At 40.2% G+C, this 57,671-nt stretch carries 57 protein-coding genes, 1 tRNA gene, 1 other RNA gene and 1 pseudogene (2 of these 60 cut by a window edge); 23 read left to right on the top strand and 37 right to left on the bottom strand.

Translation table 11 applies throughout. The features are described 5' to 3' along the window. Positions 1 to 1,628: the 5' portion of a DEAD/DEAH box helicase gene (locus tag G6W41_RS07000; RefSeq protein WP_194171033.1), read on the bottom strand. It extends 1,651 nt beyond the left edge of the window; the window shows 1,628 of its 3,279 coding nt (coding positions 1-1,628); it begins with the start codon at positions 1,626 to 1,628; its stop codon lies off the left edge, out of view. 106 nt (positions 1,629 to 1,734) lie between these two features. On the opposite strand from G6W41_RS07000, the gene rsmA reads away from it, so the two are divergent. The 5 genes from rsmA to G6W41_RS06975 all read left to right on the top strand — a co-directional run bounded on the left by rsmA (position 1,735) and on the right by G6W41_RS06975 (position 7,334). Then, on the top strand, positions 1,735 to 2,577 hold the full coding sequence (gene rsmA / locus G6W41_RS06995; protein ID WP_194171040.1) for a 16S rRNA (adenine(1518)-N(6)/adenine(1519)-N(6))-dimethyltransferase RsmA: 843 nt from the start codon (positions 1,735 to 1,737) through the stop codon (positions 2,575 to 2,577). Next, positions 2,543 to 4,693: a ribonuclease J gene (locus G6W41_RS06990; protein WP_180999411.1), complete on the top strand. Its 2,151-nt coding sequence runs from the start codon at positions 2,543 to 2,545 to the stop codon at positions 4,691 to 4,693. Before rsmA ends, G6W41_RS06990 begins: the two co-directional genes overlap by 35 nt. A gap of 9 nt (positions 4,694 to 4,702) precedes the next feature. After that, positions 4,703 to 5,656, top strand: coding sequence for a KpsF/GutQ family sugar-phosphate isomerase (locus G6W41_RS06985; protein ID WP_194171032.1), 954 nt, complete (start codon positions 4,703 to 4,705; stop codon positions 5,654 to 5,656). Position 5,657: 1 nt separating this feature from the next. Beyond that, on the top strand, positions 5,658 to 6,431 hold the full coding sequence (locus G6W41_RS06980) for a pseudouridine synthase (protein ID WP_194171031.1): 774 nt from the start codon (positions 5,658 to 5,660) through the stop codon (positions 6,429 to 6,431). A 72-nt stretch (positions 6,432 to 6,503) separates the two neighbouring features. Further along, positions 6,504 to 7,334, top strand: coding sequence for a tetratricopeptide repeat protein (locus G6W41_RS06975; RefSeq protein ID WP_194171030.1), 831 nt, complete (start codon positions 6,504 to 6,506; stop codon positions 7,332 to 7,334). Positions 7,335 to 7,391: 57 nt separating this feature from the next. Here G6W41_RS06975 and G6W41_RS06970 read toward each other — a convergent pair whose 3' ends face one another. From G6W41_RS06970 to pyrE, 16 genes are all read right to left on the bottom strand, one after another. Next, on the bottom strand, positions 7,392 to 7,901 hold the full coding sequence (locus G6W41_RS06970; RefSeq protein ID WP_194171029.1) for a hypothetical protein: 510 nt from the start codon (positions 7,899 to 7,901) through the stop codon (positions 7,392 to 7,394). Then, positions 7,898 to 8,851, bottom strand: coding sequence for a hypothetical protein (locus tag G6W41_RS06965; protein WP_194171028.1), 954 nt, complete (start codon positions 8,849 to 8,851; stop codon positions 7,898 to 7,900). The genes G6W41_RS06970 and G6W41_RS06965 overlap by 4 nt, the downstream gene beginning before the upstream one ends. Continuing rightward, positions 8,848 to 9,516 carry an ABC transporter ATP-binding protein gene (locus G6W41_RS06960; protein ID WP_194171027.1) on the bottom strand — a complete coding sequence of 223 codons (669 nt, stop codon included), beginning with the start codon at positions 9,514 to 9,516 and terminating at the stop codon, positions 8,848 to 8,850. Before G6W41_RS06960 ends, G6W41_RS06965 begins: the two co-directional genes overlap by 4 nt. After that, the gene (locus G6W41_RS06955; RefSeq protein WP_194171026.1) at positions 9,513 to 10,622 is read right to left on the bottom strand and encodes an ABC transporter permease; all 1,110 of its coding nucleotides are present in this window, start codon (positions 10,620 to 10,622) and stop codon (positions 9,513 to 9,515) included. Before G6W41_RS06955 ends, G6W41_RS06960 begins: the two co-directional genes overlap by 4 nt. After that, the gene (locus tag G6W41_RS06950) at positions 10,612 to 10,797 is read right to left on the bottom strand and encodes a hypothetical protein (protein ID WP_021084005.1); all 186 of its coding nucleotides are present in this window, start codon (positions 10,795 to 10,797) and stop codon (positions 10,612 to 10,614) included. Before G6W41_RS06950 ends, G6W41_RS06955 begins: the two co-directional genes overlap by 11 nt. Position 10,798: 1 nt before the next feature. Continuing rightward, positions 10,799 to 11,257: a nitrous oxide reductase accessory protein NosL gene (locus tag G6W41_RS06945; RefSeq protein ID WP_103585475.1), complete on the bottom strand. Its 459-nt coding sequence runs from the start codon at positions 11,255 to 11,257 to the stop codon at positions 10,799 to 10,801. Next, positions 11,254 to 11,796, bottom strand: coding sequence for a hypothetical protein (locus tag G6W41_RS06940; protein WP_194171025.1), 543 nt, complete (start codon positions 11,794 to 11,796; stop codon positions 11,254 to 11,256). Before G6W41_RS06940 ends, G6W41_RS06945 begins: the two co-directional genes overlap by 4 nt. Then, positions 11,796 to 12,617, bottom strand: coding sequence for an SEL1-like repeat protein (locus G6W41_RS06935; RefSeq protein ID WP_194171039.1), 822 nt, complete (start codon positions 12,615 to 12,617; stop codon positions 11,796 to 11,798). The genes G6W41_RS06940 and G6W41_RS06935 overlap by 1 nt, the downstream gene beginning before the upstream one ends. Before the next feature lie 11 nt (positions 12,618 to 12,628). After that, the gene (gene ccsA / locus G6W41_RS06930; RefSeq protein ID WP_194171024.1) at positions 12,629 to 15,247 is read right to left on the bottom strand and encodes a cytochrome c biogenesis protein; all 2,619 of its coding nucleotides are present in this window, start codon (positions 15,245 to 15,247) and stop codon (positions 12,629 to 12,631) included. Between the two features lie 16 nt (positions 15,248 to 15,263). Beyond that, positions 15,264 to 16,193: an NrfD/PsrC family molybdoenzyme membrane anchor subunit gene (gene nrfD / locus G6W41_RS06925; RefSeq protein ID WP_194171023.1), complete on the bottom strand. Its 930-nt coding sequence runs from the start codon at positions 16,191 to 16,193 to the stop codon at positions 15,264 to 15,266. Between the two features lies 1 nt (position 16,194). Further along, positions 16,195 to 16,866, bottom strand: a complete 672-nt coding sequence (locus G6W41_RS06920) for a 4Fe-4S dicluster domain-containing protein (protein ID WP_194171022.1) — start codon at positions 16,864 to 16,866, stop codon at positions 16,195 to 16,197. A gap of 19 nt (positions 16,867 to 16,885) precedes the next feature. Further along, a complete protein-coding gene (locus tag G6W41_RS06915) occupies positions 16,886 to 17,644 on the bottom strand; it encodes an FKBP-type peptidyl-prolyl cis-trans isomerase (RefSeq protein WP_194171021.1) in 759 nt (252 codons plus the stop codon). Positions 17,645 to 17,688: 44 nt separating this feature from the next. Then, positions 17,689 to 19,755 (bottom strand): multiheme c-type cytochrome, encoded by a 2,067-nt coding sequence (locus tag G6W41_RS06910; protein WP_021092629.1) that lies wholly within the window; start codon positions 19,753 to 19,755, stop codon positions 17,689 to 17,691. 95 nt (positions 19,756 to 19,850) lie between these two features. Next, positions 19,851 to 21,278, bottom strand: a complete 1,428-nt coding sequence (locus G6W41_RS06905) for a c-type heme family protein (RefSeq protein WP_194171020.1) — start codon at positions 21,276 to 21,278, stop codon at positions 19,851 to 19,853. After that, complete coding sequence (locus G6W41_RS06900; protein WP_194171019.1) at positions 21,268 to 21,957, bottom strand: response regulator transcription factor; 690 nt, start codon at positions 21,955 to 21,957, stop codon at positions 21,268 to 21,270. The genes G6W41_RS06905 and G6W41_RS06900 overlap by 11 nt, the downstream gene beginning before the upstream one ends. A 179-nt stretch (positions 21,958 to 22,136) precedes the next feature. Continuing rightward, positions 22,137 to 22,745, bottom strand: coding sequence for an orotate phosphoribosyltransferase (gene pyrE, locus G6W41_RS06895; RefSeq protein WP_194171018.1), 609 nt, complete (start codon positions 22,743 to 22,745; stop codon positions 22,137 to 22,139). Between the two features lie 119 nt (positions 22,746 to 22,864). On the opposite strand from pyrE, the gene G6W41_RS06890 reads away from it, so the two are divergent. From G6W41_RS06890 to thyX, 5 genes are all read left to right on the top strand, one after another. After that, a complete protein-coding gene (locus G6W41_RS06890) occupies positions 22,865 to 24,232 on the top strand; it encodes a Na+/H+ antiporter NhaC family protein (RefSeq protein WP_148815531.1) in 1,368 nt (455 codons plus the stop codon). A gap of 44 nt (positions 24,233 to 24,276) precedes the next feature. Beyond that, complete coding sequence (locus G6W41_RS06885) at positions 24,277 to 24,534, top strand: hypothetical protein (protein WP_107965235.1); 258 nt, start codon at positions 24,277 to 24,279, stop codon at positions 24,532 to 24,534. Continuing rightward, on the top strand, positions 24,531 to 24,827 hold the full coding sequence (locus G6W41_RS06880; RefSeq protein ID WP_194171017.1) for a type II toxin-antitoxin system RelE/ParE family toxin: 297 nt from the start codon (positions 24,531 to 24,533) through the stop codon (positions 24,825 to 24,827). Before G6W41_RS06885 ends, G6W41_RS06880 begins: the two co-directional genes overlap by 4 nt. Positions 24,828 to 24,913: 86 nt before the next feature. Beyond that, positions 24,914 to 27,382, top strand: coding sequence for a flagellar hook protein FlgE (gene flgE, locus G6W41_RS06875; RefSeq protein WP_194171016.1), 2,469 nt, complete (start codon positions 24,914 to 24,916; stop codon positions 27,380 to 27,382). 89 nt (positions 27,383 to 27,471) lie between these two features. After that, positions 27,472 to 28,098 (top strand): FAD-dependent thymidylate synthase, encoded by a 627-nt coding sequence (gene thyX / locus G6W41_RS06870; RefSeq protein ID WP_194171015.1) that lies wholly within the window; start codon positions 27,472 to 27,474, stop codon positions 28,096 to 28,098. A gap of 2 nt (positions 28,099 to 28,100) precedes the next feature. Here thyX and G6W41_RS06865 read toward each other — a convergent pair whose 3' ends face one another. The 6 genes and pseudogenes from G6W41_RS06865 to ruvC all read right to left on the bottom strand — a co-directional run bounded on the left by G6W41_RS06865 (position 28,101) and on the right by ruvC (position 33,047). Then, positions 28,101 to 29,207 (bottom strand): DNA adenine methylase, encoded by a 1,107-nt coding sequence (locus G6W41_RS06865; protein WP_194171014.1) that lies wholly within the window; start codon positions 29,205 to 29,207, stop codon positions 28,101 to 28,103. 1 nt (position 29,208) lies between these two features. Next, positions 29,209 to 29,724 carry an S-ribosylhomocysteine lyase gene (gene luxS, locus G6W41_RS06860; RefSeq protein ID WP_194171013.1) on the bottom strand — a complete coding sequence of 172 codons (516 nt, stop codon included), beginning with the start codon at positions 29,722 to 29,724 and terminating at the stop codon, positions 29,209 to 29,211. 106 nt (positions 29,725 to 29,830) lie between these two features. Continuing rightward, positions 29,831 to 30,271, bottom strand: coding sequence for a methyl-accepting chemotaxis protein (locus tag G6W41_RS10500; protein WP_411160869.1), 441 nt, complete (start codon positions 30,269 to 30,271; stop codon positions 29,831 to 29,833). 750 nt (positions 30,272 to 31,021) lie between these two features. Next, positions 31,022 to 31,756: pseudogene (locus G6W41_RS10495) on the bottom strand (cache domain-containing protein); the annotation flags it as partial. A gap of 105 nt (positions 31,757 to 31,861) precedes the next feature. Then, on the bottom strand, positions 31,862 to 32,551 hold the full coding sequence (locus tag G6W41_RS06850) for an MOSC domain-containing protein (RefSeq protein ID WP_149713649.1): 690 nt from the start codon (positions 32,549 to 32,551) through the stop codon (positions 31,862 to 31,864). Between the two features lie 16 nt (positions 32,552 to 32,567). Further along, positions 32,568 to 33,047 (bottom strand): crossover junction endodeoxyribonuclease RuvC, encoded by a 480-nt coding sequence (ruvC, locus tag G6W41_RS06845; RefSeq protein ID WP_087583362.1) that lies wholly within the window; start codon positions 33,045 to 33,047, stop codon positions 32,568 to 32,570. A 122-nt stretch (positions 33,048 to 33,169) separates the two neighbouring features. On the opposite strand from ruvC, the gene dnaA reads away from it, so the two are divergent. The 5 genes from dnaA to G6W41_RS06820 all read left to right on the top strand — a co-directional run bounded on the left by dnaA (position 33,170) and on the right by G6W41_RS06820 (position 39,898). Next, entirely contained in the window at positions 33,170 to 34,480 is a 1,311-nt protein-coding gene (gene dnaA, locus G6W41_RS06840; protein ID WP_002940543.1) for a chromosomal replication initiator protein DnaA, read from the top strand. A 153-nt stretch (positions 34,481 to 34,633) separates the two neighbouring features. Continuing rightward, positions 34,634 to 35,701: a DNA polymerase III subunit beta gene (dnaN, locus tag G6W41_RS06835; RefSeq protein WP_103597789.1), complete on the top strand. Its 1,068-nt coding sequence runs from the start codon at positions 34,634 to 34,636 to the stop codon at positions 35,699 to 35,701. 17 nt (positions 35,702 to 35,718) lie between these two features. Next, positions 35,719 to 38,028 (top strand): DNA topoisomerase (ATP-hydrolyzing) subunit B, encoded by a 2,310-nt coding sequence (gene gyrB / locus G6W41_RS06830; protein WP_194171011.1) that lies wholly within the window; start codon positions 35,719 to 35,721, stop codon positions 38,026 to 38,028. 17 nt (positions 38,029 to 38,045) lie between these two features. Further along, a complete protein-coding gene (gene queF / locus G6W41_RS06825) occupies positions 38,046 to 38,663 on the top strand; it encodes a preQ(1) synthase (RefSeq protein ID WP_242039921.1) in 618 nt (205 codons plus the stop codon). Next, positions 38,663 to 39,898 carry an HD domain-containing protein gene (locus G6W41_RS06820; RefSeq protein WP_021085664.1) on the top strand — a complete coding sequence of 412 codons (1,236 nt, stop codon included), beginning with the start codon at positions 38,663 to 38,665 and terminating at the stop codon, positions 39,896 to 39,898. Before queF ends, G6W41_RS06820 begins: the two co-directional genes overlap by 1 nt. Here G6W41_RS06820 and ffs read toward each other — a convergent pair. Beyond that, an RNA gene (gene ffs, locus G6W41_RS06815) (signal recognition particle sRNA small type) lies at positions 39,885 to 39,982 on the bottom strand. The two genes, G6W41_RS06820 and ffs, sit on opposite strands and share 14 nt — an antisense overlap. Positions 39,983 to 40,095: 113 nt before the next feature. Here ffs and G6W41_RS06810 point away from each other — a divergent pair. After that, the gene (locus tag G6W41_RS06810; RefSeq protein ID WP_009295127.1) at positions 40,096 to 40,530 is read left to right on the top strand and encodes a hypothetical protein; all 435 of its coding nucleotides are present in this window, start codon (positions 40,096 to 40,098) and stop codon (positions 40,528 to 40,530) included. Between the two features lie 362 nt (positions 40,531 to 40,892). Here the strand turns inward: G6W41_RS06810 and G6W41_RS06805 are convergent, their stop codons facing one another. The 3 genes from G6W41_RS06805 to purM are packed head-to-tail and all read right to left on the bottom strand — an operon-like array spanning position 40,893 to position 42,520. Beyond that, positions 40,893 to 41,312, bottom strand: a complete 420-nt coding sequence (locus G6W41_RS06805) for an RDD family protein (RefSeq protein ID WP_194171010.1) — start codon at positions 41,310 to 41,312, stop codon at positions 40,893 to 40,895. 15 nt (positions 41,313 to 41,327) lie between these two features. Beyond that, on the bottom strand, positions 41,328 to 41,537 hold the full coding sequence (locus tag G6W41_RS06800; RefSeq protein WP_194171009.1) for a hypothetical protein: 210 nt from the start codon (positions 41,535 to 41,537) through the stop codon (positions 41,328 to 41,330). After that, positions 41,537 to 42,520, bottom strand: a complete 984-nt coding sequence (gene purM, locus G6W41_RS06795; protein WP_194171008.1) for a phosphoribosylformylglycinamidine cyclo-ligase — start codon at positions 42,518 to 42,520, stop codon at positions 41,537 to 41,539. Before purM ends, G6W41_RS06800 begins: the two co-directional genes overlap by 1 nt. A 79-nt stretch (positions 42,521 to 42,599) precedes the next feature. Here purM and coaE point away from each other — a divergent pair, with 79 nt between their 5' ends. Beyond that, positions 42,600 to 43,202 carry a dephospho-CoA kinase gene (coaE, locus tag G6W41_RS06790; RefSeq protein WP_194171007.1) on the top strand — a complete coding sequence of 201 codons (603 nt, stop codon included), beginning with the start codon at positions 42,600 to 42,602 and terminating at the stop codon, positions 43,200 to 43,202. Here the strand turns inward: coaE and G6W41_RS06785 are convergent. Then, complete coding sequence (locus G6W41_RS06785; RefSeq protein WP_194171006.1) at positions 43,192 to 43,812, bottom strand: DNA alkylation repair protein; 621 nt, start codon at positions 43,810 to 43,812, stop codon at positions 43,192 to 43,194. The genes coaE and G6W41_RS06785 overlap by 11 nt on opposite strands. Positions 43,813 to 43,887: 75 nt before the next feature. On the opposite strand from G6W41_RS06785, the gene dapF reads away from it, so the two are divergent. Then, a complete protein-coding gene (gene dapF / locus G6W41_RS06780) occupies positions 43,888 to 44,631 on the top strand; it encodes a diaminopimelate epimerase (protein WP_194171005.1) in 744 nt (247 codons plus the stop codon). A 378-nt stretch (positions 44,632 to 45,009) separates the two neighbouring features. On the opposite strand, the gene rplT is transcribed toward dapF, so the two are convergent. Beyond that, entirely contained in the window at positions 45,010 to 45,366 is a 357-nt protein-coding gene (rplT, locus tag G6W41_RS06775; RefSeq protein WP_004317321.1) for a 50S ribosomal protein L20, read from the bottom strand. A gap of 99 nt (positions 45,367 to 45,465) precedes the next feature. Beyond that, positions 45,466 to 45,657, bottom strand: coding sequence for a 50S ribosomal protein L35 (gene rpmI, locus G6W41_RS06770; RefSeq protein WP_072594071.1), 192 nt, complete (start codon positions 45,655 to 45,657; stop codon positions 45,466 to 45,468). Between the two features lie 201 nt (positions 45,658 to 45,858). Here rpmI and G6W41_RS06765 point away from each other — a divergent pair, with 201 nt between their 5' ends. The 3 genes from G6W41_RS06765 (at position 45,859) to G6W41_RS06755 (ending at position 51,121) form a co-directional block, all read left to right on the top strand. Continuing rightward, positions 45,859 to 47,355 carry a C69 family dipeptidase gene (locus G6W41_RS06765; RefSeq protein ID WP_194171004.1) on the top strand — a complete coding sequence of 499 codons (1,497 nt, stop codon included), beginning with the start codon at positions 45,859 to 45,861 and terminating at the stop codon, positions 47,353 to 47,355. 538 nt (positions 47,356 to 47,893) lie between these two features. Next, a complete protein-coding gene (metE, locus tag G6W41_RS06760; RefSeq protein WP_194171003.1) occupies positions 47,894 to 50,167 on the top strand; it encodes a 5-methyltetrahydropteroyltriglutamate--homocysteine S-methyltransferase in 2,274 nt (757 codons plus the stop codon). Between the two features lie 66 nt (positions 50,168 to 50,233). Further along, the gene (locus tag G6W41_RS06755) at positions 50,234 to 51,121 is read left to right on the top strand and encodes a DNA-binding protein (RefSeq protein WP_194171002.1); all 888 of its coding nucleotides are present in this window, start codon (positions 50,234 to 50,236) and stop codon (positions 51,119 to 51,121) included. Between the two features lie 437 nt (positions 51,122 to 51,558). On the opposite strand, the gene G6W41_RS06750 is transcribed toward G6W41_RS06755, so the two are convergent. The 4 genes from G6W41_RS06750 to G6W41_RS06735 are packed head-to-tail and all read right to left on the bottom strand — an operon-like array spanning position 51,559 to position 53,250. Then, positions 51,559 to 51,693, bottom strand: a complete 135-nt coding sequence (locus tag G6W41_RS06750) for a helix-turn-helix domain-containing protein (RefSeq protein WP_194171001.1) — start codon at positions 51,691 to 51,693, stop codon at positions 51,559 to 51,561. 57 nt (positions 51,694 to 51,750) lie between these two features. Continuing rightward, on the bottom strand, positions 51,751 to 52,101 hold the full coding sequence (locus tag G6W41_RS06745; RefSeq protein WP_194171000.1) for a hypothetical protein: 351 nt from the start codon (positions 52,099 to 52,101) through the stop codon (positions 51,751 to 51,753). A 10-nt stretch (positions 52,102 to 52,111) separates the two neighbouring features. Continuing rightward, entirely contained in the window at positions 52,112 to 52,816 is a 705-nt protein-coding gene (locus G6W41_RS06740) for a cytochrome c3 family protein (protein ID WP_194170999.1), read from the bottom strand. Continuing rightward, positions 52,813 to 53,250: a cytochrome c3 family protein gene (locus tag G6W41_RS06735; RefSeq protein WP_004317425.1), complete on the bottom strand. Its 438-nt coding sequence runs from the start codon at positions 53,248 to 53,250 to the stop codon at positions 52,813 to 52,815. The genes G6W41_RS06740 and G6W41_RS06735 overlap by 4 nt, the downstream gene beginning before the upstream one ends. Before the next feature lie 224 nt (positions 53,251 to 53,474). Here G6W41_RS06735 and G6W41_RS06730 point away from each other — a divergent pair. Beyond that, positions 53,475 to 53,550 (top strand) — tRNA-Val (locus tag G6W41_RS06730). A 247-nt stretch (positions 53,551 to 53,797) separates the two neighbouring features. After that, positions 53,798 to 55,015 carry an Ig-like domain-containing protein gene (locus tag G6W41_RS10365; protein WP_194170998.1) on the top strand — a complete coding sequence of 406 codons (1,218 nt, stop codon included), beginning with the start codon at positions 53,798 to 53,800 and terminating at the stop codon, positions 55,013 to 55,015. 44 nt (positions 55,016 to 55,059) lie between these two features. On the opposite strand, the gene G6W41_RS06720 is transcribed toward G6W41_RS10365, so the two are convergent. The 3 genes from G6W41_RS06720 to G6W41_RS06710 all read right to left on the bottom strand — a co-directional run. Beyond that, positions 55,060 to 56,478 carry an alanine/glycine:cation symporter family protein gene (locus tag G6W41_RS06720; RefSeq protein WP_004317313.1) on the bottom strand — a complete coding sequence of 473 codons (1,419 nt, stop codon included), beginning with the start codon at positions 56,476 to 56,478 and terminating at the stop codon, positions 55,060 to 55,062. 88 nt (positions 56,479 to 56,566) lie between these two features. Further along, positions 56,567 to 57,082, bottom strand: a complete 516-nt coding sequence (locus tag G6W41_RS06715; RefSeq protein ID WP_194170997.1) for a hypothetical protein — start codon at positions 57,080 to 57,082, stop codon at positions 56,567 to 56,569. Positions 57,083 to 57,122: 40 nt separating this feature from the next. Continuing rightward, positions 57,123 to 57,671: the end of a replication-associated recombination protein A gene (locus G6W41_RS06710; RefSeq protein ID WP_242039923.1), read on the bottom strand. 618 nt of this gene lie beyond the right edge of the window; the window shows 549 of its 1,167 coding nt (coding positions 619-1,167); the start codon falls outside the window, past its right edge — the gene reads right to left on this strand; the stop codon is at positions 57,123 to 57,125.

Raw genomic sequence — 57,671 nt, 5'->3', positions numbered from 1 at the left:
TCCTCTTCTTTGATCCTGATCTCACTAAAAAGTAAATTTACCTCGTGAAGTGCGAGGTTAAATTTCTCCTTTGCCTCGTCAAAGTCATCTACGCCTTCGCCCACTGCCAGATATTTGCCAAGCCCCATCAAAAAGCCATCTTGCTCCAAAAACTCGCCGTATTCGCTTGCGATCTTGTCAAACTGGCTGTGAGTAGCCTCGATCTTTACGCCATTAATTGCGTTAAAAACAAAATTTGACTTGTTTTGCTTTGAGCCAAGCGCCACGCAAAATAGCCCCCAAGCTGGCTTTGAGATAAAGGACTTCTCGCCAAATTCGCTCTTTTCATCAGCCGAGAGCAGCCTTGTGGCTATAAATTTAAAATAATCAATCTCGCCCTTATAATCCCCTATGCTCTTTAACTGGCTTAGCTCCTTGCTCAAAATCTCAACCGCGCCATTGTTGCAAGAGCTAACGACCATCTCGTAGCCCTGCAGCTCGTCATTTAGCCTAAAATAAAGCGCCTTTTCGTCGCTGTCATAAACTGGCTCAAAGATATCGTGTCTGCTCATTTGCGCGAGCTTCATCGCCCTAAGCGTCACCACTTCAGCCATCACGTCCTTTAAAAGTGTTGTTTTGCCCGTACCTGGAGCGCCATTTACGCTATAAATCCCACCGTTACCTTCTTTAAATTTCTCTATGATGTTATTTAGCGCCATTTGCTGTGAGAAATTTAGTGCAAAATCACTTGCAAAAGCCGATCTTGGGTAGCGCTCAGCCTTAAAAAAGTCCCTCACAGCCCTTTGATTTAGCTCATCTCTAACGTCAAGCCTCTCAAATTTATTCTCACTGCCCTCGTCTAAAAACTGATCCGTCAGCTCGTGCGTCCTACCTGACTCATAAAATTTGATAAGTAAATTTATATCATCTATAAAAAAGCTATTTAAAAGGGCGTCGTTCTCTTTAAAATTTGGATCAGCGATCCTTACTTCAAGCCTGATCACATCTTTGCAAAATGGCGTCTTTAGCGAGTTTTTTAACTCCTCATGGACTGCTTTTACATAGTCGCTAAGCCTCATTTTCTCTTTGTGGATAGAAATTTTATCCTTGATGTGCTCGCACTCTTTGTTAAAGTCGTTTTGGCTGATCTCTTTTAGGTGGTTTAGTCGCACCATCGCCCAAGGAGCCGTTGGGATAAAGAGTTCATTTGATGAGTTTGGCGTGAAAAATGGGCTTAGCTCATCATCTAAATTTGCATCTTTTAAGGCAAAATTTTGCTCATTTTTGCAAAAAACTAGATCGCCAGAGAGCTTAAGCTTATAGCAAAATGCCTTTTCAAAGCTCGTTTGCTCAGAGCGTAGCTCATCTAAAATTTGCTCTTTTTCAAATTTCACCTTTGCTAGCTTTGATATCGCAAGGGCGAGCAAGTCAGTCTCAAAAATGCCGCCATAAATCGAAATTTCTACACCATTTTTTAAAAGCGACCTATCAAATGCTCTTAAAATTTGCATAAATTTCTCATCAAAATTTGCGATCTCAAGGTCCATTGATTTTTTAAATTTGCTATTTGTCTTTTTTGGCTCGTCTAAGGTTTTTGGCTCTAAATATTGTGATAATAAAAAGTATTTTAAGGTATTTGCCCTACTCAAATTTGTGCCTTATTTTGTTGTTATTTAGTGATTATAGTCCATTTTATATATGATTAAACTAAACTTGTAATCATTGTATAAGTAATTTTTGGCTAATATCGCGGCTATGATAAAGGCAAAAAAGCACTTTGGACAGAATTTTTTACAAGACAAAGCAACACTAGATAAGATCATCCAAGCGATACCCAAGGACGTAGCAAACGTCGTTGAGATTGGGCCTGGCTTAGGTGATTTGACATTTAGACTTTTGCAAATTTATAAGACAACCTCTTTTGAGATAGATTGTGAGCTGTTTCAAATTTTAAAGGTCAAATTTGCAAATGAGATCCAAAATGGACAATTAAAACTTTTTTGTAAAGATGCTTTAGAGCAGTGGCAAGAAGAGGGCGGACTAAGTAGCGAAAACTACTTTTTGGTCGCAAATTTGCCCTATTACGTTGCTACGAAGATGATACTAAATGCGATAGATGATGAAAAATGCCTTGGACTTATTGTGATGATACAAAAAGAGGTTGCTCTTAAATTTAGTGCAAAGAGCAGGGATAAAGAATTTAGCGCTTTATCGATCCTCGCTTCACTTCAAGGCAGGTGTGAGCTTTTGTTTGACGTGGATGCAAAGCTTTTTAATCCACCTCCAAAGGTCACATCCTCAGTCATCAAACTACAAAAAACAAAAAAGATTTTTGGCAAAGACGGGATTTTCAAAGATGCAAAACAATACGAGGCTTTTAAAGCATTTTTAAGAGCTGCGTTTGTTTCGCCAAGAAAGACGCTTTTAAAAAATTTATCCACAAATTTTGACAAAAAGGCGTTAGAAGAAATTTTTGAAGACCTAGGATTAGCTCAAAATTTACGTCCACACGAACTAGATGTCGATTCTTATCTAAAAGTATTTGAAAGATTAAAGGAAGATAATGAACGACAAAAACGAAGAAAAAGTTGTAACTAACCAAAGTAAAAACAACAAAAGACGAAGATTTAGACCAAAAAATAAGCCAAAACAAGAGGGCGAAACTACCGAGCAAACCTCACTAGCAAGCAAAAGCGTGATAGATAACTTCTTTGCAGCAGAGCAAGCTGAAAATGAAGCGCATGCTGAGCAAAAAAGTCAAAATCCTCGCCCAAAAAAGCAAAGAAACAATAAAAATCAAAACAAAAATGGCGAAAATAAGCCAAAAGAGCAAAAACAGCAAAAAGAAAAGCCAAAACAAGAGCCAAAAGCTGAAGTTAAAAACGAGACAAAAGAGCAAAAAGAGAAGCCCAAAAAGGCTAAAAAACCAAAGAAAAATTTACCTGCAAAGCTAAATGGCAACGAGCAGTGGCAGCAAGACATCGCAAGCGCGATGGAGGCAAACAAAGCCACTCACGAGCTAAGACTTGAGCCACTAAAATATCTAAACTCAAGCGAGCATAAAATTCGCATAACTCCACTTGGCGGTCTTGGCGAGATCGGCGGCAATATGACGGTCTTTGAAACTGAAACTAGCGCCATCATCGTTGATATCGGCATGAGCTTTCCAAGCGAGAGCATGCACGGCGTGGATATCCTCATCCCAGACTTCGACTATGTTCGCAAGATAAAAGATAAGATAAAAGGCGTCATCATCACCCACGCACACGAGGATCACATCGGCGCAGTGCCTTATTTTTACAAAGAGTTTAAATTTCCTATCTACGCCACACCGCTTCCACTTGGCATGATAAATAATAAATTTGAAGAACATGGTCTAAAACAAGAGCGCTCACTCTTTCGCTCAGTCGAAAAGAGAAAACCATATCTTATAGGCGACTTTGAGGTCGAGTGGATACACATCACGCACTCTATCATCGACGCTTCGGCACTTGCGATCACGACAAAGGCTGGCACGATCATCCACACAGGCGACTTTAAGATCGATCACACGCCGATAGATGGCTACCCAACAGACCTTGGCAGACTAGCGTATTATGGTGAGCGTGGCGTGCTTTGTCTATTAAGCGATAGCACAAACAGCTACAAAGAGGGCTTTACGAAGAGCGAAAGTAGTGTTGGCAAGACCTTTGACGCGATATTTTCAAAGGCAAAAGGCCGCGTCATAATGAGCACATTTAGCTCAAACATCCACCGCGTCTATCAAGCGATCGAATGGGGTCTAAAATACAACCGCAAAGTCTGTGTCATCGGCAGATCAATGGAGAGAAATTTATACACTGCTATGGAGCTTGGCTACATCAAGCTTGATAAGAAAATTTTTATCGACGCAAACGAAGTTGGTAAATTTAAAGATGACGAGGTACTTATCGTCACTACTGGCTCTCAGGGCGAGACTATGAGTGCGCTTTACCGCATGGCGACAGATGAGCACAAATATATAAAGATAAAGCCGACCGATCAGATCATAATCAGCTCAAAAGCGATCCCAGGCAACGAAAACAGCGTCTCAACGGTGCTAAATTTCTTACTAAAATCAGGCGCGAGCGTCGCTTACCAAGACTTTAGCGAGATCCACGTCAGCGGTCACGCAGCGCAAGAAGAGCAAAAGCTGATGCTTCGCCTCATAAAACCAAAATTTTTCTTGCCAGTGCATGGCGAGTACAACCACATAGCAAAGCACAAAGAGACGGCCATTAGCTGTGGTGTGGATGAGAGAAATATCTATCTAATGAGCGACGGCGATCAGATGGAGGTTTGTCAAAAGTACCTAAAACGTGTAAAAACGGTAAAAACTGGCAAAGTATTCATAGATAATCAAATAAATAAACAAATCGCAGACGACGTCGTCATCGACAGACAAAACCTCGCCGAAGCAGGCGTCGTCATGATAATCGCTCAAATTTCACGTCACGGTGCAAAACTCATCAACAAGCCTCGCGTCATCAGCTACGGCCTTGTGGGCGACAAGCAAGACGCCGAGTTTAGAAAAGAGATGGAGGGCGTTTTGGAGCAGTATCTAAGCAACGTCAAAGAGGAGCTTTTGAAAGATAGCAGACTACTCGAGTCACAAGTGCGCCAAGTGATCAGAAAGCACATATTTAGAAAGGTCAAAAAGTACCCAACTATCGTGCCGATCATCTATCTAATGTAAGGAAAATTTATGCAAAAAGCCAATCAAATCGCCGCTGAAGTCCTAGAGATAGAAGCAAATGAGCTTTTAAGACATGCTAAAAGCGTAGAGTTAGAAGATGCTGTAAATTTGATATTTAATGCAAAGGGCAAAGTCATAGTAACAGGTGTGGGCAAGAGCGGTCACGTGGGCGCAAAGATCGCTGCTACGCTTGCAAGCACTGGCACGCCAAGCTTTTTCTTACATCCGACAGAGGCCATGCATGGCGACCTTGGTATGATAGAAAAAGACGACATCTTGTTAGCCATTAGTTTTAGTGGTGAGAGCGATGAGCTTATCAAAATTTTGCCTCATGTAAAGCGCTTTGGCGTAAAAATCGTCGCCATGGCAAGAAGCAAGACAAGCTCACTTGGTAAATTTAGCGACGCTTTTATAGATATAAATGTAGAGAAAGAGGCGTGCCCACTAAATGCCGCCCCAACAGCATCAACCACACTAACGTTAGCTCTTGGCGATGCGTTAGCTGTTTGCTTGATGCAAAAGCGTGGCTTTAAAAAAGAGGACTTTGCAAATTTTCATCCAGGTGGTAGCCTTGGCAAGAGGCTATTTTTGAAGGTCAAAGATGTGATGAGAAGCGAAAATTTGCCGATAGTCCGCTGGAATGCAAGCCTAAAAAGCGCCATCGATACTATGACACATGGCAAGCTTGGCACTGTTCTCATCGTCGATAAAGATGGCGTGCTAGACGCTCTTTTAAGTGACGGCGATCTTAGGCGCGCGCTTATGAGAGAGGACTTTGACCTAGAAGAACCAGCGATGAAATTTGCAACCATGCATCCAAAAGAGATAAATGACAAAGAGATGTTAGCCGTAGATGCGTTAGCTTTAATAGAAAAGTATAAAATTCAGCTTCTAGCTGTCGTAGAAAATGGCGTGCCTGTGGGCGTTTTACACATCCATGACCTTGCAAATTTAGGACTATAAAATGGAAAAAACAAGACTAAATAAATTTATCTCACACAACACAAACTACTCACGCCGTGAGGCAGATGAGCTGATAAAAGCTGGCAAGGTTAGCATAGCAGGGCGTGTGGTTAGCGACCTTGCCACAAGCGTGGATGAAGATGACAAAGTGCGTATAAATGGCCGTTTGATAAAGCTAAAAAAGGAATTTACTGTTATCGTTTATCACAAACAAAAGGGCGAGCTAGTTAGCAAAAAAGATGACCGCGGACGAAAGACGATCTATGACACGTTAGATAAGAAATTTACAAAATTTGTTAGCGTGGGACGCTTAGACTACGCAAGCGAAGGGCTACTTTTGCTAACTGACGCTCCAGCGATCGCCACAGCGCTCATGAATAGCGACTTAGAGCGCGAATACTACCTAAAAGTAAAAGGCGAGGTGACAAAAGAGGTGATAGAAGCTATGACAAATGGCTTTTTCGCCAAGGACGCCACCAAAGGCGCGCACGCAAAAACCACTATAAAATCAATGGAATTTAAGCCATTTCTAGCCTATAAAGTCTTTGGCTCAAGCGGTGGCTACACAAAACTAAAAGTCATCATCAACGAGGGTCAAAACAGGGAGCTACGCCGATTTTTTGGCTACTTTGACCTTGAAGTGATGGATCTAAAACGTGTTAGCTTTGGGCGTATTAGCCTTGATATGCTAAAGCCTGGCAAATGGCGCTACTTCGAAAATAGCGAATACGAGGATCTAAGAGACTTTTTGAAAGTTAATAACGTTAGATACTAACATTAGGCTTGTTTCTATAACAAAGAGACAAGCCAGACCACAATAACTACGAATTTGCAAAATGGAGAAAAAATGAAAAAGGCTGTTCTTTTATCTGTGATATTGTTAACCACTGGCTTTTGCGAAGATCTTTTTGAGCTTGGGGTTGAAGCTTATAATAAAGGCGAGTTTGATAAAGCTGCCAAGCAATGGCAAAGAGGTTGTAATGATGGAAATATTGATAGTTGTACTAATTTAGGAACTTTATATGAAAACGGTCAAGGTGTGGCGCAGGACTATAATAAAGCAGCCGCCTTGTATAAACACGCTTGTGATAGTAAAGATGCTACTGGTTGCTATAATCTAGGTGGTTTTTATGAAAGAGGACAAGGAGTAGAGCAAGACTATACCAAAGCTGTCAAACTATACAAAAAAGCTTGTGATGGCAATGTTGCCCAAGCCTACCATAATTTGGGAGTTTTATATATAAACGGTCATGGCGTAGAGAAAGACTACTATAAAGCAGCTCAATTATGGCAAAAAGCTTGTAGTGACAAATATAGTACTAGCTGTTACAATTTAGGGATTTTATACAATATTGGTCAAGGCGTAAAACAAGACTATTATAAAGCAGCCGATCTATACAAACAAGCTTGTGATGATGGAGTTAGTAATAGCTGTTCTAGTTTAGGAATTTTATATGAAAACGGTCAAGGCGTAAAACAAAACTACAGTAAATCAGCAGAATTGTATGAAAAAGCTTGCAATAATGGATACAATCGCGGTTGTTTTAATTTAGGAGCTTTTTATCTAAAAGGAAAAGGTGCAAAACAAGACTATCACATAGCAAAAGAATATTTTGGTAAGGCTTGCAAATTAGGGTTTCAATCAGGATGCGATTTTTACAAAAAATTAAACGAATAGCGCCTTGATACTAAAAACAATCTAGTAAGCTCTAACAAATTTAGAGCTTCTCTAAATTTATATCTTATTTTCTGAAAGTAGGATGTTTATATATGGATTTAGCAGTGTTTCACCGCGTGCTGCATAGAGCAAGACCTCTTTAAAGTAGTTGTCGTTTATGCCGTAAGTGTGAAACTCATACGCCCCTATGCCATATCCCATCGGCGTGATATCGACCCTCGAGTACCAGGCATTTTGCGCTGGGATGTAGCGGTTTGTATCTCTTGAATAGACATATAACTTGATCTTATCTTTGCTCTTTTGTGCCATATACCAGATGAAAGAATTTGTGACGTCGTTAAAAAAGTAGATGTCGCCATTTGGCATTATCGCCTGAGCTGTGTCGTTGTTATCAACGATGAGCGTTCTGCTCTCATAACATATAAATTTATTTGGCGTTAGCTGCTCTATGGGCTCAGATTTGCCGTTATTTAGGACTAAAATTTTATCATCGCTTATGTCGGCATTGTAGGCGAGCACAGCTAAGACTAGAGCTAACAAACAAAGAGAAAAAATTTGCTTTATCAAAATAAAAATCCTCTTAACAAATAGTATTTGAGCACGTAAAGCGAGCAGATCAGCACGCAAACACTCAGCCAGATCGATGAAAATTTAAGCTTATGCGAGTAGTTTGTCTTTGTGATGATCTCCACAAGATATGGCATAAGGCCGTAAAAAACGCCCAAAAACAAACTGCCCCAGATGAGGTAGCCAACGTAAAAATAGTCGCTTCTTAACATGCAGTATGGGCACTTGTGATTTGGCTGCTCGTAAACGTAAAGGCCAAAAAAGTAGGTGATAGCGTAGTAGCTAAGCACTAAAAATAGCAAATTTGCCACAAAACTTGCCATGCTTTGCTTTAAGAAATTTAGCATCAAAATGACAAAAAATAGCACAAAAAAGGCGCTCACTAAGCCAAAATTTGTATAGCCAAATGGCAGCTTTGGAGCCTGAAAAGTGACCGAGCAGCAAAAGACTGGCACTTTTAGCGGGATGTTATAAAAAAACGAAATTTCTATGCCAAGCTCGACTAATATCATCACAAAAAGGCAGATGAAAATGGCATATTTTTTCTTTAGATATGGGAAATTTAGAGCCTGCACGTCGAGTCTATTTATAACCAGCCAGATACCAAGCCCAAATATCAGCAAAATTTTAGTGAGCATCAAGATGCCGCCAAATTTATTTGAGCCGATCACGCCAGCTGAGCACATAGCCCCTGGCACGATGTCAGAGAGTTCGTTTAGACAAAGTGCGAAAAATATAAACAAAACGATCTTTGCGCAGACGCTAAAGAGCAAGATCGTATTTACAAGGTAGTTTTGCTTTTCAAGCGAGTATTGAAGTGATGTTAGCGCGTTATAGTCCCACGACTTCACGATCCTAACGACGTAAAATAGCGAAATACTCATCAAAACTAACAGCACAAACTCCGCTAACAAAAAAGCGATAACGGCGTTTGATAAAAATACGCTCATACTATCTCTCCGTTTTGCAAGCTAACAACCCTATCTGTAGCGCCCAGCTCGTCAAAAATGCTATCGTGAGTGGAGACTATGACGCTTTTTTTAAGCGCTTTAAATGACTCAAGTAGGCCTAAAAATGCACGCGCATTTTGCCTATCTAAATTTGCCGTTGGCTCATCAGCCAAAATGATATCAGCGTCCATCGACAAAGCCCTAGCCACCGCACATCTTTGGCGCTCGCCACCGCTTAAATTTGATACATTTTCATCTCTTTTGTGAGAAATGTTGGCGAGGTTTAGAGCCTTTTTTATCATCTCTTCACGCACATTTGCCTTGAAATTTGTTAGAGCAAACGGAGCTAACAAATTTTCATAAACGCTTAAGCCCTCGATGAGGTTAAAATTTTGAAAGATAAGCCCAAGCCTTTTGTGTCTAAACTCAGAGCAAAATGCGTCAGGCAGTTTTGCGATGTTAGTGCCGTCTATCAAAATCTCCCCGCTAGTTGGCTTTTGAAGTAGAGCTATGAGCGAGAGCAGAGTGCTTTTACCACTTCCGCTAACGCCTTTTAGTATCACTAACTCGCCGTTATTAACGTCTAAATTTATATTTTTTAGAGCGCAAAACTCGTTTTGTTTGCCTTGGTTATAGACTAGGCTAACGCCTCTTATATTTATCATTTTAGCCCCTCATTTATGTCACTACACGCCACACGCCACGACGGGATAAGCACAAATGCCAAAAATGGTATGACGCCAAAGACAAAGATCAAAAAAAGCTTATCAAACTCCAAAATAGGCGTAAAATTTGTAAAATTTAAAAGCTCATCGCCTAAAAATATCCCCTTTAAAAATGGAGCATTAAAAACAAATACAAAGATATAAGCTAACATAACGCCAAGCAAAAAGGCGCTAACGCTAACGATGAAATTTTGTATAAATTTTAAAAAAATGATCTCTTTTATACTAAAGCCGATGCTTCGTAAAATGGCTATCTCACGCTTTTTACTGCCATAAGCAAGTGAAATTTGGTTTTTAAGCAGCACGAAAAAAATGAGCATAACGCTAACATAAATACTCATAAAAATTCCACCCTTATAGTAGTAAAGATGTCTAATGTTTGCCACCTCGTCTTCTATGCTAATAGCAAATGAGTTTGGATATAAATTCTCTATCTTTAATGCCACTTGGCTGATCTCTTCGCTATTTGGCACATCAACATAGAGCTTTGTGTATTCTTCATCTTTTAAATTTAAGATAGCCCTTAGCGTTTTTGGATGCAAAAATATGGCGTTATTTGCGATAAGAGCGCTTTGTTTTGGCATGGTTTTTACTATCTTTACTGGTATCATGCGCTCTTCAGTTAAGAAGTTAAAGCTCTCATCGTAGTAAAGCTCGTTCATAGCAGCTTTTACGCCCTCGCCAACGATCATCTCATCTTCTTTCAAGCTATCATCCTCATATAGATGAAACCAAACGCGCTTTTGCACGAAGTAGTACTCCCCGTCAGCCACGCCTCTAACATCAGCCACGCCATCGATCTTTGAGATGTCGTAGATGTAGCCAGGGTGCATGAGATCGTTTTTACCAGCACGAAACGCGCTAACAACGATGCTTGATCTATCTTTTACTAAGCTTATAAGATCATGCTGGATAGAGCCAGAGATGAAAAGCACCGAGCTTAGTACAAAGATAATGAGCGCAAAGAGGCAAAAGCTAAAGAGATGATCCTTTTTGTCTTTAAAGAGCAAGATCACGGCATAGTTTATGAAATTTCTACTTATCATAGACAAAGCCCTTTTGCTCTTTTAGACTAAAGCTAGAAGCTAAATTTGCCCTTGTTATCTTTGAAATTTCTCTTAGCTCATCTTGCTTTGCTTTGTGGTCAAAGCTAAGGTAGTGCGCCGCTAAAAGCGTGTAAGAGAGTCCAAAAAATAATGCCAAAAATGCTAGAAATTTCACTTTACTTACCGATAAATGTCTTTATCTCGTCAAATTTTATGACACCTTTGCCAGCGTGATCTTTCATAAAGCTATTTGCCTTTGCTTCGTCTTTAAAAGGGATAAACTCCTCGCCCATCGGTCCAAAAACGTTTGAGCCATGAACGTAAAACGCCTCTTTTGCATCAAGCTTTTCAAGCGTGTAATAATCACTCACATAAGCTTCTTTCGCTACCTCATCAGCAAAGTAAAAGTGCGCCATATCTTTTACGCCATCAAAGTAATAATCCTTGCCACCAGTCTTGATAAGCGTCGCCCACTGCTTGTTTTTTATAGGCATGCCACACACCGCACATCTTGCGTCCTTTGGCAGCTCGATGCGCTCTTTTGCCCCTTTATAGGCGTTTATATTTGCCTCACTAGTCAAATTTCCAGCCCACAAGGCAAAAACCGCACTAAGCAACAAAGCTATAAATTTCATCTTATCTCCTTTAATCTCTCTTTTTCTAACTCGCCCTTTTCATAGAGCTTTTTTAACATCTCATCATCAAATTCTATCTCGTAGTAGCCCTTGACAAACTCACTAAATTTGACAAAATCATCAAATGCATATCCAAGCAGCCAGCGTCCGCCGTTATTGCCACCGACTAAATTTTGATGCTCCGTCCCGTCATACCAGATAAAAAAGGTCGTTTGCTCTATCTCATCTGGCAAGAAGTAAGAGCGAAATTTAGCAGCCTCGCCACTATAAATTTGCTCTATCACGCTTTTATCAGAGCCAGCACTTAACGAATTTAGCTCATTTTCATGATCAAACCCTCTAACCAGCACCGCCTCACGCGTAAATATCACATCTAGCAGATCACCCTGCCCGTTATCTACCACGTATCTTAGGCTATTTTCATCCTCTTTTTTAGAAATGAGCCTTAGATACTCTTCCCCTGGCTCCAAAAAGGCACTATCAAGTAGATAAAGTGCCTCAAGGCTTGCCTCTTTATTGCCCCAGTTTTTAAAACTCATCAATGCTTTCCTAAAATTTCTAAATTCTCGCACGCCTCTTTTAGGCCATTTTTACAGCTTTTAGTAAAAATTTCACGTGCTTTTTCCACATCTTCTTTCACGCCTTTGCCCTCAGCTAGCATGATAGCGTAGTTGTTGCAGCCCTTTTCATAGGCGTATATGCACGCTTGCTCGTAAAGTTTTGTCGCTTTTGTTAAATTTTGATCGACGCCCTGGGCATAGACATATAAAAAGCCAAGGTTGTCACATCCTATGCCAGCTTCGTTTGCGCAGGCCATTTCGTAGTATGTTTTGGCTTTTGCGTAGTCTTTCTCGACGCCTTCGCCCTGAGCGTATAGGTAGCCAAGGTTGCTACATCCCATGCCGTCACCTGCCTTGCAAGCCTTTTCATAGAGCTCTTTTGCCTTTTTTAGATCTTTTTCTACGCCAGTGCCGTTTGCATAGAGCAAGCCAAGCTCAGTGCAGCCCTCGTTGTCGCTACATGCTTTTTCATAAAATTTAACTGCTTTTGCTAGGTCTTTTTCTACGCCTTTGCCATTTTCATAGACGTAGCCAAGGTTGCTGCAAGCCATAGAGAAATTTTGATCGCAAGCCTTTTCATAAAGCATAGCTGCCTTTGCCTCGTCCTTTTTGACGTTACCGTCGCCCCTGCTGTAAAGCACAGCTAGGTTGTAGCAGCCTGATGCCTTTTTCTCTTTGTCACAAGCATCTTCATAAATTTGCGCTAGTTTGTTGTGATCATCTTTTGCACTTAAAGCCTCTTTGATGTAGCCAGCATTTAAAACGCACAAACTAGCAGCCAGTAAAATCAAACTCTTCATCATCATATCTCCTAAACTACTTTTATGTCTCTGCCGCGGTAGGCTAGGGCGATCAGCAAGGCAAGAGCTGCTAAGATCAAGTATATTAGCCCTGAAACGCCAAATCCTTCACCATTTGCGTATGAGTGAAGCCCGCTAAGGTAGAAATTTACTCCAAAATATGTAAAAAGCACCGAAGCAAATGATAGCACGCTAGCTGTTAAAAAGGCGAAAACGCCCCTAAGCTTTGGTATAAACCTTAAGTGAAGCACTATGGCATAGACGATGATCGTGATATATGACCAGCTCTCTTTGCTGTCCCAGCCCCAGTATCTGCCCCAGCTCTCGTTCGCCCAGACGCCGCCTAAGAAATTTCCGATAGTTAGCAAGCTAAGTCCTATGATGAGGCTTAGCTCGTCGGTGGCGGCGAGGTATCTTATCTGCTCGCTAAGTTTTTGCTCATTTTTGTCATTTTTTAGAGCCATTAAGATAAGTCCCACAATCCCTAGCACAAAGCCAAAGCCCAAAAAGCCGTAGCTTGCCGTGATAACGCTTACGTGCACGCTAAGCCAAAATGACTTTAAAACAGGGACTAAATTTGTTATCTGAGGGTTTATAAAATTTAGATGAGCAACCAACAAGCTAACACTTGCAAAGAGTGAAGCAGCGCCAAGTGCGAAGCTTTGATGCTTGAAAAATAGCACTCCAGCTAGCACGCTTATAAGCGAGATATAGACCAAACTCTCATAAGCATCGCTCCAAGGTGCGTGACCTGAGATGTAAGCGCGTAGGGCTAAATTTAGAGCATGCACTATAAACGCAGTAAAAAACGCAAGGCTAATCGCTCTTTCAAATCTAAATTTCCTCCCAAAAAATAGCCTATAAAAGCCAAGAGCGAGCGAAGCAAGAGCTAGGATCATGTAAAAATAGATAAGAAATTTAAATATCTCCATTTGGTTGTAAAGCACTTCAAGGCCAACTTTTGCCTCGCTTGGCGCAAGAGAGCCTAGAGTGCTTCTTTGATAGCCTGAAATTTGCTCCAAACTCTTATCAGCCTCTTTGCACTCGCCACTTTTTACGCAAAGGCTTAAATTTTCTATGTAAGCTCCTAAAACGCTTTTAAACTCGTTTGAAATTTCATCTTTGCTAAAGGCTTCATTTACAGACAGCCACGTGATCTTATCGCCGCTTTTAGCTGGGATAAATTTTAAAATTTCTCCCTTTAGCGCAAGGTATAAGACATTTAGCCTCTCGTCAAATTTAATGACGTCGTTATCAAATTTATCTCTTTTTGAGGCGGATTTTTCATTTGCAGCCTCTACAAATTTAGCCAGTTTATACTCGCCATTTTCGTTAAAAACGTCCTTAAAACTAGCAAATTTCTCACTAACTCCAAGAAGCTCACCCACACGCTCGCTTGTGATCTTTACTATCCTTTTATCCATCCACTCTTGTGGCGAGATGGCAAAAGAGAGCATGAGCTCATCGCTACTAAGCCCAAAGAGCGTCGTTTTGGTTGAAATTTTGCTTATTACCGCCCTTGTGTAAGAGCTAGCTGGGGCGATCCTGCTATCAGTTTGAACTAAAATTTTGGCAAATTTATCTGCATGAGCTTTAAAATTTATGACTTCATCGCTTGCGAAATTTGGCGTGGCATTTAGTAAAAGCAGGGCTAAAAATGCAAGCTGCGTGCCTTTTATAAAGTTACAAAGTCTAAAAAATCGGCTCTTTTTGCTAAATAAATTTCCCACAAAGCCAAGGCAAAGCAGAAAATATCCGATGTAAGTTGGCACTTTGCCAGGATCAAAGCTGATCTCAAAGGCGCTTCCAAGCTCGTCAGCGTCGTATGATGATTGAAAAATTTTATAGCCCATGATGCTTAGTGGGTGATTTAGTGAAATTTCATGTTCGGCACCTGCGATGCTTACTTTGCTCGTGTAAGATGATGGGCTATTTAGCCCTGCGTAGCGCTCTAGGATAAATTTATCAAGCCTTAGTGAAAATGGTAAATTTATCGCTCTTGAGCTAAAGTAAAATTTCGCCTCTTGCCCATCAAAGCTTAAAACGCTTGGCTCAAGATCATATCCAGCGCCACCTTTTAGCTTGGCGCTTTTACTCTTTTCATTAGCAAAGCCAGCCTCTATGCTAAGTGTGGCTGGAGCGTTTTTCTCATCCTTTTTGTAGCCAGTTATCTTTATCTCGAATTCTTTGCCATTTATATTTTTTTTGAAGCGAAAGTCGTTTTTGCCAAGCAGACTAAGTTTTAGTGGATATTCAAAACTTTCATTTGAAATTTGCACTCTCAAATAGGGCTTTGTGCTTTGCATATAGTTGCCGCTCTCGCCCACTCTAAGATGCAATACACCCTCTTCGCCAAAGTATCTTGTAAGCGCAGCACCGATGAAGATCAGAATAAAAGCAAGATGTATCAAAAATGCGCCAAATTTCTTATACATCTTGGTTTTTAGGGTGCTAATAGCTAGGCAAATAACGCAAGCTGCCATGACGCACTCGTACCAGAGCGCTTCATAAACAAGCACTCTAGCCGTCTGTGTGTCATAAAAATTTTCCAAAAAGGTCGCCACCCCTGCACCAAAAGCAAGGATAAATAATAATATTAAAGACAAGCGATAAATGTTTAAAATTTTCATCACCTGCCCTTAAGCCTTAAATGCTATAAGTCTGTCCTGCATAAAGTATAAAAACCCTAAGCAATAAAACGCCAACGACTGCTGCAAATGAGCCAAGGTAGAAGCTAAATTTCATCTTGCCAAGTGCGAAATTTAAAACAAGAGGCAAGACAAAGCCAACTAAAACAACCCCAAGCCAAAAGAATTTAGCCCAAACGCCACTATAAAATGCAACTGCCGCGCCTTGCTGATAGCTTGAGCCAAGCAAAAGTGAGACAAAAAGCATTAAAATGAGTAAAATTTCAGCACATAAGACGTAAAACTCCACGCCATGAAGCGAGCCAAGGTCGCTTGAGTGTGGATCTTCTTTGAAAAATAGTGCCGCTATCAAGCTGCTGCCACTTATGCCAGCACTTAGTCCTGAAGCTATGAAAAGCGCTGGTAAAACAGCGGTGTTTAAAAGAGGAAATCTAATGAGCACCGAGATCAAAAAGCCTGTATATGCGCAAATGATAACCGCAAAAAGCAAGCAAAGCGCACTTAAGAGCGGATAAAGTGGCGATAAAATTTTCATTATGCCATCAAAGATGCCACAAAAAGATTTTAGCTCCGTGCTAAACGCATACAAACACATCAAAAAGCTAAGCGGTATAAAGACACAAAGTCCAGCAACACCGATAGACATAACTGACGTGAAGTTGTAATTAATCAAAATTTTCCAAAACAAAAGTGGCTTTTCAAGGTCAGCTATCAAGCAAACCATACCAAGCATGATACTAACAAAGGCTAGAAGCGAAGCAGCCTTGAAAAATGGGCTAAAGCTCTCTTGTCTTTTGTAGCGCTTTAGAACTATGGCAGCTATTAGCGCTCCGCCACTCATACCAGCTAGCAGAAGATAAACAGCGATCGGCCAGCCCCACTCAACTGCGTGCGAAAATGTCGCAGTGAAATTTAATGCACCATCCATCTTACACCCCCGCTTTTACTTTAGGAATATATCTAAGGCTTGGTTTTGTGCCAAGTTCTGCTCTTAGCCTTATGCTATCTTTGACAGCTAAAAGCTTGCTAATGTGCGAGCTCTCATCGTTTAAATCGCCAAATACCAAAGCCTCATATCTGCACGCCTCAACGCAGGCTGGATCTTTTTTATCCTTTAAATTTGTATCTATGCAGAAGTTACAGCTTTGGGCTGAGTGAGTAACTTTATCGATATATCTCACGTCGTAAGGACAGGCTACGATGCAGTATTTACAGGCGATGCAGTCATCTATGTTTGTAGTTTGGATGCCAGTTTTTATGTCCTTGTGACAGGCTTTTGTTGGGCAAACAGCGACACAAGGCGCATCCTCACACTGCTGACAAGACACTCTTACATATCTTTTATCAAGCAAATTTTTTGGATCAGTCTTATCCTCTACAAAAAGTCTCATCTGTCCTTTTGGGACTAAATTTACTTTTCTACATGCCACTTCACAGTCCGTGCAGCCAACGCATTTGTTTTGGTCAAATATCATGCCAAAATGTGGTTTTTTCGCACTCTCTTCAATCTTAAAAGCAAAACCACTACTTGCCACGCTAGCACCAGCAGCCACAACTGCCATGCGTTTAAAGAAGGCTCTTCTGCTATTTTGATTTTGCATTTTTAACTCCATTTATGCCTTAATGAGGCTTTTTAATGCCCTCATTTTGCTCTTTTTCATGAATTTTTCTTGCCGCCTCAGCTAGTTCACTAGGCTTTAAGACCTTAATAAGCTCTATCTCAAAAACGATAGTCTCGCCTCCAGGTATCCCCTCCATGCCGCTATCGCCGTATGCAAGCTCAGGCGGGATAACAAATTTAAACTTCTCGCCCTCTTTCATAAGCATGAGACCCTCTTCAAGTCCAGGGATCAAATTTAGCATCGAAAGATGAGCTGGAGCCTCTTTTGTCTCGTCAAAGACCTTGCCATCGACAAAGCTTGCTTTATAATTTACTATGATGATGCTCTCAGGCTTTGGTGTAGCCCCTTTTGAGCTACTTTTTATGATCTCATATTGTAAATTTGATTTTGTTGTTTTTACATTTTTGTTTTTTGCATTTTTTTCCATATAGGCTTTGCCTTGGGCTAAATTCTCTTTTAGCTTGGCTGCCTCTTTTTCTTTTACTATCTTATCTAAGCTTTCAGCCCTTTTGTTTAGTAGCTTTACTATCTCATCATCACTTAGTTTTAGCTCGCTCTTTAGCGCATCGCTAAAGCCTTTTATCACTGCATCAGCGTCATAGCCAACACCTAGTTGCTTTTGATCTAGCAGTCCTTTTAAAACATATCCACCACTTGTTGCGCCTATGGCATAAGAGTCGTTTGTATCGACATTTGCTAAGAGGCTAGCCACGCTTAGGCTAAGAAGTAGCGAACATTTTAAAAACCCATTTTTCATTTCAAACCCTTAAGATTAAAGGGGCTAAAACTAGCCCCTAAATGCTATAAATTTTTGTTTAGAATTCTCTGAGCTTCTTTTATATACTCTTTAGATGCATCTAGTCTTTGTTTAGTAAATTTAAATCCGTGCATACCCCACGAACCATCTTTTTCGACCATATCGATGATCTCTTGAGCGTTTTGGACAAGCTCATAAACTCTTGCTTTATCACTTGGATCTAGCTTTTTAGTCTCTAGTAGTGAGTAAATTCCCTCGATGCCTATTTTGACCTCTGAGAATTCATTTTTAACTGGAGTTTGCCATCCCATAACCTCATCATAAACTTGTTTTTGGTTTTTAAAATGAAGTGTTGGTTTTAGCTCAGATAGCACTGGGCTATGGCAGCCTTTGTTATCTTTCATGTCTTTATCAGCCCAAGATGTTCTAGCGCATGCCCACATCAAATCAACATAGTTGTGGCCATTTTTATCTCTCTCAAAGTGCCAATCTTTAGCATCTCTTGGACCTTTAGCAGCGTCGCCTGGGACAAGAGATTTCTCTTTTGGATCGACCATGATCTTCCAGATGTGAGAGCGTCTTTGAGTATCAAAGCCAGCGTTGTCTTGGAACTGAACAGCGTAGAAATTCTCGCAGCTCATCATAAATGGCATGTGGCAAGATGCACAAGTGTTGTTTTTGTGTGTATCTGCTTTTGATGCGATATATGCTTGAGTCTCGTGACAATCTTTACAATCTTTTTTGATCTTTGGTTTAGTGTAGAACGCACTTAGATAGCCTTGATCTGGGTTGTAGTTCATGCCAGTTACGCTCTTATCGCCTACAACTGGACCTGTGTTGTCGTGTGGATCGTGGCAAGTGACGCATCTCATACCTTTATCGTAGTGAGCGGTAAAGTATGATTGAGAGCCTTCTGAGCCGCATCCTGGTCCCATTGATTTAAATTTAGAGCTAAGTGAGAGATCAAGCTTGCCGTTGTTAAGCGGATTAGCTCGCATTAGATCTGGGCTAAAGTTAAATCTTTGGTGACAGCGTTCGCAGTTTGATGTTCTAAAATTTGTAGCTCCATCAAGGTGACCGCCAGCTCCGTGGCACTCCTCACAGCTTACGCCTTTTGAGATAGTGTGTTTTTGAAGCTCTTTGGCATTACCAAGTGCTGCGTAAAATTCTGCTTTTGACTTAAAGTCAAATTTAACTGGGTGGCAAACCTCACAATATGATGAGTTTGCTTGGAAAAACATCGACTTTTTATGTTTTGCGGCGTATGAGGCAAGACCTCTAACATATCCGCCATTATCGCCATACTCTTCAAGAGTGCCAGGAAATTCTGGGACAAGCTCTTTTATCTTTTTAACAGTTGCGTCGTCTAAATTTAACGCCCATGTTCTTTGCCATTGGTTACCGCCAGCTACGATCTGACCTGTGCCATCTCTTAGCAAACCACCCTCAACGTAGTAAGTACCACGAAGTAGCCATGCATCGACGTAGCCCATCTTAGTTCTTAAGTGACCAACGGTTGCGTAGATGACATCTGGAGTGATACCTTTTGGTAGGATAGAAGCGGTATCTTTGTCAAATACTGGCTCAGTTAGGTTGTTATTAACCTCTGGGTGCTCGCCAGGGAAGCGCATAGTAGTTGCGTGGCGAGATCTGCTCCAGACCTCATACTGAGCTGGGTGACACTCACCGCACTTTTCTGGTCCTACAAATTTATTAGGAAATTGAAGTGATGAGGTGGCTGGAATTCTATACATCATAGAACTATAGCCCTTACCACCATCTCTTTTACTAAGCTTTGACATATCAAAGCCATGTCCCTCGGCAAGCCACTCTAAGCCACGGTCGTGAACGACCATTTTGCCGACGGTTTTGCCACCATACTTTGTAAAAATAGGGTGGTTTTTAAATAGCCAGTTATACATCTCTTGCTCTTCTACGACGTAGTCTTGCAAGGAGACAACACCTCTACTTTGCAGTGTGCCTTTAGGATTTGCGATAACATCACGTGCTTTATCGGACATCTGCATATTATGCTCTTCGCAACAGGCTTGTGAAGCAAAGATACTAACACCCATGAGTAAGCCTGCTAAGGCTTTGTGTAAGTTTCTCACGTCTCCTCCTTTGAATTTTTATCCTAAAATCAAAATGATTTCATACTGATAATCTTAACACCAAAAAAGGGTAGAAAAGGGGGAAAATTAACAAATTATAAATTTTCGAAACTAATTGTAAATGCAACGTGGTTTTCATCCACATTTTTAGCAAAGATTAGGGCGTTATTTTTGCGAGCGATAAGCCGGCTCATATATAGCCCAAGCCCGCTACCGCTCTCTTTTGTGCTAAAGTGTGGCTCAAAGATGACCTTTAAAAATGAATTTTTTATCGCTCCTGCGTTATTTTGCACGCATAAATTCTTTCTGCCATCTTTTAAAAAGGCGCTTATCTTTATCACTCTTGGCTTTGTGTAGCTTTGCTTAAATGCGTCTTTTGCGTTGTTTATGATATTTATTAAAATTTGGATTATCTCATTAAAATTTGCAAATACCTCAAAATTTTCTCTCACGTCAAGCTGCACTTCGATCTGATACTTTTTAAGCGTTGCGTTTAAAATTTTTATCGTTTGATTTATCACTTCAAGCACCTTAAATTCTTTTCTCAAGGTATTTGGACTAAAGAAATTTTTAAAGTCATCAACGGTTTCTGACATGAAATTTATCTGCTTGCTTGTCTCTTCTATAAACTCATAAATTTTCGCCTCATCAAGCTTTTTTCTCTCTTGATAGAGTTCTAAATTTATTAAAGCTGAGCTTATCTGAGCAAGCGGCTGCTTCCACTGGTGCGAGATATTACCTATCATCTCGCCCATCGAGGCTAGGCGGCTTTGATGAATCATTAGCTGCTCAGTCTGCTTTTTGCTCTCCTCACCTCGCCTGTGCATCTTATAAACAAGTAGCAAAAATAGCCCAAAGATAAGCGTTATAGCGCTCATTATGACGATGACTTCTCGCAAGTGGTAGGTAAAAATAGCGCGGATTGGTATCTTAAACGAGATCATCGCGACCGTTTCGTTCACGTCTGGGATCTCTATGCCCTCCATGCCATATTTTTCTAGCATTTGTTGTGGGGCGTTTGCACTGCTATGACAGGCTAGACAGCTTGGACTTTGGTTTTTTATAGGCAGACCCACAAAGAGCTGTGATCCATTTTCATCTTTTATTATCTTTACAAATTCTTGAAATTTATTCTCTTTAAAGCCGTGCAAGACGCCAGCTTCAAATTCATTTGGCTCGTGGGCTTTGTTTAGCGGAGCGATGGCAACTAGCTTGTAGTCAAATTCAAGGTTGTATTTTTTCTTTTGGATGTTGTAAATTTCACGGCTTATATATGAAGATGACAGAAGTCTCTCGTCAAAAAAGTCCTCTTTTAAGATGCCCTGCTCTTTTAACTGCTCGATTAGTGGGCGCTGAACTCCAGCGATGTACTCTCTTACTGAATTTATGCCCTCTAAAACATAATACGCCTCTTTTTTGGCGTCCTTCATCGCAAGATCGTTGTAGAAATTTAAAACAAGCGCCGAAACTAGCAGATAGACAAAGATAAAAGCACCGACAATTAGCTGAAATTTATATCTCACAAAGATAGCCCACGCCGTATAAATTTTTGATCACATCTTTGCCAAGCTTTCTTCTAAGCTCTTTTACGATCGTCTTTATCGCCTCTTTTGTCGGCTGCTCGTAGTCCCAGATGTAGTCAAAAATTTGCTCATAAGTGATAGTTTGGTTTTTGTTGTTTAAAAAGTACTCCAAAAGCTTGCTCTCGCTCTTACTTAGATGAGAAATTTCGCCATTTACATAAAGCGCTTTTTTGCCAAAATCATACTCAAGCTCGTCATTTAGCCTGATAGTCGGAGTGCGCCCCACAAGCTCCATAGCGACATCCTCAAGCGCTTTTATGAAAGACTTTTTATCATATGGTTTTGCGAGATATCTTGTGATCTTTAGCTCAACTGCTCGCCACAGATACTCTTGCTCGACGTGGCTTGATAAGATCACGATAGGGATTTTTTGATTGATAGCTCTTACTTTTTTAGCGATCTCAAGACCATCGATATTTGGCACGCTGATATCAAGTACTAGCACATCATACGCCCCGCTCATAGCAAGCTCAAGCGCATCAAAGCCGTCTGTGACGCCTTTAACCTCTGCGAAAAAGAGCTCCAGCGAGGCGCAGATATTTCGCAAAATCGCCTCTTCATCCTCTAAGCAAAGAACCTTTTTGTTTGATAAAACATCTAAAATATCATACTCTTGCATACGTCATCTCATCTCTTAAGCCAAAATGCCGACTTAAATAACACAAAATAAAAACTATTTCATAAATTTACATCATGATCGTAAGCTTAAAGTAAAAAATAGGCTCGCTACTTAAGCGATAAATTTAAAAGAGAAAGTTAAATTTAGCCAAAGATTTGGCTAAATTTCCTAACTAGCCTTTAGTTGCCTCTGCTTCCAGGCTTAATAGCCTTGCTGCCGCTCTTACAAAGCGGACAGCGCTCTGGCTCATAAATTTCAAATTCAAAATTCCCCAAAGCAAAAAATGGCTTGTCACTTGGCAGTTTTGCATTTACTTTAGCTTCATTGCCTAAATTTGCAACCTTACAAAAGCCGCGGTTTGCAAGTGCTGCAAAACCAACCACCTCGCCACCAAGGCTCTCTATCACGTGGGCTGCCTCAAGTGCCGAGCCACCAGTTGTGATGATATCTTCGCAAACTATAAATTTCTCACCTTTTTTCACTTCAAAACCGCGCCTTAGGCTCATCACCCTATCAACGCGCTCTGTAAATATAAAGCGCTTTTTCGCCGCGCGAGCTAGCTCGTATCCAGCTAAAATTCCACCAAGTGCTGGCGAGCAAACGCTATCAAATTTAATGTCAAATTTCTCTATCACAGCGGCAAGCTCATCTGCTAGCTTTCCCGCCAAAGCTGGGTCTTCAAGCACCTTCGCACTTTGTAGATAAAACTGCGAGTGGTTGCCGCTACTTAGCAAAAAGTGTCCCTCCAAATACGCCCCAGCATCCTTATAAATTTTCTCTAAATCCATCGCTTTTTCCTTTTAAAATTTGCCAAAAATCTTAACACATACCCACTTAAGCCACTCTTTTTAAAATTTAATAAGCCCCGCCCTTGTATAATTCTTGCACTCATACAAAAAGGACACTCATGCTTCTATTTAACCCTGTTGTTTTTAGCATTTTGGTGATGACGGTGCTATGTTTGCTGCGTTTTAACATCCTGCTTTCTATCCTCGTTTCTGCGCTTGTTGCTGGGGTTATGTATAAGCATGGTTTTAGCGGATTTGAAAGTGGTTTGGCAAGCGGTTTTGAGAGCTTTTTTACAGCTCTAAAAGAGACCACGCAAAGCCTCATAAGCGGCATGCAAGGCAACCTTGAAACCTCGCTTAGCTACATCTTGCTAGGTGCTCTTGCTGCTGCCATAGCAAATACAAATTTAACAGCTATCTTGATAAATGCAATGAGTAAATTTCTTAGCTCAAATAAGGTCATTTTTACACTAACCATCGCATTTATCGCTTGTTTGTCTCAAAACTTGATCCCAGTTCATATAGCCTTCATACCTATCTTGATCCCGCCACTTCTTGCCCTTATGAACAAAATGGGCATAGATAGACGCGCGGTGGCTTGTGCTCTTACATTTGGACTGCAAGCGCCTTATGTGAGCATTAGCGTTGGCTTTGGTCTGCTTTTTCACAATATCCTTAAAAAAGAGCTAGCCAACAACGGCATAAACACAACCATCTCAGACATCTCATCAGTCATGTGGATAGGTGGGGCTTCGATGTTTGTGGGGCTCATCTTAGCTATACTTTTTTATAGTAAAAAAAGGATTTATAAAACTTCTAAATTTGAAAAAGCCGAGCTTGATGAGATCGAGCGCGCAAAAAGCCTTGAGATGACTAAAAAAGAGTGGGCGGTCTTAGCTGGTGCAGTTGTCGCCTTTGTCGTGCAAATTTATACTTCGCTCTTGCCACTTGGCGCACTACTTGGGCTTTTGGTCATGGTCGTTTTTGGAGGCATCGAATACAAAAAAGTAGATAAGATCATGGATAATGGCCTTGCTATGATGGGCTTTATCGCATTTATCATGCTTGTTGCTGCAGGATATGGCACCATTTTAAGAGAGAGTGGCGGTATAGACGAGCTTGTGAAATACGCTAGCTTGGTCTCTGGCGGCAAGATAGGTGGAGCATTTTTGATGCTACTTATAGGACTTCTCGTCACTATGGGCATAGGCACTAGCTTTGGCACTATCCCTATCTTAGCCTCTATCTATGTGCCACTTTGCCTTAGCCTTGGCTTTGGTGTGCCAGCTATCATCTTGCTAGTTGGTATAGCAGCGGCTCTAGGCGACGCTGGAAGCCCAGCAAGCGACAGCACACTTGGGCCAACGAGCGGTCTAAATGCTGATGGTGAGCACAACCACATATATGATACTTGCGTGCCTACGTTTATATTTTTTAACATCCCACTAATCATCGGTGGCGTCGTAGGTGCGTTGATACTTGGATAAATTATGATAGATAAAAAACAACCAAAATTATGTAAGGAGTAAAAATGATAGGTATGCTAGTTGCCGAAGAGACACCACAGATCACTCAAATTTTACAAAAAGCGGTTCAAGAGATAAAACGAATAAACCCTCATGCAAGGGTTGAATTTGTAGATTATAACGACTACTATATAAATAAAGAAAATGAACAAAATTTGAAAGAGCTGATCGCAAAGCATAGACGTGGCGAGCTTAAATATTACACTCTTGATGATGTGATCGCTGAAACCGATGCCATAATAGAAGGCAAAAATTTAAGATGAAAATTCTTTTTACAGATGATTTTAAAGAGAGTCTAAAAGAGATATTAAAATTCATAAAACAAGATAGCAAAAATCGTGCATATAACTTTCGCGATAGTCTAAAAAATGAAATCATGAAAATCCCTGAAAGACCATACTCTTACAGAGAAAATCTAACTATGAAAGATACTCAAGTAAGAGACTTGGTCTTCAAGGGATATGTTGTTGTGTTTGTCATAGAAGAGGGCGAACAGACTATTACTATCATATCAATCTATAAATACAATCTGCCAAATTTAAAATATCCTCAGTAACTATTTTTTGCCGATATAAATTTTGGAACATCTTTTGCTTTAAAAAGATCATAAAAAATTTTAAAACGAGAAAAAAGGATAAACTCATGATGAGATCACTTTGGTCTGGTGTTTCAGGCCTACAAGCCCACCAGATAGCCATGGACGTAGAAGGCAACAATATCGCAAACGTCAATACCTATGGTTTTAAATACAACCGCGCAAATTTTGCTGATATACTAAGCCAAACTCCAAGAGTAGCTACAGCTCCACAAGGTCAGCTAGGCGGTCAAAACGCTATGCAAATAGGTCTAGGAACGACCATAAACTCAACTACAAGAATTTTCTCACAAGGCACACTAACAGCCACTGATAAGCAAACCGACCTTGCTCTTCAAGGAAATGGCTTCTTTGTCGTCTCTCCAGATGGCGGAACGACAAGATACTATACAAGAAACGGCGACTTCGTCCGTGATAAGGCTGGTAACTTTGTAAATAACAGCGGTTATATCGTTCAAGGCTGGACTAGAGATGAAGAGACTGGCACTATCGACTCAACAGGTCCGATAAGCAACATCGTCATCAAAGAAGGTCTTACAACTCCAGCAAGAGCAACAACAGAAGTTAAAATAAAAGGCAACCTCGACTCAGGTAACACTATCGGTCAAAGAAGCACTCCTATATATTCACTCGACTCAGTAGCTGGCGGCATAGACTATAATAATGATGGAAAAATAGATACAAATGAAGCTCATAATGAAAATGACGTCAATAATGACCGATTTTATACAAACTCAAGAAACGAGCAAATTTTAACAGAGCGTGGCGTTGATCTTGGTGTTACATTTGACGAGCTTGGAAATGGTCTTGCGTTAAGAGATGGACAAGGTATCTGGGTAAGTTATGCGAATGCAAAGTCTACTCCGTTCTTAATGGGTGAACCACATGGTTCTAATGTCGGAAAATTTACTAATGCAACTACTCACGCCCTCGAAGAACGTACGCTTAATATCACACTAAACGGTGTAAAAATACCAGCTTCTGGGGCTGGTACGACAGTAACTAGCATAAGTGATGTCGCTGCAGCCATAAACGCCCAGTATAACAAAACCGGCGTCCAAGCTGAAATTTCAAATGGAAATAAACTTACTCTTATAAATAGAAACAACTCTGGAACAATCGCTAGTACAAAAAATATTCATTTAACTGTGAACGGGAATGATAGTACTGGGCTAAAAAGTACTAAAATTATTACTGCATATCAATATACATACACTAGTTCACCAACAACAGCCGATCATGACTATGATGATGCAAAACCTAGAAAAGTCACTACAACAGAAGATCTGCGTGAAGCTATGCAAGAAGATGCAAGAAAATATGTTGATTATAATGGTGATGGAACTATACGTACATCTACAACACAAGAGGCTTTAGTAAAGGCTGCAAACCTAACCACAACTCAAGCTGCTGCACAAGCTGCACTGGCTGGCGATGCGGACTTTTTAGCTGCATACAACGATGCCTATAACAATATAGCACTTACTACTCCAGATGAAAAACATGCTGCAGGCTTAGCTGCAGTAAATTCGTTGATAGATTTAAATGATGGTGTAAAATTTACAGTAAATAAAGCAGGACAATATCAACTAGAAAATCCAGCAAGTAAAGAATTTGATAAAGCTCTTTATATGACGACTACTGGATTAACAACAGAAGCGACAGGAAGCTCAAATGCCAATGCCGCAGTAAGTGAAAACGTAAGGCTCACAACTATAATGAAAGCCCTTGACGGCGCTCTAAGCCCCGGTCAAGCCCTACGCAATAGCGGCAAACTAATGATGTCTAGCCACGGCTCAACGGCTGAAATATTTGACTCACTTGGCTCAAAACACACAGTTAGCATTAAATGGGCAAAGACAGGCACTACAACAGATGGCGGAACTGAGTGGAATATGATCATCCAAGTGCCAGAGCCTGCTAAGATAAACTACACAGGCGAGGGTCCAGACAACGTCGTAACTGGCTCACTAAGATTTAACTCAAACGGCTCACTTGCTAGCTTTCACCCAGCTACGATAACATTTTCAGCTAACAACGGCTCACAAAGCGGACAAAATGTTAGTTTAAATTTTGGCTTGGGGACTGATTTTAACGGACTAACAAGCTTTGATAAAGACTCATCAACTGAGTCTATCTCACAAGATGGCTACACAGGTGGCACGCTAAATGACCTAAAGATCGACGAAACAGGAACTATCATCGGTGCATTTACAAACGGACAAAGCTTTGGTCTAGCTCAAGTGGCACTTGCTAGCTTTACAAACAACGAGGGTCTTCAAAGTGAGGGCGGAAACGTCTTTTCACAAACTGCAAACTCAGGCGAAGCAGTCATCGGTGCAGCAGGCACAGGTGATAAAGGAACGATCGCAGCTTCAAAACTAGAAGCTAGTAACGTCGATCTAAGCCGTGCGCTAACAGATCTTATCGTCATCCAAAGAGGCTTTCAAGCAAACTCAAAAACGATCACAACAAGTGACGAGATGCTAAACACACTTCTTCAACTAAAACAATAACAAAGGGGGCGCTCGCTCCCTTTTAAATTTACAAATAAAATCAGCCTTCTTTTTGTAAAATGCTAAAAAATTTCACAAAAAGAGAAAATATGCAAGTAACACTACTAAACCACACTCCGCTAAATATCTGCTCTCACGCGATCCGCACATGCTGGCAAAGCTTTGAAAAAGGCGACAATGGCGGCGAAAAAGACGTCGAACTGATAGATAAAGTGGGTAATAAATTTAAACACGCATCAACGCTGGAGCATCTTTACTACAACTTCTACATCCAAGGCATCTCGCGCGCACTACTTCAAGAGCTAGCCCGCCACCGCATAGCAAGCCTAAGCGTCAAATCAACCCGCTACACGCTAAAAGAGCTAAAAAAGGAGGAGAAATTTGAAGTAGGGCAGTTTGAGCGTGCGGCTAAATTTATCGTACTAACAAATGACGAAATGGTCGATAACGCAAGCATAAAAGCGCTTGAAAATTTACGTGAAATTTTAGCCTCAACCACAAAAAGCCTTGATATAGTTAAATACTGCTTGCCAGAATGCTATAAAACCGAGCTTACATGGAGTATAAATGCTAGAAGCTTGCAAAATTTCATCTCTCTAAGAAGCTCAAAATCAGCCCTTTGGGAGATAAGAAATTTAGCAAATGCTATCTATGACACCTTGCCAAATGAGCATAAATTTATATTTGAGAAGTGTTTGCCAGAGGATGAGGGTTAAATTTACTTTTTCAAAACGTAGAGAAGTTCGTCTACGTGGATGTTTCTAGCTTTTAAATTTCTGCTGCCGCGGTAAGCATTATATTTTTGGCGAAGTAGATGAACTTTGCCCATTTTATTTAGGTTTTTATCAAATTCATCTTGATTTATAAAGCCCTCTGAGTTAAACGAGATAAGCACAAATTTCGCCTTTAAATTTGCTATGAGCTCGAAAAATGCCTCGCTTGCTGATGATTTTTTATTAAAAACTGATCTGTTCCAGTCCTTTGAAATACCTGAAACTTTTGAAATTTTACTTGGCTCAGTGTAGCTTGCGATGAGATTTAGCATGAAGTAGTTTGAGCCGTATGGATGCTGGTTATAAGGCGGATCAAGATAGACTAGATCAAGCCCATCAAGCTCTTTTGCGAGCAAATTTGCGTCCTTTTGATAGACCTCAAATGGCACGCTAAAATTTGAGAAAATTGGTTTTGTCAAATTTATATCAGAAGTGATCCTTGAGATGGCATTTTGCCCCCTGCCACCAAACTGACCGATGCCCTCTTTATTTTTATGAAAACCTTTAAAAATTCCACTCGTATTTGCATGCACGCTTGCATTATAAAGTAGCGGTGCTATGAAAAATTTTCTCATCTCCTCTGGCAAGAGCTCACCTATGAGCCTTCTTGCGGTGTCAATGAATATGGCATTTTTTCTTGTGTAAAAGACCCGCTCGCCCCAAGCGATATTTTCGTCATTTTGCGGGGCATAAAGCCTTGTTATAAAGCCCTCATGAAGGCTCTTTTTTATCTCTTTTTCAAGCTTTTTTTGCCAGAAATTTATCTCATCTCTTAGTTCGTTTGTGGCGTTTTGCAAATAGCATGAGTTGGTGATGAAGCTATAAAGTTCCAAGTCGTTTGCGACTAGAAATTCGCTATTTTGCTTTAAAAACCTAGCCACCACGCCGCTTCCACTAAAGAGATCACAGCAGCTAAGCTTCTCTTTTTTAAGCTCATCTTTTGCGTGCTTTACGCCTCGCTCGATAAAGCCTAAAAGAGAGCGTTTGTTACCAAGGTAGGTTAAAATTTGCTCTTTTAGATAGGCTTGATTTTCTTGTTTTACTGGCTTCAAATCAGTGCTTTTTTAGTCCCATAGCATCAACGTCAAGTTTGATCTCTTCGTTGTTTATGATGACTAGACCATGATCTAGAATTTTCTTTGCTATGGCGTGTGCCTCATCAAGTGAGTGCATCTTGTAAGTGCCGCATTGAAATTTATTTAGCTCTGGAATTTTATCTTGATCTTTGACCTCTAAGATGTCCTTCATAGAAGCAAGCCATGCCTTTTTTACAGCTTCTTCGCTAGGTGTGCCGATCACGCTCATATAAAAGCCAGTCCTGCAACCCATCGGTGAGATGTCTATGATCTCCACGCCGTTGCCGTTTAAATGGTTTCTCATAAAGCCAGCAAATAGGTGTTCTAAAGTGTGGATGCCTTTTTCTGGCAAAATTTCCTCATTTGGCTTGCAAAATCTCAAGTCAAAAACGCTGATATCATCGCCTTTTGGGGTCTTCATACTCTTTGCAAGTCTTACTCCTGGGGCTTTCATCTTCACATGATCTACGCAAAAACTATCAAGTAGTGGCATATATTCTCCTTTAAATTTTTGGTAATTTTAGCGTAAAAAAGATTTAAAAATTTAAAGGCCCACGTAAATTTACATGAGCCTGGTAATATTTGAATAGTTTGAGATATTAAAATTTATTTTTTCTAACGTCTGTTAGTATGACCTTCGCCATGCCGTCTATCTCGCTAGTTACGTCATTTGTGTTACTAACAACGCTTCTATTTTCTTTTGTGACGTTATCTATTTGGGCAACACTTCTATTTATCATATTTATGCCCTCAGCTTGCTCTTTTATAGATTCGCTCATCTCGTTTATTGATTGAGCCAATACATTTGTATTTGCTTCTATCTCGCCAAGGCTTTTTTGAGTGCGTTCAGCTAGCTTTCTAACCTCATCAGCCACGACCGCAAAGCCACGTCCATGCTCACCTGCACGGGCTGCTTCTATGGCGGCATTTAGAGCAAGTAAATTTGTCTGATCAGCGATGTCACGGATGATGACGATGATATTTTTTATCTCTTCACTTTGTCTTATGACGTCTCCTGTCTTTTGTGAGATAGCATTCATCGAGCTACTCATCTGCTCAACCGCAGCTGCGCTCTCTTGGATAGAGTCAGCTTGTTTGCTAGCACCCTCAGTTAAATTTCTCATAGACTCAGCAAGCATCGTTGCTTTTTCTTCTAAAATTTGAGCTTGATTTAGGTTGCTATTTAACATAGCGCTTATAGCATCACCTGCATTATTTATGCCAACTATCATAGCTTTTAGATCAGCCTCTATGTCATCTCTTAGCTCGATCTTAGCGGTGTAGTCGTTATTTGAGTAGGCTTTTAGGATATTTATGACGCTGCCTAAATTTTGGCTGATAGAGCTAAAGAAGGTATTTAGCAGATCTTTTAGTTTGATAAGTGATGGGTTGTTTGGATTTTCACTTAGTTTGACGCCTAAATTTCCTCTTATCATATTATTTGCAGCTATATTTAGCTCTTCAAGCATGGTGTTATCTTTCTTGATACCAGCTATGACTTTGTCTATGTTTTTGTTTATCTCCTCGCTCATCACGCCAAATTCATCAGTCGTGTGGATATCTAGCTTGCTTGGGGCAGTGCTACTCTCATAAGTGATAAATTTAAATGTATCAGAAAGCTTCTCTTGGATAACGCTGATAGGTTTAAGCGAGCGTTTTAGTAGCACGAAAACAATGGCTGAGAGTATGACTATAAAGAGCACTGCAAGCATTAGCTGAGCTTTTAAGATAGGCATAGTGTGGTTTGAAAAGGTATCCGCACCTATGGCGACGGTTGCAAGCCAGCCATCATCGTTGATAGGTAAAATTTTAGCAGTTACATCTTGGTTTTTAGAGTTTTTATATGAGATCAGACCATTTTCGTCAAATTCTTTATTGTTATATTTTTCTGAGACGACCTTTGTAGCTGGCAAGATAGTACCAACCTCTGAAGCTACGTCAGAAAAGAGCATAGTGCCATCTTTTCTCATCACATAAGCATATCCGCCATCACCAGTGTTGCCTATCTCGATGATCTTGTCGCTAACCTTTTTTACATCCACATCTATACCAGCAACGCCAACAAATTTACCATTTTTAGTAACTGGAGCTGTGAAAGTTACAACAAGATCGTTTGTAGAAGTGACCCTTGGCTCGGTATAAATTTCTTTATTTTTCTCTTTTGTGCTCTTATACCAGCCTCTAGTTCTCGGGTCGTAGTTATCAGCTACGGTTGTTCTTTTACCATCTGACTGAAAGAAGTGTCCGTCCTCATCGCCGTAATAGACATATTTCACCGCAGAGTTTGCAACCTTTTTTTCTAATAAGACAAAATTCATTATCTCATCGCCACTTTGAGCGCCTTCAACTGCTGATGAAATTTTCTTGACGTACTCTAAATTTTCATCAAAAAAAGTGTTTGCAACACTCTTTATATCCTTAAGAACCTGATCCTCTTTGCCACTGACAAGCTCAACGATCTTGTCCTTTGAAGTAAAATAACTAACCGCCGAGATAGCGCAAAACGAGATGATGAGTAAAATCATCAAGGCGAGTGCTATCTTATTTGTGATAGAACGAAACACCTCTGCTCCTTTAAATTTTGTTTGAAATTCATTTGAAAAACAAAATCGGAGCAAAAGTATAAATGTTTATAGTGTTCTCATAAATTCGGTGCTGTAAATTCCCTCGATGCGTCTTTTCATATCATCATGCCAGCCATTTGTAAGAGTGGTGAGAGCGTTAAATTTCTCTAGTAAATTTAAATTTTCACTTGGCGCGTAAAAAAGTCTGTTTATCTCTAAAATGCTCATATGAACTGGGTCACTTTCTATAACCTCTACCACGTCACCTGCTTTGCATGAGCCTGGCGTAAGGACGCGGTAGTACCAGCCAGTAAGGCCTGTTTCAAAGATGTGAGTAGCCATATTTTCATTGCCCCATCTTTTTGAGAGCTTAAAGCATGGCTTTCTAGGCTGTGAGACTTGAAGCACAAGCGAGCCCACCTTGTGGATATCGCCCACATAGACGCAGCTCTCATCAAGCCCATCAACGCATAAATTCTCCCCCATCGCCCCATAAGCCATGTTTTTTAATCCTAAAAAACTCTCCCACTCGGCGTAGTTTGCAAATGAATTTGCAAAAACAGCCTTTTCAGGGCCGCCGTGGTGCTTCGTATCAGCGACGCTATCACCCTCAAAGCCAAGCTCATTTGCAAAAATTTCGCCATTTTGAGCTACTTTAAAAATAGCTGAGCTCCAAGGTAAATTTAGCTTATCAGTCGCACCTTGCGAGCCGTAGTTTTTCACATCTCCTATTAGTAAAGCTTTTAGTGTTGCCATATTTTTCCTATCAAATTTAGTTTATTCTTAAATTATTCGCGTGAGTTAGCGCTATCGCGATAGCATCGGTGATATCAAGCGGTTTTATCTCTTTATTTATGCCTAAAATTTTTTTCACCATAAAAGCCACCTGCTCTTTGTCAGCCTTTGCCTTGCCAGTGACCGTCTTTTTCACCTGAAGCGGCGTGTATTCGGCAAAGTCGCCATGAAGCTGCAAAATTTTAAGACTAAGTGCCCCGCGAAACTGAGCGAGCTTTAAGACCGTTTTTGGGTTGTAGGCAAAGAAGATGTCCTCTATCGCGACCTCGTCAAATTTATGGTTTTTAAAGATGAGATCAAGCCCCTCACAAAGCTCTGTTATTTGGTATTGAAGCGTGTTTGGCTTTATCTTTATAAGCCCAGCTTCAAGAAGTATGGTTTTAAATTTGCTCTTTTCAAGTATCGCGTAACCGCAATTTTTCGTGCCTGGATCGATTCCTAAAATTTTCATCACAATCTTTTCAATACTTTTTCACGACTTTTTCACGCCGTGAAAAAGTTTGTCGGAGTTTAACAAAGGTTTTATTAAATTTAAGATAAAATCGCTAATAAAATTAATTACTTCAAAAGGGTTTAAATTTGCTAGCAGACGAGATTTTAGAGCTTTTACAGACAAAAATATCCGCTAATGAATTTGACTGCTACATCAAACAATTAAAATTTAACGAAAAGGCTTCAAACGAAGATTTTATAGTTTTTAACGCCACGAGTGAATTGATGGCTAAATTTATAAAAACTAGATACGCTGAAAAGATCGCCTACCTTTATGAAGTAAAAACCGGCAAAAAGCCAGAAGTCGAGATAACTAGCCAAACAAAGCTAAAAAACATAAAGCAAAACCAAGTAAATGTAAAGCAGATCAAGGCACAAAGCAGCATTTTAAACCCTGGATATACATTTGAAAATTTTGTCTGCGGCGACTCAAATCAGTTTGCATTTTTAAACGCAAAAGCAGTCGCGGACAAGCCTGGCGTGCTTTACAACCCACTTTTTATATATGGCACAACTGGCCTTGGCAAGACGCACTTGCTTCAATCAGTTGGCAACTACTGCCTAGATCAAGGCAAGGTCGTCATCTGCGTGACGAGTGATCAGTTTATGATTGATTTTACCACGCATCTAAATAGCCACTCGATGACTAAATTTCGTGAAAAATACCGAAACTGCGACGTTTTACTAATAGATGACGTGCAGTTTCTAGGCAAGACCGATAAAATTCAAGAGGAGTTTTTTAACACCTTTAACGAGCTCATTGCCAAAAAAGGTCAGATCGTCATGACCTCAGACCGCCCAGCAAAGATACTAAAAGGCTTTGATGAGAGGCTAAAGTCTAGGTTTGAACAAAGCATAATGGCTGATATCACGCCACCTGAGCTTGATACAAAGATAGCTATCATCATCAAAAAATGTGAATTTGACAAAATTTATCTAAACAAAGAAGTGATCGACTACATCGCTACAAATATGGGCGATAATATCCGCGAGATCGAGGGCGCTATCATAAATTTAAACGCCTATGCAAGCTTGATGAGAGTTGAGATAACGCTTGAATTTGCTAAAAACACACTAAAAGATCTCATCAAAGAGAAGCATGAAAATATAAATTTAGAGACCATTATAGAGATCGTGAGCAAAGAGCTAAACATAAAGCCAAGTGACATAAAAAGCAAGTCAAGAGTGCAAAACATCGTCGAGGCTAGACGCATCATCATCTACCTTGCGAAGATGCTCACTACAAATTCAATGCCACAAATCGCAAACTATTTTGGTATGAAAGACCATAGCGCCGTTAGTCACAACATAAAAAAGATAAACGAGCTCATGGAGAGCAACGAAATTTTCAACCTCAGAGTGACTGAGATAAAGAACAAAATTTTAACAAAAGGATAAAAACAGAATGAAATTCGTGAATAAATGTGAAGAAATGAAAAATTCTTTTCACATTTTAAATAACGATGCTGGCGTGAGAAAAGATGGTTTTCACACTTTCACGCTACCAACTAATACAACAAAAAGAAAATTAAAAATAAGAGGGAGTATTTAATGAAGGTTTTAATAAACAAAAACATGCTTGAGAGCATAGTAACAAACACTAATCCATATCTCGAAAAAAGAGATCTTAGTGCTATAACTTCTCACATCTATATCTCTGCAAAAGATGGAGTTTTAAACATAAAAGCAACTGATCACGAGATAGGACTAGCATATAAACTAAGCAACGTAAAGATCGTTGATGAGGGCTATGCAACTGCAAATGGTAAAAAGCTACTTGACATCATCAAAAGCCTAAAAGATGAAGAGGTAACGCTTGAAACTGTTAATAACTATCTTTACATCAAGCAAAAAAACTCAAAATACAAACTTCCAATGTATAAATTTGAAGACTTCCCAGAGTTTCCAACGATAGATGGCAAGGCTAAATTTGACATAGATGCCATAATGCTAGGCAGAAGCTTAAAGAAAATTTTGCCATGCATCGATAGCAACAACCCTAAATTTGAGCTAAACGGCGCTTTACTAGATATAAAACAAAACTATATAAATATAGTCGGTACTGATACAAAAAGGCTAGCTGTATTTAAATTTGCAAATGAAGCGAGCAATGAATTTTCACTAATCATCCCTAAAAAAGCGATAAATGAAATTCAAAAGCTATTTTTCGACAAGATAGAAATTTACTATGATGAAAACGTCCTCATCGCTCAAAGCCAAAATTTTGAGTTTTTCACAAAACTGATAAACGGCAAATTCCCTGACTATGAGCGCGTTATACCAAAGGATATTGCTATAAGATTTGAGCTAAGCAGAGATAAGATGGTTGAAGGCATCAAAACTATCTCGATGCTAAGCGATCAGATGAAGATAACTTTTTCAAAAGAGAGCATCACATTTGAGAGCATCATAGAGGACAACTCAGAAGCCAAAACGATGATAGAGTTTCAAACTGGACTTGAAGAAGATATCAGCATAAATGTAAAAAATAGAAATTTAATAGACTTCTTACAAAGCATAGAAGATGAGAAATTTGAGTTTGGATTTAAAGATAAAAATTTACCTTTCGTTGTTAGCTCAAAAGAGCTTTTAACGGTTATAAGTCCATTAAATATATAAGTTAAAAAAGGTTTATGATGGAAAATAATTACGGCGCAGAAAATATTAAAGTACTAAAAGGTCTTGAGGCGGTTAGGAAGCGCCCAGGCATGTATATAGGCGATACTAACATAAGCGGTCTTCACCATATGATCTACGAAGTCGTTGATAACTCTATCGACGAAGCGATGGCAGGATACTGCGATACGATAGATGTTGAGCTTACACGTGAGGGCTCAGCGATCATTAGTGATAATGGTCGTGGTATCCCAGTAGATATGCACCCGACTGAGAAAATTTCAGCTGCGACTGTTGTTCTAACTGTGCTTCACGCTGGTGGTAAATTTGACAAGGATACTTATAAGGTCTCAGGCGGTCTTCACGGCGTTGGTGTATCTGTCGTAAATGCCCTTTCTAAAAAGTTAATCGTAAATATCAAGCGTGATGGCAAGCTTCATAGGCAAGAATTTTCATGTGGTATCCCACAAAGCGATCTTGAAGTTATAAAGACTACAAACCGCACAGGTACGCAGGTTGAGTTTTGGCCAGATGATAGCATATTTGAAGTGACTGAATTTGATGATGAAATTTTAGTAAAAAGATTTCGCGAGCTAGCCTATCTAAACCCAAAGATAACTATAAATTTCAAAGATCAAAGAAATGGCAGAAGCGAGAGCTTTCATTTTGAAGGCGGACTTGAGAGCTTTGTAACTGATATGAACAAGGCAAATGCTGTTAGCAAAGCAGTCTCATTTAGCGGCGGCGAAGATGATGTTATGGTTGATTTTGCACTGCTTTACAACGACACTTATAGTGAAAATTTACTAAGCTTTGTAAATAATATCAAAACTCCAGATGGCGGTACTCACGAGGCAGGCTTTAGAGCGGGCCTAACAAGAGTTATCACAAACTACGTTCAAGCAAATGCTGCTGCACGTGAAAAAGATACAAAGATAACTGGCGAAGATATCCGCGAGGGACTTATCGCAGTTGTTAGTGTAAAAGTGCCAGAGCCGCAGTTTGAGGGACAAACAAAGGGCAAACTAGGCTCAAGCTACGTAAAACCTATCGTTCAAAAGATGGTTTTTGACGTGCTTACAAAGTATTTTGAAGAAAATCCTATCGAAGCAAGAGCGATAATGGATAAAGCTCTAATGGCAGCTCGTGGTCGCGAGGCAGCTAAAAAAGCAAGGGATCTAACTCGTAAAAAAGAGAGCATGAGTGTAGGCACGCTCCCTGGCAAACTAGCTGATTGTCAGAGCAAAGACCCAGTAATTAGCGAGCTATATCTAGTGGAGGGCGACTCTGCGGGCGGTTCTGCAAAGCAAGGACGTGATAGAGTTTTTCAAGCGATATTGCCGCTTAAGGGTAAAATTCTAAACGTTGAAAAGGCAAGACTGGATAAAATTTTAAAATCTGATGAGATAAAAAATATGATAACAGCGCTAGGCTGCGGTATCGGAGATGAATTTGACGCTGAAAAGCTTAGATATCATAAGATCATCATCATGACCGACGCCGACGTCGATGGTAGCCACATCCAGACACTGCTTTTAACATTCTTCTTTAGATTTTTAAATAAAGTTGTAGAAAACGGCCACATCTATCTAGCTCAGCCGCCACTTTACCGCTATAAAAAAGGTAAAAAAGAAATTTATCTAAAAGATGAAAAAGCACTAAACGAATTTCTTATCGAAACTGGCATCGAGGGCGTTGATATAGAGGGCATTGGTAGTGCGGATTTGATCGACTTTTTAAAGATCGTTGCAGCTTATAGAAGCGTCTTAAAAGAGCTTGAAAAACGCTTTAACGTCCTTTCAGCGATCCGCTATATAATAGAAAATCCAGACATCGTCTCGAAAAGCTACAATGAAATTTTTGAAATTTTAAGAGACTTCTTAAAAGCTGAGGGTCACAACATCCTAAACCACTACGTTAGCGAAGATGAGATTAGAATTTATGTGCAAACTGAAAGCGGCCTAGAAGAGCTTGTGGTAAATGAAAATTTATTCACAAATCCACTCTATGAAGAGGCGCTTTACATCAGCCAAAAGATAAAAGAGCGTGGCCTAGACTTGCATAGTGACGTTATAGACGTGCTTGATGAAGTAGAGAAAAATGCGAAAAAAGGTGCATATATCCAGCGCTACAAAGGTCTTGGTGAGATGAACCCTGAGCAGCTTTGGGAGACTACGATGAACCCTGAGAACAGAAGACTTTTAAAGATCGATATAAACGACGCTATAAGCGCTTCTGATACGTTTAATCTCTTCATGGGCGATGAAGTCGAGCCAAGAAGAAACTACATCCAAGACCACGCAAAAGACGTTAAACACTTGGATATATAAAATAAAAAGGATAAAAAATGAGCGAAGAGATGAAGTATGGCGAGAAAATTTTAAAAGAATTTGATGTAGAGAGTGACCTTGAGGTCTGGGAAAATAAGCAAACAAGGGACTATGTCATAAAGATCACTTTGCCTGAGTTTTGCTGCCTTTGCCCTCGCTCTGGTTATCCTGACTTTGCGACCATATACCTTGAGTACATCCCAAATAAGCTAGTTGTCGAGCTAAAAGCGATAAAGCTTTATATAAATAGCTTTATGAACCGCAACATCAGCCACGAAGATAGTATAAATGAAATTTACTCTGTTTTAGAGAAAAAACTTGAGCCTAAATTTATGAAGATAGTTGGCGACTTTAACCCACGTGGAAATGTTCATACGATTATCGAGATCAGCTCTGATCTAGTCGTAAAAAAGCCAGCTGAAGAGAAAGAATACGCTCCAAGAAGTAGGGAAAAAAGCTTTAGCGATAAGCCACGTGAGAGACGTAGCACAAGCGACCGCGCTAGCAGTAGAGGCAGCAGAGATGATAAATTTAAAAAAGATGACAAGTCAAGAAGAAGCTCAAACAAAGAGGGCTTTAGAAAGATAAGCTACGCCGATGATAAGAAGCCAAAAGTAGTCAAAAAGGATAAATAATGATAAGTGCTAAGCTTATAGAACATATCTTTAAAGCAGCATCTATATCACGTTGGAACGACTATCCAAAGATGACAAATTTAGTCGAGCTTGACAAGCAGGCTCATAAATTTATCATCGCTTATTTCATAGCAAAACAAGAGCAAAATGCCGACATGAACTACATCATCGAGGCTGGGATTTTTGAGTTTTTAAGCAGGGTCGTAGTCACAGACATACGCCCTGACGTCTTTCACCACATCCAAAAGACAAAAAAAGAGCAGATAAATAGCTGGGTTTTAAGCAATCTTGAGACGCTCATCTCAGATATCGAGGGCGGCGAGTTTTTGGAGAGGTTTAAAAACCACTATAAAAACGACAAAACTCACGAAAAAGAGCGCCTTATACTAAAAGCAGCGAGCTATCTTGCCACGAGGTGGGAATTTTCTATCGTCTATCAAACGAGCCAGTTTTTAAGCGATATCGACGAGCTTAAGGCGAAGGTTGAGGAGGAGATGGAGGATTATTATGAGCTAATTGGCGTTAGAAAGATCGCTATGAATCAAAAATTAGCCCGCCTTGTTGATCTAAGTGGCAGGCTAAGGTTTCAAAAGCGCTGGGCACAAACGCCTCGCATCCCTGAAACTGCGGTCTTAGGACATATGCTAGTTGTTGCGATACTTAGCTATTTTTACTCACTAAAAGCAAAAGCTTGCAAAAAACGGCTAGAAAATAACTTCTTTTGTGCACTATTTCACGACCTGCCAGAGAGCCTCACAAGAGATATCATAAGCCCTGTAAAATACGGCGTAAAGGGGCTAAATGAGATCATCAGCGAGTATGAGATGAGGCTTATTGATGAGAGGATTTTGCCATTTGTGCCAGAAAAGATCAAAGATGAGTTTAGCTACATCCTTGGTATCAGAAAAGATGGCGAGAAATTTATCAAAGATGAGTTTGAAAATAGGACTTATGAGCGCAAGATCATCTGCCACGAAGGGACTATGGAAAACGTAAATGAGGATAAATTTAACCCGATAGATGGCAAAGCGCTAAAATACTGCGACAAGCTCTCAGCCTACATCGAAGCTGGAATTTCTATAAGCTACGGTGTCAAGTCAAAAGAGCTAACCGATGGTTTTAATAATATGTATAAATTTTTTAGCGAAAAACCTAAGATCGATGGAGTGGATTTTTTAGAAATTTGCGATGATTTTAATGAGCATTTTGGTTTAGAAAGACCCCCTCTCAGATGACTGCGGCACACACTTAATACAAGTGCTCTGCTGTGTTCCCACCCTGAAGCGGTGCTCATAAAAAGCATTGCACAGGTCTAAGAAGGAGCTTCGCAATCATACAAAAACTATACTTAAATTTAGTTTTATAGTTACATTTTTAAAAATTTAGCTTTAAGAGTATATAATCTCACATAAATTTCACCAAAAGTAGGGCAATGTCAGGAAAGATCAAACTTCGTTTTTTATCGGCCTTTAGAGATTTTTTTGTCTATCATCACAAGTCTTTAGAGTTTCGTGCCAAAATTTTTGCTGCGATTATCTCGGCTAAATTTGACCCAGATGAGGATGATTTTTTTATCTTAAACGACATCGTAAATGAAATTTATGAAAACGATCAGACTAGAAAAGACTTCTTAATCCAAACTGTTAGAGAGTATGTGGCAAGGGTCAAAAGAAACGATAGGATCACGCTTGATACGCTTCTTTTAAGCATAGATAAAGATATGAAAGACCACAAAAGATATGCTAAAAAGATAGACTTTTCGCACCTTCGCCGCTTGATGAGTGGCTGCGAGGAGGAAATTTTAGTGCAACAAAGAGTCTATGAGTTTTTGATAAACGAGGTCAAACTCTACTCGCAAAGTGCTTAAATTTCACTCAAATTTAATCAAAAATTTTTCGTGGCTTGTAGCTAAATTTCTTCATTTTCTCTATTTATTTAGCTAGTTTAGGCAATTTGTGACCAAAAATTTGAAACAACAATTCATCAGCTAAATTTACATTGATAAATGTGCATTATTTTGTGATAAAGCTTTTGCCAAGATAAAAAATTAAGAGCATAGATTAGCCCGTTTTGTAACTTCTTAGTGGTGCTTGCTTGCTACCCTGTAAAGGACAAGAGCCTAAAGTAAGACATAGGGCTTTTTAAAGAGTATATTTGTCAGGTTATAAAAGAGAGCATCAACACAAAGCTAGGCAAAAACCGCCTACTTTAGCACAGAGCGAAGTAAATTTAAGCTGCTTTTTGCACGGCGGCTGAGTGGGTTATGATGTCGTGTAAATTTAGCTTGTCTTTTCTAAAAAAACAAAGGCAAAGTCCGATAATACTAAAGCCAGCAAATGCAAAGCAAATTTGGCGCAAGACCGCATGAAAAAGGCTTAGTTTTTTGCCGGTTTGTAAATTTATGAGATAAATTTCTTGCGCTTTGTAGCCTGGAGTTTGTGCCTTTATGCTAAAAAATAGACACATTATAAATGAGATGATGCTATTTACCACAAAGATGGCAAGCTGGTTGTTTAAAAATTCCTCTTTACCGCCAAGAACGAGATATGTGCTGATGTAAAATACTGGCATACCGATGATGAAAAGATCGATGATAAAGGCCTTTACTCTAGCCCAGATCGGTGCGATTTTCGCCTTTTGCTTTGCCAAGTTACTTTCCTATATTCATAAAAATTTGGCTAAATTTCTTGCCGTTATTATGCGTGACACAAAGCATAGTAGAGGTGCGCGAGGCCTCGCCCAGTGATTATAAAGATCAAGTTTTTTGATATCGCTTTCTAGTACACCAAAATAGCCTATATATTCATAAATGCTAAGATCAAAAAAGCTCTTATTTTCGGTCCTTAGCAAGCATTTTTTGCTATTTTCTTGCATCAAACTAGCTCAACGCCTTTGCCACTTACCACTTCGCCGATCACGTAGCCATCGCTATTTGCTAGCACAGCATCAACGTTTTCTTTAGGCACAACAAGGATCATACCAACGCCCATGTTAAATGTCCTCATCATCTCGCTATCTTCTACTTTTTGAGCTAGGATTTTAAAAATTTCAGGCGTTTTTATAGCGCTTTTTTGCACCTTCGCACCAAGTCCAGCAGGAAAGACGCGAGGCAAGTTTTCAACTATGCCACCACCAGTTATATGCGCCATTGCTGTGATCTTATCTTTTAATTTTAAAAAGTCGCTCACGTAAATTCTAGTTGGCTCAAGAAGCACGTCGATAAGTTTTTTATCGCCCACTTTTTCATCAAATTTTAGCCCAAGCTCGCTTACCACTTTTCTTGCAAGAGAGAAGCCATTTGAGTGCAGGCCGCTACTTGGAAGTGCGACTAAAACGTCGCCAGATTTTACAAATTTGCTCCTGTCGATCTCGTCAGCCTCAGCGATACCCACGGCAAATCCAGCAAGGTCAAAGTCGCCCTTTTCATACATCGATGGCATCTCGGCTGTCTCGCCGCCGATCAGCGCACACTGCGCCTTTTTGCAGCCATTTGCGATGCTTTTTACCACCTCTTTGGCGCTCTCTATCTCAAGCTTTGCAGTCGCGTAGTAGTCGAGGAAAAAGAGTGGTGTGGCGAAGTTGCAGATGAGGTCATTTACGCACATAGCGACTAGATCCTCGCCAACGCCATCAAATTTCTTAGCGTCGATAGCTAGGCGAAGCTTCGTGCCAACGCCGTCGGTTGCGCCTAAAATGGCTGGATTTTTATATCCGCTTGGCAGTCTGACCGCACCTGAAAATGATCCGATGCCGCCTATGACGTTTGGTGTTTGCGTAGATTTTACGAAAGGCTTGATCGCCTCAACAAAGCTATTTCCAGCATCTATATCGACTCCGGCATCTTTATAACTTATCATTTTCACCCTTTTGGTTATTTTTTAAAACTTTAGCCAAAAGTTGCTAAAATTGTTATCAATTTTCAAAAATGGAGCGAGTTTGCAGAAATTTCCAAACGCCTACGTCATCACAGGCTCGATCGCTAGCGGCAAAAGCACGGTTGTAAATTTACTAAAAGAGCGAGGTTTTAGCGTGATAGATGCGGACTTGATCGCCCACGAACAGCTTGAAATTTGCAAACGAGAGATCGTGAGAGTGTTTGGCGAGCAAATTTTAGATGAGACTGGCAAGATAGATCGCAAAAAACTGGGCGCTATCGTTTTTAACGATCCAAAAAAGCTTAAAAATTTAGAGCAAATTTTACATCCAAAGATAAAAGCTGAAATTTTTTTCAAAGCTTCGCAGCTTGAGGGCTTGGGGCAGGTTTATTTTGTCGATATCCCTTTGTTTTTTGAAAAAAAGGAGCGTTACGCTGAGTTTAAAAATGTAGCTGTGATCTACGCGCCAAAAGAGCTTTTACTAAGCCGTCTAATGAGCCGAAATGGTTTAAATTTAGAGGATGCAAAAGCTAGAGTAGAGCTTCAGATGGACATTGAGCAAAAGAAAAAAATGGCAAAATTTGTTATAGATAATAGCAGCGACATGGAGAATTTAAAGCTTGAGCTAGAGAAATTTCTAAAGCAAATTTGCGCTATTTCTTGATAAATTTACTAGCAAATTTATATGTTTGCAAGCTCTCTTTACTAGCTAAATTCCAGCTATCAAGCTCGGTTTTTACTAAATTTGGAAATTTCTTGCTTATATCCTTTAGAGCATTGCCAACCGACTTTCTAAGATACTCGCTCTCGTCTTCTTTTAGGCTGGCTAGGCGCCTAATGGCCTCATCTGGGTTATCTTTAAAATAAGGCCTATTTGTCCATATCCTAAGCCCCTCACTTACGGCTCTTTTTGCATTTGCGTTGCCGCTTTTTAGCCACTCATCGATCGTTAAAAGTGCCTGCTCGTAGCCAATTTTTTTACAAAACTCGTCAAACGCCTTTGCCAGCACCTCTTGAACCCTCCAGTTTTCATCTTTTGAGACTTCATCTCTCATAAACGTCAAAATTTTTTCACTATTTGATAGGTGCCCAAAGAGAAAAACCGCATACATCCGCACTTGATAGACATTCGAGCCGTATGCTAGGTATGCAAGCTCTTTGCAGCGCTCTGCTCCCTTTGCTTTATAGTCAGCCAAAGCCCTTCTTTCTTGCTCTTTAAAGCCATTTTCTATCAAAGAAAACTCTTTTTCTAAATTTAAGATGTAGCTCTTCAAGGTGGCTCCTTTAAATTTATTAAAAACTCTTACCTAAATTTTAGTAAAATCACGCAAAAAATAAAAGGATAGCTCATGCAAGTCTCAAAATACAACGCTAGCGGCAACGATTTTGTCATATTTCACACATTTTTGAGCAAAGATAGAAGCGAGCTTGCGAGGCAGATTTGCAGCCGAACAAACGGCGTGGGAGCTGACGGGCTCATCGTGCTTTTGCCTTACGAAAAGGGCGTAAAATGGGAGTTTTACAACAGCGACGGAAGCTACGCTGCGATGTGTGGCAACGGCTCGCGTGCGGCTGCTAGATATGCCTATCTAAACGGCCTTGTGAGTTCAAGCGAATTTGCCTTGCTAACTGGTAGCGGCGAGGTGATGGCAAGTGTGAAAGATGAGCGCGTAGAGGTCGTGCTAATAAGTCCAAAAATCTTAAGCGAACCGCTAAATGAAGGTGGCAAAACTTGGTATTTTTACGATACAGGCGTGCCGCATCTTGTAAATTTCACACAAAATTTAGATGAATTTGACGTCAAAGAGTGCAGGGCGCTTCGTCAAAAATACAATGCAAATGTAAATTTAGCCAAATTTGATGGCGGAGTTTTAAAGGTGAGAACCTACGAAAGGGGCGTGGAGGACGAGACGCTAGCTTGTGGCACTGGCATGGCGGCTTGCTTTTATGGCGCTACTTTAAATTTAAACGCAGCGCAATGCCTAAAAGTCTATCCAAAAAGCGGCGAGGAGCTTGGACTTAGGCTTGAAAACGGTAAAATTTTATTTAGCGGAGCGGTGAAACACTGCTTTGATACGAGTATCAAAATTTAGCTTTTAGAGCGAGCTTCTAATGCTTGCTTTGGGTTAGTCAGAGCAAACAAATTTTCAAATTTATATCACTAAATTTACACTCAACAGCTAGCTAAATTTATAGTAAGACTTTAGCTACTTAAATATCTCAAGAATAAATTTATATGAAATTTAGTGGGGTGTAAAAATCTCTGCCGAAATTTTATTTAATGGAGTGGTGAAACACTGTTTTGATATGAGTATTAAAATTTAGCTATTTTGGCTGTGGGTAGTTAAATTTGGCTAGTAGTTTGTAAAAGTCGCGGGTAGTAAATTAAAACAAAGAGTTTATTGAGTTTTTGTTATTAAATTTTAAAGTGTATAAAAAAAGAAGATCTCCGCCGAAGCGGAGAAAAGGTGTTATTTCAAAGCATCTTTTGCTTGTTTTGCAAGTGCCGCAAATGCCTTCGCGTCATTCATAGCTAGATCAGCTAAAATTTTTCTATCAAGTTCGATCTTAGCTTTGTTTAAGCCGTTGATAAATCTTGAATAGCTAATGTCGTTTAGTCTGCAAGCTGCGTTGATACGAACGATCCATAAACGTCTGAAATCACGTTTTTTCTGGCGTCTGTCGCGATATGCATAAACTAAACTTCTCTCTAGTTGCTCTTTAGCTTTTCTAAAGTGTTTATGTCTAGCACTGAAAAAGCCACGTGCTAGCTTTAAAACTTTCTTATGGCGTCTTCTTCTAACTACGCCTGTTTTTACTCTTGCCATATTTATCCTTTTACAAATTGGCGCTCACGAAGTGAGTCTTGCCCCTAAATTTGGGGGAGTTTGAATGACTTTTTTGTCAAAAACTTAAATCTACGCTGCTTATACGCCGAGCATTTTGCGAACGGCTGGGACATTTGTGCTGTCCACGTATTTTGGGCCACGCAAATCTCTCATACGCTTACTAGGTTTTTTTGTTAAGATATGGCTTCTAAAAGCAGAGCCTCTTTTTATCTTATTTTTACCTACTTTAAAGCGCTTAGCAGCACCGCGAACGGTTTTCATCTTTGGCATGCTAATCCTTTTTGAAATTTTATACGCAAGTGCGTAAGATTTGGATTATAGCGAAAAATCCTTTAGAAAATTTAAATTTCACTTAGACAAAATTTGCAATAAATTTACATTTAACTTAAAAAAATTTTAAAAATCGGAACTAATTTATTAAATTTGGCATATAATTACATATGAAAATTTTATTTTACTAAAGGAGTAAAAATGAAAGGGAAAATTCTCGCATCAATCGTCGCTATGAGTGCGATTTTAGGCACAAGTAGCTTGGCATGCACTACCATTTTAGTAGGAGATAAAGCCTCAAACGACGGCTCTATGCTAGTGGCTAGGAGTGCAGACAGCAAGGCTATAAAGGCTCAAGTTTTTTTGATACATCCAGCTACGAAAAACCAAACTGGCATGCACAGCTCAAAGGCACATGACGGCGCAAATGACTTTACATATCCGCTCCCAAAAGATGGCATGAGATACACAACTATCGCAAACTCACATACAAAACTTCACGGAGCAGTCGGCTACAACGAGGCTGGCGTTGGACTTAGTGGCACTGAGACCATCTACGCAAAAGATGAGCTTTTAAAAGTTGATCCATACAACGAAGAGACCGGCATCACAGAAGATGACATCCCAGACGTGCTTTTGCCACGTATGAAGAGTGCAAAAGAGGGCGTTAAGCTTCTTGGCGAGATAGTGGAGACAAAAGGCGCTGGAGAGGGCTTTGGCGTGGTATTTATCGATGCAAACGAGCTTTGGTACTTTGAAACTGGCACAGGCCATAAATGGATCGCTTCAAAGATCCCACAAGATGAGTATTTCGTCACTGCAAACCAAGGCAGACTTCACGCTTACAAAGAAAATGATCCAAATTTCATGGGCGCAAAAGATGTCATCAAATTTGCGATCGATAACAAGACTTATGACCCTGCAAAAGACGGAGAATTTAACTTCACAAAGGCTTATACAAGGGATGATGAGAGAGATGTGACTTACAACTATCCACGTGTTTGCTGGGTTCAAAGCATGTTTAACCCAAGTCTAAAACAAGACTTCGCTGATGGTCAGAAATTTCCAGTATTTTTAAAACCAGAGAAAAAACTAAGTGTTGAAGACCTAAAAGCTGCGATGAGAGCCCACTACGACGGCACTGCGTTTGATAACTACGCTAGCAAAGACGAAGATAAGAAAAACGTCTACCGCGCCATAAGTGTCTTTAGAACATACGAGTCTCACGTCATGCAGGTGCGCCCATGGCTACCAAAAGAGATCGGCCGTGTAACCTACGTCGCTCTTGGTATGGCTGATCTTAGCGTTTATTTGCCGTATTACGAGGGGCTTGATGGCTTTATAAAAGGCTACTCAGATGGCTCGTACGACGCTGATGATACTTCGATATACTGGGTTTATAGAAAGCTTCAAACCCTTGTGATGACTGATTATGAGAAGTATTCGCCAGTGGTAAAAGAGGCCTACGCTAAATTTGAAAAAGAGTTGGCGGTAAAACAGGCTAAATTTGAAGATGAGTACGTCAAACTTTATAAAAAAGATAAGAAAAAAGCGGACAAACTCTTAAATGAATTTAGCCAAAAGACTATGCAAGAGGCTAAAGATCTAACTCAGGAGCTTACAAACAAGGTCTTTACTATGCTTACAGCAGATATGGACGCTAAGCTAAAATCCCTAAATAAAGGCAAAAAAGACTAAATATTCTGGGCGTGAAATTTAGTAGCGCCCAATCTTTAAACAAAAATTTGGCAAAGAGCGTTTATAATGCGACAAAAATTCACTACAAAGGAAAAACGCTGATGCCTTGTCCCATGCGTAAAGCTCATTAATCTCGGCAAAAAACATATCAGCGATTTTCAAAAAACACGCAAATTTTTAAATGATTTTACATTTTTTCACATTGAGATAAATCCATTTTTGCTAGCAGGTCCACTGCATTGTAACTGCATTTTTAAAAATAAAACGAAGCAGTGTTTAAAATTTGGTAAGGATCTTTTTAGTAGGATTTTTTATAAATTTTATTTTAGCTTAAGAAGAAGCGGGTGTCATCCACCGCATTTTGGGTGACCCAGACTTGTGCGCAGCGCAACAACATTGAACGTGCTGGGGGTTTGGGTTGTAGGGATAAGGGGGCGGTTTCGTAATTCTAGCCCCCTTGTACCTGCATAAAAATATTCAAGGTTGCTGTGCTTTGTACAGATTTAATTTAAAAAATAGAAATTTAAAAAGGATAAAAATGATAAAAAGTTATGTTTTAGGTTTTCCAAGAATCGGAGAGAAAAGAGAGTTAAAGCGTGCGTTAGAGGGCTTTTGGGCTGGTAAAGAGGGCTTTAGTGAAGAGAATTTGCAAGAGACTGCAAAGACGCTTCGCCAAAGACACTGGAGATATCAACAAGACGCTGGAATTTCGGCTATTAGCGTTAATGATTTTTCATTTTACGACCTAATGCTTGATAACATCATCGCTTTTGGCGCTACGCCTCCAAGATTTGCAAATTTAAGCGGCCTGGAGCAATATTTTGCTTGCTCAAGAGGCAATAAAAATGGCGTTGCGATGGAGATGACAAAGTGGTTTAACACAAACTACCACTACATCGTGCCAGAGCTTAGCAGCGAGAGTAAATTTAGCCTAAAAGCGGACAAAATTTTAAATGAATACAAAGAGGCTAAAGCTAACGGCGTAAAAGGTAAGGTAAATTTGATCGGTCCTATCACATTCTTGGCTCTTTCAAAGACGACTGACGGCAGCTGCCCATTTAAGCACCTTGACGCTCTTGTGGGCGAGTACAAAAAGCTACTTGAGCAAATTTCTAAGCTTGATGATGAAATTTTAATGCAGTTTGACGAGCCGATCTTTGTAACTGACAAAAACGAAGAGCTACTTTTACCACTTATCACAAAGGTTTATAACGAGCTAACAGGCGTTGCAAGTAACGTTAAGATCGTATTTGCGACATATTTTGAGCATGCGATCAAGGCAGTTAGCGAAGTGGCTAAAACTAAAATTTATGGTATCGCACTTGACTTCATCCACGGCAAGAGAAATTTCGAAGCACTTGAGACTATCAAAAATAGCCATTTGACGCTATTTGCAGGCGTGATCGACGGCAGAAATATCTGGAAAAGTAACATCGACGAGAAAGTAAAACTTGTAGGTGAAATTTCAGAGAAAATAGGCGGTAAAGACCTTTACATCGGCACTTCATGCTCACTTCTACATGTGCCATACACTCTAAAATATGAAGAGAATTTAAACCCAGAGATCAAAAGCTGGCTAAGTTTTGCGGTTGAGAAGCTTGATGAGATCAAGATCATCACAAAACTAGCAAATGGCGAGAAGCTTGATGAGAGCGAAACAAAAATTTACGAAGAGAACAAAAATGCAGTTAAAACTCGCGCCACTTCAAAGCTCATCCACTCTGAAAGTGTTCAAAAACGTATCAAAAATTTAAGCAAATTTGAGCGTGATGAGAAATTTGAAGATCGTATCAAAATTCAACGTGAAACGCTAAAATACGGCATCTTGCCAACAACAACGATAGGTAGCTTCCCTCAAACGGTTGATCTTCGCGTACTTCGCCAAAATTTCAAAAAAGGTGAGATCGACGCGGCTGCTTATGAAGCTGGCATCAAAAAATACATCGATCACTGCGTGAAATTTCAAGAAGATATCGGCCTAGACGTGCTAGTACACGGCGAGCCAGAGAGAAACGACATGGTTGAGTACTTTGGCGAACAGATCAGCGGATATGCATTTAGCCAAAATGGCTGGGTACAAAGCTACGGCAGCCGCTGCGTCAAGCCACCACTTCTCTTTGGTGACGTAAGCCGCCCAGAGCCGATGACTGTTAAGTGGATGAAATACGCTCAAAGCATCACAAAACACGTAATGAAGGGCATGCTAACAGGTCCTGTGACTATGCTAAACTGGAGCTTTGTGCGTGATGATCTTCCAAGAAGTGAGGTTGCAAAACAGCTTGCACTTTGTATCTATGACGAGATTGCAGACCTTCAAAATGCGGGCATCAGAGTGATCCAAGTCGATGAGGCAGCGTTTAAAGAGGGCTATCCGCTAAGAGCTGAAAATATCCCAGCTTATGAGAAATTTGCGGTTGATTGCTTCAAACTTTCAGTAAGCTCAGCAGAGGCAAAAACTCAGATCCACACGCATATGTGCTACTCTGAATTTAACGATATTATAAAGACTATCGAGGCAATGGACGCTGATGTTATCAGTATTGAGACTGCAAGAAGTGGCAACGAGCTACTTAAAATTTTCAAAGCCGTTGGCTACAAACAAGAGGTCGGACCTGGCGTTTACGACATCCACAGCCCACGTGTGCCAAGTGTCGAGGAGATCGTCGCTCAGATCAAAGCTCTGCTTGAAGTCTTCCCAAAAGAGCAACTCTGGATCAACCCAGACTGCGGCCTAAAAACCAGAAAATGGGAAGAGGTCGAGCCAAGCCTTAAAAACATGGTAGAAGCCGTCAAGATCGTAAGAGGTCTATAATCCAAATTTTAGCGTCTAGTAAGTCTAGGCGCTAAACTCCGTTTAAATTTCAAAAAAAGTTAGAAAATGTTAAAAGATAAGATCATAAACAATGAAAGTGGCATAGTGCTTTATGGGCTAACGCCTCCAAAGGCTGAATTTGACGAGGCAAAGCTTAAAGAGATCGCCGCAAAGTGGGACAAGAGGATCACATACGTGCAGGCTGACGGCTTGGTGCTTTACGAGATACAAGATGAAAGTAGCCGTATAAAAAGCGAGCGAACTTTTGAATTTAGTGATACATTAAGCCCTGAAATTTACTACTCAAAATATCTAAATTTAAAGACGCCAAGCATCTTTTATAGGGTCGCGAACAAATATAATGAGAGTGAATTTAGAGAAAATTTAGCCAAAAGTAGTAGCGATATAAATGTCTTTGTCGGCGTTGCTTCTGGCAAAGTAGAGCCTAAAATGAGTTTGGAGCGTGCTTATGAGATCGCTAGAGATGAGTTTAAAGAGCTTGTAGTGGGCGGTGTTTGCATAGCTGAGAGGCACGCTAAAAAAGGCGATGAAGAGCAAAGGATGAGCCAAAAGGCCAAAATGGGGGCAAAATTTTTCATCTCGCAGGCAGTTTTTGATATAAATTTGGCTAAAAATTTACTAACAAGCGTGGCAAAAAGTGGGTTAAATTTGCCTATTATTTTGACATTTACGACTTGTGGTACGCCAAAAACGCTAGAATTTATCAAGTGGCTTGGCATAAGCGTTGATGAAAAGAGCGAAAAAAGGATGCTTGAAAGTGATGATTTTTTAGCCACGGCATCGCAAATTTGCCTTGAAAATTTCGTAGAGCTTTATGAATTTGCCAAAAAGCTTGGCATAAACGTCGGCGTTAATGTCGAGAGTGTCATGGCAAAACGCGCCGAGATCGAAGCGAGCCTGGAGCTAACAAAAAGCATAAGAGAGTTGGTGTAACGCCAGCTCTTGCTATAAATTTATACAAATTCTTTCTTGATAGCGCAATGGCACCACAAATCCACACAGAATAGTTATTATTATTAGCGATCAAAAGCTGTTTTAAAGGTCGGTTTGCTGGTGCTTGGCAAATTTTCAAAAAGCTGTTATGGCAAAAATGATATGGCTTTGGCGAGATATATGATACAGCAGACGCTGCTACTATTTAAAATATAAAAAAGGCAGGCAAATTTATCAAAGCTGCCCGAAAAATCGTTGAAGTCAAAATAGCTAAACAAGGCAAGAGTTTTTGCAAATTTAAGCAAATTTGATCCAAAAGTATAGAAATTTAGCCATCAAATAAGATCTAAATTTGACTAACCCCCCCCTCACTCCACCTTATATCCAGTGCCTCGCACAGTTTTTAGGCAGATAGTTGGTATCTTAGCTCTTATCTCTCACACGAGCGATCTTATGCGCTCTTGTGACAAGGTTTCGTTTTTATATAGGTGGTGATCTATCTCGTCGTAGGTAACGACGTGGGGCGAGTTTTTGCATAAAATTTCAAGTAGCTGGCTCTCTTTTTTTGTCAAATCAGATTTTCTTATACACTGGGAGTTTTTGTCAAAGATTTAGCTCAAATTTATAGCTTAAAAGCACCTTGCAAAGCTAAAGGCGTGAAATAAAAACTCTTCAGGACAAAATTGCTTAATGATAAAATCATTAACCCTAGCATAGCAAATCCTCTTAAAAACGCTAGGGACGCTAACGCCCCACAAAAGCATAATGGGAGTGATGTTTTGGCTATCTCTTATAAATTTAACCAGATCAAGGTTTAAATTTCTAGCCTTTACGTCAAAAACGTATAGATCATATCTGTTGCCGCACTCAAAGTTCTTAGTGACTTCGCTGGCGCTTTTGAGCTGCATCATCCTAAACCCAAAGCGGTAAAGCGATGCATTTAGGATGACATTTTGCTCAAAGTCGCTTAAGAGCAGCAAAGCTTCTTTGTTAGCCAGCTAGACCGCCACCAGCTGGTTTTTTGGCATCTTTTTCAGCCTTTTGTTTTAAAAATTCCTCTTCGTCTTTTGTAGGTTTATACTCATCTTTGAAGAATTTTTGCTTAGTTTCGATCCTCTTTTCGATCATCTTTTTATCATAAATTTTATATGACTGCTTCCAATACTCAAGATAGTTTCTAAAGCCAGCGCCGTGACCTGCGTCATAGTGGCAGCTTACACATTTTAGCTCTTTAGGAGTGTCAAGGAGCTCTTTGTAGTGCGCGTGCATCTTTTGAGCTTGTGCTGAAGTGTTGTTGCTATCTATTACGTTTGTGTGGCAGCTTGTGCAGCCATTGTCAAAGACAAAATGCTCGCGGTTTTTGAGGTTTTTGTGCCAGTCAATAGCATTAGGATCGCCAAAGAAATGCACCCAGCCCTCTAAAATGCCGTTTTTCGCCTTTGTTAGGGCGTATTTTGCGATGTTGTCATGCGGTATGTGACAATCCACACATCTTGCTTTGATGCCAGTTTTGCCCTTGCCGCTGTGGATGTCGTCGTTGTAGGCGATCACCATAGGATCCATCTCGTGGCAAACGATGCAGAATTTATCCCCACTCGTCTCATCAAGTGCGTAATGAACTGGCAGAACGACTAAAAATCCAACAATTCCGCTTACGAAGATTATAAGCGCTAGTAATTTTTTTGAAATTTTCATGGTGTTACTCCGTTCATCCATTGTGGCACCTCGTGTTCATGGCACTCAGAGCACATGTTTGTAGATGGTTTGTGTTCGTTGTGGCACTCGTCGCAGTATAAAGTCGGACCATCGTGAACAGAGTTGTGAGGATTTGCCTTTAGAGTATCCATAAATTTTAGCCTCTGGGCTAAGAGCTTTTTGCTCTTGTGACAGGATAGGCAGCCAGCGTCGCCGATCGCTTTAAATTTGCTAGGATCATCGCCTTGGTTTTGGTGACAATCAACGCAGTCAAAGCTTAGGTGTTCATGATGAGGTTTGATCTTATACTTGGCTCTTAGCTCATCAGAGACTACTACTTTTGTGACGTTTAGATCGCCCTTTGGCATATCGGCGCCAAAGAGATGAAGCGAAAATAAACAGGCAAAAATAGCGATGAATTTAAGCTTATTCATACCCTTTTCCTTTCTATTAAGATTTTATAAACATCAAATTTCAATGGAAAACTAATATTTTTACTTAAACTTATTTTTATAAAATTATAGTCCTTGCTTGATTAAATCTGCATTAATAATATTTTAGAGTGCTAAAATATAGACTAGTTTTATGAAGTTGAATTTTAAAGAAAAAGATAATTAAGCTAAATAAAATGGAAAATAAAATATAATCCCAAATCTTTGGTCCCGTAGCTCAGTTGGTAGAGCACTACCTTGACATGGTAGTGGTCGATGGTTCGAGTCCATTCGGGGCCACCATTTCTATATCAAATTTCCCAAAACGTAAAATCAAATAAATAAAATTTAAAAATATTTTTGTAACTTTTGTCTTTTTAAATTTTGGTTAAAATCCCTAAAATACGGTAAATTCTTTCTAAATTTAACTCTAAAATTTATAACTTCATATCTCAAAAAAGTTAAAGGACTGATCAAATCAATAATCGGCACGGATGCCATCGTCGCAGTTGATGCTAATGGAAATCAAAGAACTCTAAAAGCAGGTGACGTGATATATGACAACGAGGTCATAAAAGAACAAGAGGGCGTAAAGGTTGAGGTACAAGCCTTTCAAAACCAAAATGAATTTGCTGGCGACGAGGCTAGCAGCGAGATAGCGTCACTTCAAGAGGAGCTACTAAATGGTAAAAATATCGCTGACCTTGAAGAGACTGCAGCTGATGGCACGACTTCAACTGGTGGCGGCGCAAGCACAAATGGCGTGAGCCTTGGCGCTGCTAGCTTTGCACAAGGCGGTCACTACTCAAACGTAAATGCAAATTTTGGCGATCTAGCTTCTCAAGCAAATGCTAGTGCAGAGGCTCTAACAAATGTAAATGGCGCTGCTAGTGAGGGCTTTAGCCTTGATACACTTGCGGCTGCGATAGATAATGCATATAACAATATATTCTCGCAACCACTAGAAGTAACTGTCACAGCAGTTGATGATAATGTAGTGACTGGTAATACAGATCAGGCAGTAAGCAGCAACCTTGACATCGATGGCAATATCTTAGAGCATGAAAATTCACAAAGAACAGGTCTGCATATCACGAATGATAACACTCCAACTTTGGTAGGTAAGGCTACTTCAAACGCTACTATAAGCATATTTGATGGCGAAGGAGAAAATGCACCGCTACTTGGTACAACAACTACTGATGCAGACGGAAACTGGTCATACACACCAACTTCGCCTTTAGCTGATGGGGATCATAAATTTACTATCGAGGCTAGCAAAGTAGCTGCAAACGGCGAAGAGCTAAAAGCTACAAGCACGCAAGAGATAACTGTTGATACAAACAATAACACCTTGTCTATCACAAAAATATCTACTGATGACTTTTCTGACCTGTCACACTATAACACAATGTATGATAGCAATAAACAATACGATTTATCACCAAGTATCGAGGGTAAGGCAGAGCCATTTGCTGATATAAATTTAGTCATCACAAAAGCTGAAGTTGTTTACAATGATGGCTTAGGTAACTCTTGGGTAGAGCAAGGCAACGAAGCTCATGTAGTTGAAAGACTAAGTGCTAGGGCTGATGCTGATGGTAACTGGAAAGTCGAGAGTAGTGTGTTGGATAATCGTGGTACTAACGAATACACAGTTCAAGCTTCATCAGTAGATGAAGCTGGTAACCAATATTCAGAGCCTCAAGCAACTACATTTTATATGCCACTTGAGCCTATAACTGTTGCTCCAACAGACCACCTATAATCATAAATTTAATGTGGAGAGACCTCTCTCCACGACTTTTAAATTTACTTCAAATACTCTTTTACGTCGTACTCTTTGCCAGCGTCGTGATCTTTTAAAAGTTTAGCCACGACTGGGCTTAGAAGGATAATGGCGATCAAATTTGGCACAACCATAAGTCCGTTAAACATATCAGCTAAGCTCCAGACAAAATCGACCTTTTGCAAGCTGCCTAAAAAGACAAAAACAACAACTAAAATTTTAAAAATTTTAACCGCCTTTGCGCCAAAAAGGTAGCGCACGTTGATCTCAGCGAAGTAGTACCAGCCAATGATCGTCGTAAATGCGAAGAAAAATAGGCAGATCGCCACGAAGCTATAACCGCCAGTTTTGCCAAAGATATGTGACGAGAACGCCTCTTGCACCAAGGTGATGCCTGTAAAGACTGCCTTGCCGTTTTCAAAGCTGATGACGTTTGCAGTAAGCACCACAAAAACGGTTATATTTAGGATGACAAAGGTGTCTATAAAGACGCTCATTATGCCAAGGACGGCTTGATCGACTGGGTGTTTGACGTTTGCAGCAGCGTGTGCGTGCGGAGTCGAGCCCATGCCAGCTTCGTTGCTAAAAAGTCCCCTTGCGATGCCGTATCTCATAGCAGCTGCGATGCTAGCGCCAGTTGCCCCACCCCAAGCAGCCGAAGGATCAAACGCAGCTTTAAATATTAGCGAGATCGCCTCTGGGATTTGGTGAAAATTTAAAGCGATGATAGCTACGCCAACAACGATATAAAGTAGCGCCATTAACGGCACGATCTTTTCAGCGACCCTTGCGATCGCTTTTACGCCGCCTATGAAAATTAGCGCGCAAATGAGAGCCAAAAACGCCCCTGTTAGCCACTGCGGTATGCCAAAAGCACCGCTAAAGCCGTCTGATATGGAGTTTGCCTGAACCATGTTGCCGATAAAGCCAAGTGCGATGATGATAGCGATAGCGAAAAATCCAGCTAGAAATTTCGCCCATTTGCCCTTTAAACCGCGGCTTATGTAAAAGGCTGGACCGCCTATCGTGTGGCCGCTGTCATCTTTCGTGCGGTAAATTTGAGCGAGGCAAATTTCAGCGAAATTTGTAGCCATGCCTAAAAAGGCTGCGCACCACATCCAAAAAATGGCCCCAGGGCCACCCATGATAAGAGCTGTCGTCGCACCCACGAGGTTGCCAGTGCCAACTTGCGCTGCGATAGCGGTTGCTACTGCTTGAAACGAGCTCATACCAGCCTTGCCAGCAGCCTCGCCGTGAAGTGAGAAATTTCCAAAAAGTTCGCCTAAACCCATCTTAAATTTAAAAATCTGAACAAAGCCAAGTCTAATGGTGAAAAATAGTCCAGTGCCGCAAAGTAGGGCGATGAGGAAATATGGACCCCAAAGAAATGAATTTATACTTTCAACGCAGTTATTTAAAATTTCAGCAAAATTTGTAGGCATTTTTTAACTTTCGTGATTGATTTGGATTTAAGAAGTATATTTGAATAAATATAAAATTTAAATTAATAGCTAAAAAATCATACCCAAACTAAATTTTTACAAAAGCATCCCGCAAAACCATGCGTGAATAGTAATAAAAGCTGTAAAATAGCCTATCATCATAGCTTAGCTCGTCTTGATCTACGATATCAAGATACTTTGGCTCTAGCATTTGCTCCATCTTTGCAAGCGGCTTTGCGTGCTCAAGATGCTCTAGCTTCTCGCAAATTTCAAGCATAAATTTAAAAAAGAGTTCAAGCTTACGCGAGATAAATTTAGCCACCTCGCCTTTTTCGTCTAGCGCACTTTTATAAATTCGCACCAAAAAAACGAGCGCAAATGGCGTTGCGTGCCAAAATGTCTCTTGATATTCACACTCACCAAAGATCTCATCAAGCAGCTCACTAAGCTCTTTTTCATCAAATTTAGACTTTTTCACAGCCTTTGTAAGTGTGTTTAAAATTTGCGCAAAAAGCTCCGCCGTGCCGTAACTACAGCTTAGCCTATCCCACGGCACGTCTTTTATCTTTAAATTTGCTATATATGTTAAATTTTGCTCGTTCATGCGCGTACCTTTTTAAATTTCGAAAGAGTAAAGCCTAAATTTAGCCCTTTGACCTTATCTTTTTTAGCCACTCATTTAGCGTTTTTTCAAAGCCTATGCCCTTGCTTTTGTAAAAAACGAGCGGTTTTTCTAAGTATTTTTGCTCGACCCAGCCGCCAAAATCATGCGGATAAAGGTAGTCTTTGCTCTCTTTTGTGTGATTTTTAAGATATGGCGGGATCTTTAAAATTTCTTCGCTTTGCACGTATCTTAGGGCGGCATTTATCGCGTTGTAGCTGGAGTTTGACTTTGGCGAGCTAGCTAGATAGATGGCGCACTGAGCCAGTATGATCCTAGCCTCCGGAAAGCCTATCTCTTTTACGATGCTAAGCGTGCTTGCGGCTAAATTTAGTGCATTTGGGTTTGCGTTGCCGATGTCTTCGCTGGCAAATATCGCCATCCTTCTAGCGATGAAGTCAGCACTCTCGCCAGAGTCTATGAGCCTTGCAAGGTAGTATATGACGGCGTTTTCGTCGCTTCCACGCAGACTTTTTATAAAGGCGCTTGCTAGCTCGTAGTGCGTGTCGTCCTCTTTTGCCCCCTCTTTTAG

Origin of the sequence: Campylobacter concisus (genome assembly GCF_015230035.1) — a bacterium.
Classification (GTDB): domain Bacteria; phylum Campylobacterota; class Campylobacteria; order Campylobacterales; family Campylobacteraceae; genus Campylobacter_A; species Campylobacter_A concisus_BK.
The sequence above is the reverse complement of the archived record's forward strand: the minus strand, read 5'-3'. Positions and strand labels throughout refer to the sequence as shown.

Bases quoted from the DNA above. Each gene is read 5' to 3' on its own strand.
- rsmA (WP_194171040.1), top strand. From the start codon at position 1,735: ATGATAAAGGCAAAAAAGCACTTTGGACAGAATTTTTTACAAGACAAA.
- G6W41_RS06990 (WP_180999411.1), top strand. From the start codon at position 2,543: ATGAACGACAAAAACGAAGAAAAAGTTGTAACTAACCAAAGTAAAAAC.
- G6W41_RS06985 (WP_194171032.1), top strand. From the start codon at position 4,703: ATGCAAAAAGCCAATCAAATCGCCGCTGAAGTCCTAGAGATAGAAGCA.
- G6W41_RS06980 (WP_194171031.1), top strand. From the start codon at position 5,658: ATGGAAAAAACAAGACTAAATAAATTTATCTCACACAACACAAACTAC.
- G6W41_RS06975 (WP_194171030.1), top strand. From the start codon at position 6,504: ATGAAAAAGGCTGTTCTTTTATCTGTGATATTGTTAACCACTGGCTTT.
- G6W41_RS06965 (WP_194171028.1), bottom strand. From the start codon at position 8,851: ATGAGCGTATTTTTATCAAACGCCGTTATCGCTTTTTTGTTAGCGGAG.
- G6W41_RS06960 (WP_194171027.1), bottom strand. From the start codon at position 9,516: ATGATAAATATAAGAGGCGTTAGCCTAGTCTATAACCAAGGCAAACAA.
- G6W41_RS06955 (WP_194171026.1), bottom strand. From the start codon at position 10,622: ATGATAAGTAGAAATTTCATAAACTATGCCGTGATCTTGCTCTTTAAA.
- G6W41_RS06945 (WP_103585475.1), bottom strand. From the start codon at position 11,257: ATGAAATTTATAGCTTTGTTGCTTAGTGCGGTTTTTGCCTTGTGGGCT.
- G6W41_RS06940 (WP_194171025.1), bottom strand. From the start codon at position 11,796: ATGAGTTTTAAAAACTGGGGCAATAAAGAGGCAAGCCTTGAGGCACTT.
- G6W41_RS06935 (WP_194171039.1), bottom strand. From the start codon at position 12,617: ATGAAGAGTTTGATTTTACTGGCTGCTAGTTTGTGCGTTTTAAATGCT.
- ccsA (WP_194171024.1), bottom strand. From the start codon at position 15,247: ATGAAAATTTTAAACATTTATCGCTTGTCTTTAATATTATTATTTATC.
- nrfD (WP_194171023.1), bottom strand. From the start codon at position 16,193: ATGGATGGTGCATTAAATTTCACTGCGACATTTTCGCACGCAGTTGAG.
- G6W41_RS06920 (WP_194171022.1), bottom strand. From the start codon at position 16,866: ATGCAAAATCAAAATAGCAGAAGAGCCTTCTTTAAACGCATGGCAGTT.
- G6W41_RS06915 (WP_194171021.1), bottom strand. From the start codon at position 17,644: ATGAAAAATGGGTTTTTAAAATGTTCGCTACTTCTTAGCCTAAGCGTG.
- G6W41_RS06900 (WP_194171019.1), bottom strand. From the start codon at position 21,957: ATGCAAGAGTATGATATTTTAGATGTTTTATCAAACAAAAAGGTTCTT.
- pyrE (WP_194171018.1), bottom strand. From the start codon at position 22,745: ATGGATTTAGAGAAAATTTATAAGGATGCTGGGGCGTATTTGGAGGGA.
- G6W41_RS06890 (WP_148815531.1), top strand. From the start codon at position 22,865: ATGCTTCTATTTAACCCTGTTGTTTTTAGCATTTTGGTGATGACGGTG.
- G6W41_RS06885 (WP_107965235.1), top strand. From the start codon at position 24,277: ATGATAGGTATGCTAGTTGCCGAAGAGACACCACAGATCACTCAAATT.
- G6W41_RS06880 (WP_194171017.1), top strand. From the start codon at position 24,531: ATGAAAATTCTTTTTACAGATGATTTTAAAGAGAGTCTAAAAGAGATA.
- flgE (WP_194171016.1), top strand. From the start codon at position 24,914: ATGATGAGATCACTTTGGTCTGGTGTTTCAGGCCTACAAGCCCACCAG.
- thyX (WP_194171015.1), top strand. From the start codon at position 27,472: ATGCAAGTAACACTACTAAACCACACTCCGCTAAATATCTGCTCTCAC.
- luxS (WP_194171013.1), bottom strand. From the start codon at position 29,724: ATGCCACTACTTGATAGTTTTTGCGTAGATCATGTGAAGATGAAAGCC.
- G6W41_RS10500 (WP_411160869.1), bottom strand. From the start codon at position 30,271: ATGAATGCTATCTCACAAAAGACAGGAGACGTCATAAGACAAAGTGAA.
- G6W41_RS06850 (WP_149713649.1), bottom strand. From the start codon at position 32,551: ATGGCAACACTAAAAGCTTTACTAATAGGAGATGTGAAAAACTACGGC.
- dnaN (WP_103597789.1), top strand. From the start codon at position 34,634: ATGAAGGTTTTAATAAACAAAAACATGCTTGAGAGCATAGTAACAAAC.
- gyrB (WP_194171011.1), top strand. From the start codon at position 35,719: ATGGAAAATAATTACGGCGCAGAAAATATTAAAGTACTAAAAGGTCTT.
- queF (WP_242039921.1), top strand. From the start codon at position 38,046: ATGAGCGAAGAGATGAAGTATGGCGAGAAAATTTTAAAAGAATTTGAT.
- G6W41_RS06820 (WP_021085664.1), top strand. From the start codon at position 38,663: ATGATAAGTGCTAAGCTTATAGAACATATCTTTAAAGCAGCATCTATA.
- G6W41_RS06810 (WP_009295127.1), top strand. From the start codon at position 40,096: ATGTCAGGAAAGATCAAACTTCGTTTTTTATCGGCCTTTAGAGATTTT.
- G6W41_RS06800 (WP_194171009.1), bottom strand. From the start codon at position 41,537: ATGCAAGAAAATAGCAAAAAATGCTTGCTAAGGACCGAAAATAAGAGC.
- purM (WP_194171008.1), bottom strand. From the start codon at position 42,520: ATGATAAGTTATAAAGATGCCGGAGTCGATATAGATGCTGGAAATAGC.
- dapF (WP_194171005.1), top strand. From the start codon at position 43,888: ATGCAAGTCTCAAAATACAACGCTAGCGGCAACGATTTTGTCATATTT.
- rplT (WP_004317321.1), bottom strand. From the start codon at position 45,366: ATGGCAAGAGTAAAAACAGGCGTAGTTAGAAGAAGACGCCATAAGAAA.
- rpmI (WP_072594071.1), bottom strand. From the start codon at position 45,657: ATGCCAAAGATGAAAACCGTTCGCGGTGCTGCTAAGCGCTTTAAAGTA.
- G6W41_RS06765 (WP_194171004.1), top strand. From the start codon at position 45,859: ATGAAAGGGAAAATTCTCGCATCAATCGTCGCTATGAGTGCGATTTTA.
- metE (WP_194171003.1), top strand. From the start codon at position 47,894: ATGATAAAAAGTTATGTTTTAGGTTTTCCAAGAATCGGAGAGAAAAGA.
- G6W41_RS06755 (WP_194171002.1), top strand. From the start codon at position 50,234: ATGTTAAAAGATAAGATCATAAACAATGAAAGTGGCATAGTGCTTTAT.
- G6W41_RS06740 (WP_194170999.1), bottom strand. From the start codon at position 52,816: ATGAAAATTTCAAAAAAATTACTAGCGCTTATAATCTTCGTAAGCGGA.
- G6W41_RS06735 (WP_004317425.1), bottom strand. From the start codon at position 53,250: ATGAATAAGCTTAAATTCATCGCTATTTTTGCCTGTTTATTTTCGCTT.
- G6W41_RS06720 (WP_004317313.1), bottom strand. From the start codon at position 56,478: ATGCCTACAAATTTTGCTGAAATTTTAAATAACTGCGTTGAAAGTATA.
- G6W41_RS06715 (WP_194170997.1), bottom strand. From the start codon at position 57,082: ATGAACGAGCAAAATTTAACATATATAGCAAATTTAAAGATAAAAGAC.